The organism is Streptomyces sp. NPDC053432, assembly GCF_055585365.1.
The window spans coordinates 114365-170407 of sequence record NZ_JBVJKF010000008.1; the positions used below are offsets into that span (position 1 = coordinate 114365).

52 protein-coding genes and 1 riboswitch (1 of these 53 running past the window's edge) are annotated in these 56043 nt (G+C 71.9%); of the genes, 16 read left to right on the plus strand and 36 right to left on the minus strand.

The features are described from left to right. From ACZ6Y1_RS15715 to ACZ6Y1_RS15735, 5 genes are all read right to left on the minus strand, one after another. Positions 1-415: the 5' end (the start) of a 2-hydroxyacid dehydrogenase gene (locus ACZ6Y1_RS15715; protein ID WP_469629095.1), read on the minus strand. 578 nt of this gene lie to the left of the window's left edge; the window shows 415 of its 993 coding nt (coding positions 1-415); it begins with the start codon at positions 413-415; its stop codon lies beyond the left edge, outside the window. 71 nt (positions 416-486) lie between these two features. After that, positions 487-1515: a 6-phosphofructokinase gene (locus tag ACZ6Y1_RS15720; RefSeq protein WP_469629098.1), complete on the minus strand. Its 1029-nt coding sequence runs from the start codon at positions 1513-1515 to the stop codon at positions 487-489. A 153-nt stretch (positions 1516-1668) separates the two neighbouring features. Beyond that, positions 1669-2358 (minus strand): response regulator, encoded by a 690-nt coding sequence (locus ACZ6Y1_RS15725; protein ID WP_469628575.1) that lies wholly within the window; start codon positions 2356-2358, stop codon positions 1669-1671. Then, positions 2355-3572 carry a MacS family sensor histidine kinase gene (gene macS / locus ACZ6Y1_RS15730; RefSeq protein WP_469628578.1) on the minus strand — a complete coding sequence of 406 codons (1218 nt, stop codon included), beginning with the start codon at positions 3570-3572 and terminating at the stop codon, positions 2355-2357. The genes ACZ6Y1_RS15725 and macS overlap by 4 nt, the downstream gene beginning before the upstream one ends. A gap of 54 nt (positions 3573-3626) precedes the next feature. Beyond that, entirely contained in the window at positions 3627-4367 is a 741-nt protein-coding gene (locus ACZ6Y1_RS15735; RefSeq protein ID WP_469629100.1) for a lysophospholipid acyltransferase family protein, read from the minus strand. A 170-nt stretch (positions 4368-4537) separates the two neighbouring features. Here ACZ6Y1_RS15735 and ACZ6Y1_RS15740 point away from each other — a divergent pair, with 170 nt between their 5' ends. Both ACZ6Y1_RS15740 and ACZ6Y1_RS15745 read left to right on the plus strand, forming a co-directional pair. Then, entirely contained in the window at positions 4538-5317 is a 780-nt protein-coding gene (locus ACZ6Y1_RS15740) for an alpha/beta hydrolase (protein ID WP_469629103.1), read from the plus strand. After that, on the plus strand, positions 5310-5897 hold the full coding sequence (locus ACZ6Y1_RS15745) for a hypothetical protein (RefSeq protein ID WP_469628583.1): 588 nt from the start codon (positions 5310-5312) through the stop codon (positions 5895-5897). Before ACZ6Y1_RS15740 ends, ACZ6Y1_RS15745 begins: the two co-directional genes overlap by 8 nt. A gap of 285 nt (positions 5898-6182) precedes the next feature. On the opposite strand, the gene ACZ6Y1_RS15750 is transcribed toward ACZ6Y1_RS15745, so the two are convergent. The 6 genes from ACZ6Y1_RS15750 to ACZ6Y1_RS15775 form a co-directional block, all read right to left on the minus strand. Next, positions 6183-6944 carry an endonuclease/exonuclease/phosphatase family protein gene (locus tag ACZ6Y1_RS15750; protein WP_469628586.1) on the minus strand — a complete coding sequence of 254 codons (762 nt, stop codon included), beginning with the start codon at positions 6942-6944 and terminating at the stop codon, positions 6183-6185. Positions 6945-7010: 66 nt separating this feature from the next. Next, complete coding sequence (locus tag ACZ6Y1_RS15755) at positions 7011-7952, minus strand: ROK family glucokinase (protein WP_469628589.1); 942 nt, start codon at positions 7950-7952, stop codon at positions 7011-7013. Between the two features lie 61 nt (positions 7953-8013). Continuing rightward, positions 8014-8478 (minus strand): DUF5304 domain-containing protein, encoded by a 465-nt coding sequence (locus tag ACZ6Y1_RS15760; protein ID WP_469628592.1) that lies wholly within the window; start codon positions 8476-8478, stop codon positions 8014-8016. Between the two features lie 67 nt (positions 8479-8545). Then, positions 8546-9679, minus strand: a complete 1134-nt coding sequence (locus ACZ6Y1_RS15765; protein WP_469628595.1) for an ArsA family ATPase — start codon at positions 9677-9679, stop codon at positions 8546-8548. A gap of 356 nt (positions 9680-10035) precedes the next feature. Further along, positions 10036-10476 (minus strand): SRPBCC family protein, encoded by a 441-nt coding sequence (locus tag ACZ6Y1_RS15770; protein WP_469628597.1) that lies wholly within the window; start codon positions 10474-10476, stop codon positions 10036-10038. Between the two features lie 79 nt (positions 10477-10555). Continuing rightward, on the minus strand, positions 10556-11353 hold the full coding sequence (locus tag ACZ6Y1_RS15775; protein WP_469628599.1) for a metallophosphoesterase family protein: 798 nt from the start codon (positions 11351-11353) through the stop codon (positions 10556-10558). 228 nt (positions 11354-11581) lie between these two features. Here ACZ6Y1_RS15775 and ACZ6Y1_RS15780 point away from each other — a divergent pair, with 228 nt between their 5' ends. After that, a complete protein-coding gene (locus ACZ6Y1_RS15780; protein WP_469628602.1) occupies positions 11582-13378 on the plus strand; it encodes an AMP-dependent synthetase/ligase in 1797 nt (598 codons plus the stop codon). 9 nt (positions 13379-13387) lie between these two features. On the opposite strand, the gene ACZ6Y1_RS15785 is transcribed toward ACZ6Y1_RS15780, so the two are convergent. The 7 genes from ACZ6Y1_RS15785 to ACZ6Y1_RS15815 form a co-directional block, all read right to left on the minus strand. Continuing rightward, on the minus strand, positions 13388-15004 hold the full coding sequence (locus tag ACZ6Y1_RS15785) for a GMC oxidoreductase (protein WP_469628605.1): 1617 nt from the start codon (positions 15002-15004) through the stop codon (positions 13388-13390). Between the two features lie 340 nt (positions 15005-15344). Further along, positions 15345-16487 (minus strand): glycosyltransferase family 4 protein, encoded by a 1143-nt coding sequence (locus ACZ6Y1_RS15790; RefSeq protein WP_469628608.1) that lies wholly within the window; start codon positions 16485-16487, stop codon positions 15345-15347. A gap of 20 nt (positions 16488-16507) precedes the next feature. Next, complete coding sequence (locus ACZ6Y1_RS15795) at positions 16508-17635, minus strand: hypothetical protein (RefSeq protein ID WP_469628612.1); 1128 nt, start codon at positions 17633-17635, stop codon at positions 16508-16510. Between the two features lie 30 nt (positions 17636-17665). Next, complete coding sequence (locus ACZ6Y1_RS15800; protein WP_469628615.1) at positions 17666-18712, minus strand: C40 family peptidase; 1047 nt, start codon at positions 18710-18712, stop codon at positions 17666-17668. A 267-nt stretch (positions 18713-18979) separates the two neighbouring features. Next, positions 18980-20005 (minus strand): C40 family peptidase, encoded by a 1026-nt coding sequence (locus ACZ6Y1_RS15805; protein WP_469628618.1) that lies wholly within the window; start codon positions 20003-20005, stop codon positions 18980-18982. Between the two features lie 254 nt (positions 20006-20259). Then, complete coding sequence (locus ACZ6Y1_RS15810) at positions 20260-21624, minus strand: NYN domain-containing protein (protein ID WP_469629106.1); 1365 nt, start codon at positions 21622-21624, stop codon at positions 20260-20262. Positions 21625-21664: 40 nt separating this feature from the next. Then, on the minus strand, positions 21665-21904 hold the full coding sequence (locus tag ACZ6Y1_RS15815; protein ID WP_008738811.1) for a hypothetical protein: 240 nt from the start codon (positions 21902-21904) through the stop codon (positions 21665-21667). A gap of 126 nt (positions 21905-22030) precedes the next feature. Here ACZ6Y1_RS15815 and ACZ6Y1_RS15820 point away from each other — a divergent pair, with 126 nt between their 5' ends. Together ACZ6Y1_RS15820 and ACZ6Y1_RS15825 are read left to right on the plus strand one after the other, a co-directional pair. Beyond that, positions 22031-22753, plus strand: coding sequence for a rhomboid family intramembrane serine protease (locus tag ACZ6Y1_RS15820; RefSeq protein WP_469628623.1), 723 nt, complete (start codon positions 22031-22033; stop codon positions 22751-22753). Beyond that, entirely contained in the window at positions 22750-23031 is a 282-nt protein-coding gene (locus ACZ6Y1_RS15825) for an Lrp/AsnC family transcriptional regulator (protein ID WP_008738815.1), read from the plus strand. Before ACZ6Y1_RS15820 ends, ACZ6Y1_RS15825 begins: the two co-directional genes overlap by 4 nt. An 841-nt stretch (positions 23032-23872) precedes the next feature. Here ACZ6Y1_RS15825 and ACZ6Y1_RS15830 read toward each other — a convergent pair. The 6 genes from ACZ6Y1_RS15830 to ctaE form a co-directional block, all read right to left on the minus strand. Continuing rightward, on the minus strand, positions 23873-25255 hold the full coding sequence (locus tag ACZ6Y1_RS15830) for an aminotransferase class V-fold PLP-dependent enzyme (protein WP_469628626.1): 1383 nt from the start codon (positions 25253-25255) through the stop codon (positions 23873-23875). A gap of 233 nt (positions 25256-25488) precedes the next feature. Next, a riboswitch (SAM riboswitch) is annotated at positions 25489-25605 on the minus strand. Between the two features lie 119 nt (positions 25606-25724). Beyond that, positions 25725-26789 (minus strand): anthranilate phosphoribosyltransferase, encoded by a 1065-nt coding sequence (trpD, locus tag ACZ6Y1_RS15835; RefSeq protein ID WP_469628629.1) that lies wholly within the window; start codon positions 26787-26789, stop codon positions 25725-25727. 164 nt (positions 26790-26953) lie between these two features. Further along, positions 26954-28585, minus strand: a complete 1632-nt coding sequence (gene qcrB / locus ACZ6Y1_RS15840; protein WP_469628631.1) for a cytochrome bc1 complex cytochrome b subunit — start codon at positions 28583-28585, stop codon at positions 26954-26956. Further along, positions 28582-29640, minus strand: coding sequence for a cytochrome bc1 complex Rieske iron-sulfur subunit (gene qcrA / locus ACZ6Y1_RS15845; RefSeq protein ID WP_469628634.1), 1059 nt, complete (start codon positions 29638-29640; stop codon positions 28582-28584). The genes qcrB and qcrA overlap by 4 nt, the downstream gene beginning before the upstream one ends. After that, positions 29637-30446, minus strand: coding sequence for a cytochrome bc1 complex diheme cytochrome c subunit (gene qcrC, locus ACZ6Y1_RS15850; RefSeq protein WP_469628637.1), 810 nt, complete (start codon positions 30444-30446; stop codon positions 29637-29639). The genes qcrA and qcrC overlap by 4 nt, the downstream gene beginning before the upstream one ends. A gap of 77 nt (positions 30447-30523) precedes the next feature. Next, a complete protein-coding gene (gene ctaE, locus ACZ6Y1_RS15855) occupies positions 30524-31144 on the minus strand; it encodes an aa3-type cytochrome oxidase subunit III (protein ID WP_376658781.1) in 621 nt (206 codons plus the stop codon). A 199-nt stretch (positions 31145-31343) separates the two neighbouring features. Here ctaE and ACZ6Y1_RS15860 point away from each other — a divergent pair, with 199 nt between their 5' ends. Continuing rightward, positions 31344-31745: a DNA-binding transcriptional response regulator gene (locus ACZ6Y1_RS15860; RefSeq protein WP_376658780.1), complete on the plus strand. Its 402-nt coding sequence runs from the start codon at positions 31344-31346 to the stop codon at positions 31743-31745. Positions 31746-31857: 112 nt separating this feature from the next. Here ACZ6Y1_RS15860 and ACZ6Y1_RS15865 read toward each other — a convergent pair whose 3' ends face one another. The 4 genes from ACZ6Y1_RS15865 to ctaC form a co-directional block, all read right to left on the minus strand. Beyond that, positions 31858-33105 carry a L,D-transpeptidase gene (locus tag ACZ6Y1_RS15865; protein ID WP_469628641.1) on the minus strand — a complete coding sequence of 416 codons (1248 nt, stop codon included), beginning with the start codon at positions 33103-33105 and terminating at the stop codon, positions 31858-31860. 124 nt (positions 33106-33229) lie between these two features. Beyond that, positions 33230-33628: a cytochrome c oxidase subunit 4 gene (locus ACZ6Y1_RS15870; protein ID WP_384587467.1), complete on the minus strand. Its 399-nt coding sequence runs from the start codon at positions 33626-33628 to the stop codon at positions 33230-33232. After that, positions 33625-35361, minus strand: coding sequence for an aa3-type cytochrome oxidase subunit I (gene ctaD, locus ACZ6Y1_RS15875; RefSeq protein ID WP_384587471.1), 1737 nt, complete (start codon positions 35359-35361; stop codon positions 33625-33627). The genes ACZ6Y1_RS15870 and ctaD overlap by 4 nt, the downstream gene beginning before the upstream one ends. Then, on the minus strand, positions 35358-36323 hold the full coding sequence (ctaC, locus tag ACZ6Y1_RS15880; protein WP_469628646.1) for an aa3-type cytochrome oxidase subunit II: 966 nt from the start codon (positions 36321-36323) through the stop codon (positions 35358-35360). The genes ctaD and ctaC overlap by 4 nt, the downstream gene beginning before the upstream one ends. Positions 36324-36606: 283 nt before the next feature. On the opposite strand from ctaC, the gene ACZ6Y1_RS15885 reads away from it, so the two are divergent. Beyond that, complete coding sequence (locus ACZ6Y1_RS15885) at positions 36607-37986, plus strand: aminotransferase class V-fold PLP-dependent enzyme (protein ID WP_469628648.1); 1380 nt, start codon at positions 36607-36609, stop codon at positions 37984-37986. Between the two features lie 487 nt (positions 37987-38473). Here the strand turns inward: ACZ6Y1_RS15885 and ACZ6Y1_RS15890 are convergent, their stop codons facing one another. Continuing rightward, entirely contained in the window at positions 38474-39451 is a 978-nt protein-coding gene (locus tag ACZ6Y1_RS15890; RefSeq protein ID WP_469628651.1) for a carbohydrate kinase family protein, read from the minus strand. A gap of 132 nt (positions 39452-39583) precedes the next feature. On the opposite strand from ACZ6Y1_RS15890, the gene ACZ6Y1_RS15895 reads away from it, so the two are divergent. After that, positions 39584-39823 (plus strand): hypothetical protein, encoded by a 240-nt coding sequence (locus tag ACZ6Y1_RS15895; RefSeq protein WP_469628653.1) that lies wholly within the window; start codon positions 39584-39586, stop codon positions 39821-39823. A gap of 76 nt (positions 39824-39899) precedes the next feature. Next, positions 39900-41408: a hypothetical protein gene (locus tag ACZ6Y1_RS15900; RefSeq protein ID WP_469628656.1), complete on the plus strand. Its 1509-nt coding sequence runs from the start codon at positions 39900-39902 to the stop codon at positions 41406-41408. Positions 41409-41493: 85 nt separating this feature from the next. On the opposite strand, the gene erpA is transcribed toward ACZ6Y1_RS15900, so the two are convergent. Next, positions 41494-41850 (minus strand): iron-sulfur cluster insertion protein ErpA, encoded by a 357-nt coding sequence (erpA, locus tag ACZ6Y1_RS15905; RefSeq protein WP_030010511.1) that lies wholly within the window; start codon positions 41848-41850, stop codon positions 41494-41496. A gap of 325 nt (positions 41851-42175) precedes the next feature. On the opposite strand from erpA, the gene nadA reads away from it, so the two are divergent. Continuing rightward, the gene (nadA, locus tag ACZ6Y1_RS15910) at positions 42176-43363 is read left to right on the plus strand and encodes a quinolinate synthase NadA (protein ID WP_469628659.1); all 1188 of its coding nucleotides are present in this window, start codon (positions 42176-42178) and stop codon (positions 43361-43363) included. A 114-nt stretch (positions 43364-43477) separates the two neighbouring features. Here the strand turns inward: nadA and ACZ6Y1_RS15915 are convergent, their stop codons facing one another. The 3 genes from ACZ6Y1_RS15915 to ACZ6Y1_RS15925 form a co-directional block, all read right to left on the minus strand. Beyond that, on the minus strand, positions 43478-46609 hold the full coding sequence (locus ACZ6Y1_RS15915) for an efflux RND transporter permease subunit (RefSeq protein ID WP_469628662.1): 3132 nt from the start codon (positions 46607-46609) through the stop codon (positions 43478-43480). A gap of 145 nt (positions 46610-46754) precedes the next feature. Further along, positions 46755-47483, minus strand: coding sequence for a response regulator (locus ACZ6Y1_RS15920; RefSeq protein WP_469628664.1), 729 nt, complete (start codon positions 47481-47483; stop codon positions 46755-46757). A 33-nt stretch (positions 47484-47516) separates the two neighbouring features. Next, a complete protein-coding gene (locus tag ACZ6Y1_RS15925) occupies positions 47517-48338 on the minus strand; it encodes an adenosylcobinamide-GDP ribazoletransferase (protein WP_469628667.1) in 822 nt (273 codons plus the stop codon). A 70-nt stretch (positions 48339-48408) separates the two neighbouring features. Between ACZ6Y1_RS15925 and ACZ6Y1_RS15930 the strand changes: the two genes are divergently transcribed. Next, the gene (locus ACZ6Y1_RS15930) at positions 48409-49185 is read left to right on the plus strand and encodes a hypothetical protein (protein ID WP_469628669.1); all 777 of its coding nucleotides are present in this window, start codon (positions 48409-48411) and stop codon (positions 49183-49185) included. Between the two features lie 53 nt (positions 49186-49238). On the opposite strand, the gene pspAA is transcribed toward ACZ6Y1_RS15930, so the two are convergent. Together pspAA and ACZ6Y1_RS15940 are read right to left on the minus strand one after the other, a co-directional pair. Beyond that, the gene (pspAA, locus tag ACZ6Y1_RS15935; protein WP_469628672.1) at positions 49239-49517 is read right to left on the minus strand and encodes a PspA-associated protein PspAA; all 279 of its coding nucleotides are present in this window, start codon (positions 49515-49517) and stop codon (positions 49239-49241) included. A gap of 13 nt (positions 49518-49530) precedes the next feature. Then, positions 49531-50328, minus strand: a complete 798-nt coding sequence (locus ACZ6Y1_RS15940; RefSeq protein ID WP_469628674.1) for a PspA/IM30 family protein — start codon at positions 50326-50328, stop codon at positions 49531-49533. Positions 50329-50583: 255 nt separating this feature from the next. Between ACZ6Y1_RS15940 and ACZ6Y1_RS15945 the strand changes: the two genes are divergently transcribed. Next, the gene (locus ACZ6Y1_RS15945; RefSeq protein ID WP_469628677.1) at positions 50584-51183 is read left to right on the plus strand and encodes a DUF3043 domain-containing protein; all 600 of its coding nucleotides are present in this window, start codon (positions 50584-50586) and stop codon (positions 51181-51183) included. Between the two features lie 74 nt (positions 51184-51257). Then, positions 51258-51968: a class I SAM-dependent methyltransferase gene (locus ACZ6Y1_RS15950; RefSeq protein WP_469628680.1), complete on the plus strand. Its 711-nt coding sequence runs from the start codon at positions 51258-51260 to the stop codon at positions 51966-51968. 511 nt (positions 51969-52479) lie between these two features. Here ACZ6Y1_RS15950 and ACZ6Y1_RS15955 read toward each other — a convergent pair. After that, positions 52480-52692, minus strand: coding sequence for a hypothetical protein (locus ACZ6Y1_RS15955; protein ID WP_469628683.1), 213 nt, complete (start codon positions 52690-52692; stop codon positions 52480-52482). 103 nt (positions 52693-52795) lie between these two features. Here ACZ6Y1_RS15955 and ACZ6Y1_RS15960 point away from each other — a divergent pair, with 103 nt between their 5' ends. Genes ACZ6Y1_RS15960 through cobT form a run of 3 tightly spaced genes read left to right on the plus strand, consistent with a single transcriptional unit; the run spans position 52796 to position 56030 of the window. After that, positions 52796-54001, plus strand: a complete 1206-nt coding sequence (locus ACZ6Y1_RS15960; protein ID WP_469628686.1) for a bifunctional adenosylcobinamide kinase/adenosylcobinamide-phosphate guanylyltransferase — start codon at positions 52796-52798, stop codon at positions 53999-54001. 2 nt (positions 54002-54003) lie between these two features. Beyond that, entirely contained in the window at positions 54004-54933 is a 930-nt protein-coding gene (locus ACZ6Y1_RS15965) for a DMT family transporter (protein WP_469628689.1), read from the plus strand. 41 nt (positions 54934-54974) lie between these two features. Next, complete coding sequence (gene cobT / locus ACZ6Y1_RS15970) at positions 54975-56030, plus strand: nicotinate-nucleotide--dimethylbenzimidazole phosphoribosyltransferase (RefSeq protein WP_469629109.1); 1056 nt, start codon at positions 54975-54977, stop codon at positions 56028-56030. Positions 56031-56043: the final 13 nt, after the last annotated feature.

A 56043-nucleotide genomic window follows, 5' to 3' on the forward strand; every position in this document is an offset into this window, starting at 1 on the left:
GACCCATGAGCCCGTTCAGGCGGAAGTCGAAGTCCCGGGTCCGGTTGGAGGCCCGGACGATCCGCCGGTTGACGGCCATCGCGAGGGTCCAGGCGAACTCGGCCACGGAGTAGGGCGAATAGTAGGAAACCCGGCTGACGGTCATGCCCAGTTGCCGGGCCACGTCGAGGTCGATGTTGTTGAAGCCGGTGGACCGCTGGGCGATCAGCTTCGTCCCGCCCGCCGCCAGGATCCGCAGCACCCGGGCGTTCAGGTCGGCGTTCACGCTGGAGGAGACGATCTCGTACCCGGCCGCGATCGGCGCCGTGTCCTCGCTGAGGAAGACGTCGAGGCAGCGGACCTCGTGCTGTCCCGCGAAGGCCTGCTCCAGGAGTGGCTTCTCGTCGACGGTCACACCGAATGCCAGGATCTCCACGCTCACTCCCGCCAGCCAGGCCATGGGTCGTTTGTCACCATACGACCCATGGTCCGGCCCCGCAGGGCGGGTCAGCCGAAGAAGACCCCGACTTCCCTGTACAGCGCCGGGTCCACCGTCTTCAGCTTCGCCGTGGCCTCGGCGATCGGGACCCGGACGATGTCCGTCCCCTTGAGCGCGACCATCTTGCCGAAGTCCCGGTCGCGCACCGCGTCGATCGCGTGCAGCCCGAACCGGGTCGCCAGCCAGCGGTCGAAGGCGCTGGGCGTGCCGCCCCGCTGGATGTGGCCGAGGACCGTCGTACGGGCCTCCTTGCCGGTCCGCGCCTCGATCTCCTTGGCGAGCCATTCGCCCACCCCCGAGAGGCGGACGTGCCCGAAGGAGTCCTTGGTGGCGTCCTTCAGCACCATGTCCCCGTCCTTGGGCATGGCGCCCTCGGCGACGACCACGATCGGCGCGTAGCTCGCCGTGAAGCGGGAGTTCACCCAGGCGCACACCTGGTCCATGTCGAAGCGCTGCTCCGGGATCAGGATCACGTTGGCGCCGCCGGCGAGGCCCGAGTGCAGGGCGATCCAGCCGGCGTGCCGGCCCATGACCTCGACGACCAGGACCCGCATGTGGGACTCGGCCGTGGTGTGCAGCCGGTCGATGGCCTCGGTCGCGATGCCGACGGCCGTGTCGAAGCCGAAGGTGTAGTCCGTCGCCGACAGGTCGTTGTCGATGGTCTTCGGCACGCCGACGCAGGGGATGCCGTACTCCTCGTACAGCTTGGCGGCGACGCCGAGGGTGTCCTCGCCGCCGATCGCGACGAGCGCGTCGACCTCGTACTTGGTGAGGTTCTCCTTGATCCGCCGCACCCCGTCCTCGACCTTGAACGGGTTGGTGCGCGAGGAGCCGAGGATGGTGCCGCCGCGGGGCAGGATGCCGCGGACGGCGGGGATGTCCAGCGGGACGGTGACTCCCTCGACCGCGCCCCGCCAGCCGTCCTTGAACCCGACGAACTCGTATCCGTACTCCTGGTCGCCCTTGCGGACGACGCCGCGGATCACCGCGTTGAGCCCGGGGCAGTCGCCGCCACCGGTCAGCACTCCGACCTTCATGGAATCTCCCTTCGCCATGACGGTCACGCTAGTGGTGACGCAGGTCACAACAAGGGCGATGGAGGGGTCAATTCCGGTGGAATCGCGGGGCGTTGCGTACGCCCGTTCACTCGTACGAGGAGTAAGTACGACGTTCGACGTGGGCGGGCGGGGCTACGCGTCGTCGAGGCCGCGCTCGATGGCGTAGCGGACGAGCTCCACGCGGTTGTGCAACTGGAGCTTGCCCAGGGTGTTCTGGACGTGGTTCTGCACCGTGCGGTGGGAGATGACCAGCCGTTCCGCGATCTGCTTGTACGACAGCCCCTTGGCCACCAGTCGCAGCACCTCGGTCTCCCGGTCGGTCAGCTGCGGCGCCTTCGGCTCGTCGGAGGCGGCCGGTGCCGGGTCGGTGGCCAGGCGGCGGTACTCGCCGAGCACCAGTCCGGCCAGGCCCGGCGTGAAGACCGGGTCGCCGGCGGCCGTGCGGCGGACGGCGTCGATCAGCTCCTGGGCGCCGGCGGACTTCAGCAGGTATCCGGTGGCGCCGGACTTCACCGCCTCCAGTACGTCCGCGTGCTCGCCGCTCGCCGACAGGACGAGGACCCGCAGCGCGGGGTTGGCGCCGACCAGCTCCTTGCAGACCTGGACCCCGGGCATGCCGGGGAGGTTGAGGTCGAGGACCAGGACGTGCGGGGTGACGGCGCGGGCCCGGCGGACGGCCTCGGGGCCGTCACCGGCCGTGGCCACCACGTCGAAGCCCGCGGCGGCCAGGTCGCGGGCGACCGCGTCCCGCCACATCGGGTGGTCGTCGACCACCATCACCTTGATCGCGCTCGGCACGCTCGGCTCGCTCGGTTCGCTCATCTCTTGCCCGTCCTCCCCCTGGGTACTTTCAGTTCCACTTCGGTGCCCTGTCCGGGGACGGACACCAGCTCGGCGCTGCCGCCGAGGTCCCGCAGCCGGCCGCGGATGGACAGGGCTACGCCCATCCGTCCCTCGCCCTCGGCCTGGTCGAGCCGGCCGGCCGGGATGCCGGGGCCGTCGTCGCGGACGGTGACGATCACCTCGTCGCCCCAGTCCTCGACCAGGATCCAGGCGCTGGCCCCCTCCCCGGCGTGCTTGCGCACGTTGTCGAGGGCGGCGCCGACCGCCGCGGCCAGTTCCCTCGCGGCGGGCACCGGCAGCCGCACCGGGGTGCCCGGCTCGGCGAAGCTCACCCGGGAGCCGGCGTGCGGGGCGAGCAGGGTCCGCAGATCGACCTCGCCCTCGTCCGCACCGGGCTCCTCCACCTCGTACGAGTCCACCAGCGCGCCCAGCGACTCGTCGCGGGAGATCCGGGAGGGGTGCACGAGTCCGCTGGAGACCAGGGTGCGCAGCGCCACTTCCTGCTCGCCCGCCATCCGGCCGAGTTCGGCCGCCTCGCCGCCGAGTTCGGTGCCGCGCCGCTGGACCATGGCGAGGACCTGGAGGACCCCGTCGTGGATGTCGCGGGCGAGGCGCTCGCGCTCGCGGGTGGCGGCCTCGATCTCCAGGGCGCGGGCCAGGGTGGCCTCGCTGGCCCGGGCGACCTCTACGACGTAGCCGATGGCGATGGAGGCGACCCAGACCAGCAGCACGTTGTGCAGGGTGTCGCGGGTCGGGTCGCCGCCGTGGATGCCGAGGTTGGCCGCGGCCACGAAGGTGGAGGCGAAGCCGGCCCAGCGCCATCCGCCCTTGAGGGCGAAGGCGAGGACCGAGCCCGCGGTCCAGATGCTGGGGAGGGTCGGGCCGCCCGCGGCGATCCGCTCGTGGGTGTCGGCGACCGGGGTGAGCAGGATCCCCACGATGGCGACGGTGAGGTCGGCGCAGAGGAAGCGCTTGGTGCAGCTGGCGGCGGTGGCCACCTTCGAGGAGGTGGCCAGGGTCCACACGGCGAGCACGGCGAGGTAGCCGATCGCGACCATGGGCCGGTCGAACTTCTTGTAGGCGGAGGCGAACAGCACCACCGCGTAGACCATGGTCAGCAGCCGGTACGCCGTCAGCGCCCGCCAGAGCGGCTGCTCTACCGACATGCGCACGACACGCTCGCGTTTCGCCATCTCCCCCGCCCCGCCCCCGCTTCCCGCTCCCGCGGGCGGTACCGCCGCCCGTTCCTACTCCGCGCCGTCGCCCTTGGCGTTCTTCTCGCCCCTGGCTGCCTTCTCGGCTTCCTTCTCGGCCTTCTCCGCGTCCGCGATCTGGCGCTTGGCCGCCGTGGCGTAGATGTCCACGTACTCCTGGCCGGAGAGCTTCATGATCTCGTACATGACCTCGTCGGTCACCGAGCGCAGGATGAAGCGGTCACCGTCCATGCCGTGGTACCGGCTGAAGTCCAGCGGTTTGCCGATCCGGATCCCGGGGCGCATCAGCTTCGGGATCACCTTGCCGGGCGGCTGGATCTTCTCCGTGTCGATCATCGCCACGGGGATCACGGGCGCTCCGGTGGCCAGCGCCACCCGGGCCAGCCCGCCGGGCTTGCCGCGGTAGAGGCGTCCGTCGGGTGAACGCGTCCCCTCGGGGTAAATACCGAAGAGCTCCCCGCGCTCGATGACCTCGATGCCGCTCTTGATGGCGGCCTCGCCGGCCCCCCGGGCACCGGAGCGGTCCACCGGGAGCTGGCCGACGCCCTTGAAGAAGGCGGCCGTCAGCTTGCCCTTGACCCCCGGGGAGGTGAAGTACTCGGCCTTCGCGATGAAGGTGACCTTCCGGTCCAGCACGGCCGGGAGGAAGAAGGAGTCCGAGAAGGACAGGTGGTTGCTCGCGAGGATCGCGGGCCCCTCGGCGGGAATGTTCTCCAGGCCCTCCACCCACGGCCTGAAAGCGAGCTTCAGGGACCCGCCGATGGAGAACTTCATTGCGCCGTAGATCAACTCGAAAGCCTTCCTGTGTCTGTCGAACAGACCTTATCCCCTGCCTCCCCCGACAGCGGCCCGACGGCCCTGGTCGGTACCAGTCCGGTCGCGTACGGTGAAGTCACACAGAGCAACGCACCCACCTGATGTACATCATGATCAAGGAGACCCTGGTGCCCGTCCTCCCTGGAGCCGAGCCGTTCCGCCACGAGGGCGGAGAGGTCGGCGTCCTTCTCTGCCACGGCTTCACCGGTTCCCCGCAGTCGATGCGCCCCTGGGCCGAGTACCTCGCCGGGAAGGGCCTCACGGTGTCGCTGCCGCTGCTGCCCGGGCACGGGACGCGCTGGCAGGACATGCAGCTCACGGGCTGGGAGGACTGGTACGCGGAGGTAGACCGGGCGCTGCGGGAGCTGCTGGACCGGTGCGAGCAGGTGTTCGTCTTCGGGCTCTCGATGGGCGGCGCGCTCACGCTGCGGCTGGCCGCCAAGCACGGGGACGCGATCAGCGGCCTCGTCCTCGTCAACCCGGCCAACAAGGTGCACGACCCGCTGGCCTTCGCCCTTCCGGTCGCCAAGCACTTCATCAGGTCGACGCCGGGCATCGCCAGCGACATCGCGAAGCCGGGCTCGGAGGAGGTCGGCTACGACCGGGTCCCGACCCGGGCCGCCCACTCGCTGCGCAAGCTCTTCCAGCTGGTGGACGCGGATCTGCCGCAGGTGACGCAGCCGGTGCTGCTGCTGCACAGCCCGCAGGACCACGTCGTACCGCCCGTGGACTCGGCGCGGATCCTGGCGCGGATCTCGTCGACGGACGTCACCGAGACCCTTCTGGAACAGAGCTACCACGTCGCGACGTTGGACCATGACGCGGAGCGGATCTTCGCGGACAGTTATGCGTTCGTCGGCCGGCTGGCGGAGAGCGTGGGCAGGGAGGGGGCGGAGGCGGGTGGCTGAGCACGAGGAGCAGTCGGGCGGAGTTCCGCCGCTGGACGAGGAAGCGGCCTGGGCGGCGATCGTCGCCGGGTACGGGCAGGAGCCGCCGGACCCGCCGGGGGCCAGGCCGTTCCGGCCGATCGAGAACCTGCTGCTGCCGGAGGAGGACGTGAAGCCGTTGCCGCCGGAGGCGGAGGCGGGTTCCGAGCCCGAACCGGAGCCCGAGCAGGGGCCGGAGCCGGAGCCGCCGGCCGCGCCGTCGCCGTCCCTGGGCAGCTCGGTGGTCTTCGCCCCGGGCGTGGGCGGCATGGTGGGACCCCGGGACCACTCCCTCGCGGAGCCGAAGGACGAGGACGAGGGCCACTTCGTGCAGCCCGAACCGGAGCTGCCGGAGGCGGACACCACGTCGAAGTTCGCCTGGCTGGCGGTGGTCGGCGGGCCGGTGCTGCTGCTGCTGGCGGTGCTGCTGCAGTGGGAGATGACCTGGTGGCTGACCACCCTGGGCATCGGCGGCTTCCTGGGCGGCTTCGCGACGCTGGTCGCGAGGATGGCGCAGGGCGACGACGATGACGACGATCCGGGGCGCGGGGCCGTGGTCTGACTGACCCCTCCGCCACACGCCCTCGCCCGGTTCGGCGCCGGGGGCTCCTCGCCGGCTCCGGGCCGCTGCGACGGCCTCCGGCCGTGGGGGCTGGGCGGGGGTGTGCGGGTGGTTGCCGCTGCGCGGGGCCGGTCCCCTACCCTCCCTACCGCCGTTCCCCGGGGCTCCGCCCCGGACCCCGCGCCTCAAACGCCGGCGGGGCTGGATGTTCCAGCCCGTCCGGCGTTTGAGGACCGGGGGGCCGGGGGCAGCGCCCCCGGCAGCGGCGCCGCGCCCGGACCGGCGCTACGGCGCAGCCGGGAGGCGGAGGGCCGCCAGGACCGGGAGGTGGTCCGTCGCGGTGCGGAGGTCCGCGGAGGCGACCCCCGGCAGCCCCGCAGGGACACCGCAGGCCAGCACCTCCACCCCCCGCGAAGCGAACACCGCGTCGATCCGCCGCTCCGGCGCCGCCGCGGGGAAGGTCTGCTCCCCGCCCCAGGGGGCCACCGTCCAGCAGTCCTGGAGGGTGGTGGAGAGCCGCCCGAAGACCGGGCCGCCCGGCGCTTCGTTCACGTCGCCCGCCACGATCGCGTACGGGGTGTCCATCGCGGCGACCCGGTCCAGCAGCAGCCCCGCCTGTGCCCCGCGCTCGGACGCGTCGAGGGACAAGTGGGTGCTGACCACCCCCACCCGCGCCCCCGCGAAGCGGACCACCGCCGTGGCCAGGCCCCGCCGGTGCAGGCCGGGGGTGAGCGGCAGCAGTACGTCCTCGGTGCGTTCCACGTAGGCCCGCAGCGAGCACAGCAACAGCGGCCCGGCCGCCGTCGCGCCGCCGCTCAGCACCACCAGGTCGGCCTTCGCGGCGAGCCGCGCCGCGTGCTTGCGCCACCGGAAGAACAGCGGCGCCTCCTGGACGAAGACCAGGTCGGGCTCGCAGGCGCGGATGACCCTGGCCAGCGCGTCCTCGTCGTCGCGCAGCGAACGGATGTTGTAGCTGAGTACCCGGATCACGGCGGAACCGTCCGGCTCGGTACGGGACTTCGGCAGCGGGGGCGGCAACTGGTCCATGCCCGCAAGATATGCCGCCGCCCGCCGCTCCCCCAAGGGGCACGGCGGGCGGCACGTCCGGAAAACTCAGCCCTGGCGGGCCAGGTCCGCCGCTCCGACGAGCCCGGCCTTGCCTCCGAGCTGCGCGGCCAGCACCTGCGCGTGCGGACGCCAGGCGCCGCCGACCAGCCAGCGCTTGAAGGACTTGCGGATCGGGTCGAGGACGAGGTCGCCCTCGTCGGAGACCCCGCCGCCGACGATGAACGCCGACGGGTCGAACAGGGACGCCAGGTCGGCGAGGCCCGCGCCGGCCCAGCGGGCCAGCTCGCGGAAGGCGTCGACGGCGACCAGGTCGCCCTGCCGGGCGGCCGCGCTGATGTGCTTGCCCTCGATGCCCTCGGGGGTGCCGTCGCCGAGCGCGAGGAGGATCGCCGCGTTCTCGGGGGTGGCGTTGGCGCGCTGCTTCGCGTACCGGACGAGCGCGCGCCCGGAGGCGTACTGCTCCCAGCAGCCCTGGCTGCCGCAGCCGCACAGCAGGCCGTCCGGGACGACCCGGATGTGCCCGAACTCGGCGGCGACGCCGAAGCGGCCGCGCCGCAGCTTGTTGCCGATGATGATGCCGCCGCCCAGGCCGGTGCCGAGCGTGATGCAGATGACGTCCTCGTGGCCCTGACCTGCGCCGAAGCGGTACTCGCCCCACGCCGCGCAGTTCGCGTCGTTCTCGACGACGACGGGCAGGCCGATGCGCTGCTCGACCTTGTCCTTGAGCGGCTCGTGGCGCCAGTTGATGTTCGGCGCGAAGAGGACGGTGGCGCGCTTGTCGTCCACGTATCCGGCGGCGCCGATGCCCACGGCCTCGATGGTGTGGTTGCTGCTGACCTCGGACACGGCGGCGCAGATGGCCTCCGTGACTCCGTTCGCGGTCGGCGGGGTGGGCACCTTGTACGTCTCAAGGATGGTGCCCTCTTCGTCGACCACGCCGGCCGCGATCTTCGTGCCGCCGATGTCGACGCCGATGGTGAGTCCCATTAGTCCCTCGGTTTCCGGTCAAACCCCGCCAGGGCCAACCGTACCCGAGCGCGCACCGGGTTCAGTCGAGATCGATCCGCTCGCCGGGGCCTGCGTCGGGGCCCTCGTCGCGGGGGTCGCGGTCGTGGGAGCCCGTGCGGGGGGCGGGGGGCTCGTCGCGCGTCCAGCGGCGCTCGTGGCCCTCCACGGCGGAGCGGTAGGCGGCGAGCAGCTCGGAACCGGCGGCCGCGAGGTGGTCGAAGACCTCGGGGTTGCGCTCGATGACGGGTTTGGCCGCGGTCCTGGCCTGGTCGACGAACTGGCGCACCGCGCCCTGGGCCGCGGCGCCGAACAGCGGGTTGTTGAGCGAGGAGACCTTGTCCGCGACGGCCCCGAGGAGCTTGAACAGTTCCTCGGCTGCGGTCCCGGTGGCCCCGGGGCCCGCCTGGCCCCGGGCGCGCAGGCGCTCCTTCTCGGCGGCGAGGTCCTCGGCGCAGGCGTCGGCCCAGGCGTCGTCGTCGGTGGGACGGTCGGTGGCCTCGCTCATCGCGGATTCTCCTTGCGGGGCGTTCGGTGCGGCCTCTTTCGACCTTACCCGAACGGGGGTACGCGGTTCAGGGCGTACGGGGCCAGAGGCCCGGATCCGGCGTGAACCGGATGCGGAGCACGCCGTCGGCGAGTGCGGCGCCGGAGACGGAGCAGCGGCGCAGGACCGAGGGCAGGGGAACGATCCTGCGGTAGGGGCCCGCCGTGAGGAGCAGCTCGTCGCCGCGGCGGATCAGGTCGAGCTCGCTCTTGCGGGCACCGGGCAGCGGCACCGCCCAGACGAGCACCCCGTCCTCGGCGCGGCGGTCCTCGACGGCCCAGCCGGGGCGGGGTGCGGGCGGCGGCGGCACGAGCCCTTCCGTCTCCGCGAGGAGGGCGAGGTCCTGGGGGCCGTGCGGGTCCCGGCCGAGGTGGGCGAGCGGGATCACGGGGAGTTCGGCGGCCCACTCGGCGGTGCACTTCTGCTGCTGGGCGGCGAGGCCGGCGAGCCAGGGGTCGGTGGAGCCGTGCGGGACGAGGCGGTTGGCGACGACCGCGGAGACGGGCAGCTCCTGGAGGGCGAGCCCGAGCCGGCCGAGGCGCAGGGCGTCGGCGGCGGCCGGTCCGGGCTCGGCGACGAGCCGTATCCGGGTGGTGTCGGCCTCGATCACGGCCTGTACGGCGGCGAGCTCCTCGTCCCAGCGGGCGGCGGTCTCGTACAGCCACTGCGCGGGCATCGGCACACCGGCCAGCTGGGCGAGTACGGGCCGCAGGGCGCGGGCGGCCTGGCGCTCGGCGGGGAGCAGCCGGGTGAGGTAGCGGCGCAGCTGTGCGGGGAGGGAGAGGGTGGCCACGGCGCGGTGCAGCGGGGGCAGGTCGACGACGACGAGGTCGGTGCCGGGGGTGGTGGCGGCCCGGCGGATGGCGCGGAGCAGGGCGAACTCCTCGGCGCCGGGCAGCTCGGTGAGCTCCTCGGCGGTGAGGGGGCGGGCGCCGACCATCCCGAGGACCGCGGATCCGCGGTCCTGGAGGGCGACGAGCTCGTCGCGGAACTCCTGGCCGGAGTCGACGCGGGCCACGCGCAGCCGGTCGCCCTCCGGTGGGTGGGGGGCGTCGGTGAGGAGCAGCACCCGGCGGCCTTCGCGCGCCGCGGCGAGGGCGGTGGCCGCGGCCACGGTGGTCTTCCCGGCTCCGCCCGGGCCGGTGATCAGCAGGGTGTGCATTGCGCTCCGACTAGGTGGTGGTTCTCCCGCTGCGCGGGGCCCCGGGGTGCCACCCCGTACCCCGCGCCTCAAACGCCGGCGGGGCTGGGTGTGGCTGCCGGCGTCCCGCCTGGTGCGGCTCAAAGACCGGGGCTCCGCCCCGGACCCCGCTCCTCGAACGCCGGAGGGGCTGGAACGTTCCCCCGGCGGGCCTGGGATGGCCCTGCGGGCAAATCCCGCCCGCGCCAGGTCGCGCTGCGCGCACTTGCGGGCCGGCGTCGGTCGAATCCAGCCCCGCCGGCGTTTGAGGCGCGGGGTCCGGGGCGGAGCCCCGGCAGCGGCGCCGCACCCGGACCGGCGGGCGACCCCGCAGGGGATCAGGCGGATTCGACGCGCTTCTTCAGGCCCGCCAGCGCCCGGTCGATGATGACCTTCTCCGCCTTGCGCTTGATCATGCCCAGCATCGGGATCTTGACGTCCACCGTCAGCTGGTAGGTGACCTCGGTCCGCTTGCCCCCGTCCACCGGCGCCAGCCGGTACGAGCCGTCCAGCTGCCGCAGCATCTGGGACTTGACGAGGGTCCAGCTGACCTCGTCCGGGCCGGTCCAGGTGTAACCGAGGACGTGGTCGTCCTTGATCGCGCCCGCGTCCAGCAGCAGCCGGACCTTCTCGGCGCGGCCCTCGGTGTCGGCGGCCAGCACCTCGGCCTCCTTCACCTCGCCGGTCCACTCCGGGTAGCGGGCGAAGTCGGCGATCACGGCCATCACGTCGGCCGGGGCGGCGTCGATCGTGATGCTTGAGCTGGTGTGTTCCGCCATCGCGGTGGCTCCTCCGGGGAGTGTTCGAGGAAGTGTGCGGCCTCCGGCCGCCGCTCGAAGGCTACCGTGCGTGCGATGGTCACCACTCCAGGGCCCATGGCCTTCCGGTGGCCGCGAAGTGACCGACGTTCACGCACTCGGTGTTCCCGATCCGCATCCGCCGCGCCAGCGGCTGGTGCACGTGCCCGAACAGGGCGTAGCGGGGCCTGGTCCGCCGGATCGCGGCAAGCAGCGCCTCGCTGCCGCGTTCGAAGCGCCGTGCCACGGTGTCGTAGCAGAGCTCCGGCACCTCCGGCGGGATGTGCGAGCACAGTACGTCGACCTCGCCGAGCGCCTCCACCTTGGCCGCGTACTCCTCGACGTCCACCTCGTACGGGGTGCGCATCGGTGAGGGCAGTCCGCCGCCGACGAAGCCGAACACGCGGCCGCCGATCTCGGCCCGCTGCCCGTCGAGGACGGTGATGCCGTGGCGGTCGGCGTACTCGGGCCACAGTCCCGGGATGTCGACGTTGCCGTAGGTCGCGTAGGTGGGGGTGGGGAAGGCCGCGAACATCTCGGCGTACTGGCGGCGCACGGCGCCCTCGATCATCCGGTCCCGGTCCATTCCGGCCCACAGCTCCCGGCCGAACGCGTGCGCCTCGGCGAACCGGCGGGCGGTGCGCAGTGCGACGATCCGGTCGGCGTTGTCGACGCCGAAGAGGTCGGGGAAGATCCCGCGCGAGTGGTCGGCGTAGTCGAGGAAGAGGACGAGGTCGCCGAGGCAGATCAGGGCGTCGGCGCCCTCCCCCGCTCTGGCGAGGGCCTCGGTGTTGCCGTGCACGTCGCTGACGACGTGGATCCGTGTGCGAGTTTTCCTGCCACGCGTGCTGCCACCCATGCGGCCACCCTAGAGGCGGGGGGTAACCGCGGGTAGGGGATCCGCGGAAGCCCGCCCTACCTGCGGTTACTTCCGAGTCGCGAGCGGGGTCGACTACTGTCGGCTCGTGAGGGCCGTGTCTGTGACGCACGGAACATCTGGCCGGTTCCCTCTATCGGGAACCCACTACTCGTGGGTAACGTCCGGTCGGTCCACATGGTGGCGATGGCGCCCAGAGGAGCAGCAGTCTTGCGCGAGTTCAGCCTTCCGGCCCTGTACGAGGTCCCGTCGGACGGGAACCTGACGGATCTCATCCGCCGCAATGCCGCGCAGCATCCGGACACCGCCGTCATGAGCCGCAAGGTCGACGGCCGGTGGCAGGACGTGACCGCGACCGAGTTCCTGGCCGAGGTCCGGGCCACCGCGAAGGGCCTGATCGCGGCGGGCGTCCGGCCCGGCGACCGGGTCGCCCTCATCTCCCGCACCCGCTACGAGTGGGTGCTGACCGACTTCGCGATCTGGACCGCGGGCGGCGTCACGGTCCCCGTGTACGAGACCAGTTCCCCCGAGCAGATCCAGTGGATCCTCGGCGACTCCGGCGCCGTCGCCGTGGTCGTGGAGAGCCCCGCCCACAGCGCGTCCGTCGCCTCCCTGCGCGACCGCCTGCCGGAGCTGCGCGAGGTCTGGGAGATCGAGCAGGGCGCCGTCGAGGCCCTGAAGGCCGCGGGCGCCGCGGTCACCGACGCCGAGGTCGACGAGCGCAGCAGCATCGCCGTCGCGGACGACCCGGCGACCATCGTCTACACCTCGGGCACCACCGGCCGCCCCAAGGGCTGCGTGCTGACCCACCGCAACTTCTTCGCCGAGTGCGGCAACGTGGTGGAGCGCCTGAGCCCGCTCTTCCGCACCGGCGAGTGCTCCGTGCTGCTCTTCCTGCCGGCCGCGCACGTCTTCGGCCGCCTGGTGGAGGTGGCCGCCGTCCTGGCGCCGATCCGGCTGGGCTGCGTACCGGACATCAAGAACCTGACCGACGAGCTGCAGTCCTTCCGGCCCACGCTGATCCTCGGCGTGCCGCGCGTCTTCGAGAAGGTCTACAACTCGGCGCGCGCCAAGGCGCAGGCCGACGGCAAGGGCCGGATCTTCGACGCGGCGGCCGAGACCGCGATCGCGTACAGCAGGGCGCTGGACACGCCGGGTGGCCCGTCCTTCGGCCTGAGGCTCAAGCACAAGATCTTCTCGAAGCTGGTCTACAGCAAGCTGCACACGGTGCTCGGCGGACGCGGCGAATACGCGATCTCCGGCGGGGCCCCGCTGGGCGAGCGCCTCGGCCACTTCTTCCGCGGCATCGGCTTCACGGTGCTGGAGGGCTACGGCCTGACCGAGTCCTGCGCGGCCACGGCCTTCAACCCGTGGGACAAGACGAAGATCGGCACGGTCGGCCAGCCGCTCCCCGGTTCCGTGGTGCGCATCGCGGACGACGGCGAGGTGCTGCTGCACGGCGAGCACATCTTCAAGGAGTACTGGAAGAACGAGACGGCCACCGCCGACGCGCTGACCGACGGCTGGTTCCACACCGGCGACGTCGGCACGCTCGACGAGGACGGCTACCTCGCGATCACCGGGCGCAAGAAGGAGCTGATCGTCACGGCCGGCGGCAAGAACGTCGCGCCCGCCGTGATCGAGGACCGGATCCGGGCGCACGCGCTGGTCGCGGAGTGCATGGTCGTCGGCGACGGGCGGCCGTTCGTGGCCGCGCTGGTCACCATCGACGAGGAGTTCCTCGGCCGCTGGGCCGCGGAGAACGGCAAGCCGGCCGGGGTGACGGCGGCGGAGCTGCGCGAGGACGCGGAGCTGATCGCCGCCGTCCAGAAGGCCGTCGACGACGGCAACGCGGCGGTGTCCAAGGCGGAATCGGTGCGGAAATTCCGCATTCTGCCCTCCCAGTTCACGGAAGAGTCGGGTCACATCACGCCTTCGCTGAAGCTGAAGCGCAACGTGGTGGCGAAGGACTTCGCGGATGAGATCGAGGCGCTGTACCGGGGCTGACCCCGTGCCCTACCTGGGGTCCTCGGCGAGGACCCGGGCCATGTTCCGCTCGGCGAGGGCGGTGATGGTCACGAACGGGTTCACGCCGAGCGATCCGGGGATCAGGGAGCTGTCGACCACGTACAGCCCCTGGTAGCCCTTCGCCCGCCCGTACGCGTCGGTGGCGTCGCCGAGGACGCAGCCGCCGAGCGGGTGGTAGGTGAAGTCGTCCGCGAAGGCCCGGTTCCCGCCGAAGAGGTCGTAGCGGTACATCGTGAAGTTCTTCCAGTTGATGCGGTCGAAGAGGCACTTCGCGGCGTTGACCGAGGGCGTGTTCTGGTCCCGGCGCCAGTTGAGGCGGGCCGAGTCGGTGGCCGTGTCATAGGTGAAGTGCCCGCGCTCCGGGTTCTTGGTGATGGCCAGGTACATCGAGATCCAGTGCTCCAGCCCCATGGGGAGCGGGGCGATCTCGGCGAAGACCGGGTTCGAGGCGTTGTCCCAGTCGTCGATGCCCATGGCGGGCATGGTGGCCTGGTTCGCGCCGACGGTGTCCCAGAGGTGGTTGGCGCGGGCCGTCATGATGTTGCCGTTGTGGCCCCAGCCGAGCCCGACCCTGTCGCTGAGCGCGGGGAGGGTGCCCGTCTCCCGGGCCCGGAGCAGGATCTCGGTGGTGCCGAGGCTGCCGGCGCCGAGGAAGAGCTGCTTGCAGCCGAGTTCGCGGACCTGGGTGACCCGTCCCGTGACGTCGCTGGTCCGTACGGTGAGGACGTATCCGCCGGCCGGGTCCTGGCGTACGCCGACGACGCGCTGCATCGTCTCGATGGTCACGTTGCCGGTGCCGAGGGCGGCGGCGAGGTAGGTCTTGTCGACGCTCTTCTTGCCGTGGTTGTTGCCGTAGATGACCTCGCCGGCGAGCGCGGACCGGGTGGCGGTCCCGGCGGCTTCCCGCTTCATGTACTCGAAGTCGTAGACGTTCGGTACGAAGACGGTCTTCAGGCCGGTGTTCTGGGCGTGCCTGCGGGAGATCCGGGCGAAGCGGTACCACTCCGTGGACTCGAACCAGGCCGGGTCGATGTCGTTGACGCCGAGCATGGCACGGGCGCGGGGGTAGTAGGTGCCGTACATCTCGTCGGCGTCGACCTGCGGGAGCACCTCCTGGAAGTACGCCCTCCTCGGGGTCGGCGCCATGCCCCCGTTGACGAGCGAGCCCCCGCCGACGCCGCGGCCCACGTACACGGACATGTCGCCGTAGTTCACGCGGTCGAGGACGCCGGGGTAGGGGCTGATGTCGCGGTTGACCACGTCGAGCCAGAGGAACTGGGCGAGCGGGGCCTCGGTGCGGGTGCGGAACCACATGGAGCGCTGGTCGGGCGCGGAGGTGGAGGGGAAGACCTTGCCGTCGGGGCCGGGGGTGTTCCAGAGGCGGCCCATTTCGAGGACGACGGTACGCACCCCGGCCTGGCCGAGGCGCAGCGCGGCGACGGCGGACCCGTAGCCGGAGCCGACGACGATGGCGGGGGCGTACTGCGCGGCGGCGGGCTCGGCGGCGGCCGCGGACTGCAGCCCGATGCGGGTGAAGCCGAGGGCGGCTGCGGTCTGGAGGGCGCCGATACCGAGGAAGTGACGGCGCGTCAGGTGTGGTGTCATGGCCGCATCATGGGCGGAATCCGGCCGTCCCCCCATAGCCGGTGCTGCCACAGTTCCGAGTGACAGTCAGACGTGGCGGCGGCCCGCCGCGCCGGTGCGGCTCACCGACCGGGGCTCCGCCCCGCACCCCGCTCCTCGAACGCCGGAGGGGCTGGATCCGGCCCCGCCTGGGGGTGTGCCCTCCCGGCGGTTCAGCCGCACCTGGCAGGCGACAGGGGCCGAAATCCAGCCCCTCCGGCGTTCGAGGAGCGGGTCCGGGCGGAGCCCGGGGGCCGCGCAGCGGCACCTTCAGCTCAGCCGCCGGGGCTCGCGGGCGACTCCGGCGGCGCGACACAACCCGCTACAGAAGCTCCCGCAGACGGTCCGCCAGCAGGTCCCAGCGCCACCTCTCCTCGACCCACGCCCGACCCCGCTCACCCATGCGCGCGCGCAGGTCCGGGTCCCGGAGGAGGGTGACGATGCGGTCCGCCGCGTCTTCGGGGGCGCCGCCCCGGACCACCCATCCCGTCTCCCCGTCGAGCACCGCGTCCGGCGCCCCGCCGGAGTCGCCCGCGACCACCGGCAGGCCCGTCGCCGAGGCCTCCAGGTAGACGATGCCGAGCCCCTCCACGTCCAGCCCGCCCCGCCGGGTGCGGCACGGCATCGCGAAGACGTCGCCCGCCCCGTAGTGGGCGGGGAGTTCCGACCACGGGACCGCGCCCGTGAAGACCACCGAGTCCGCGACCCCCGTGGACACCGCGAGCGAGCGCAGGTCCGCCTCGTACGGCCCGCCGCCCACGATCAGCAGCACCGCGTCCGGCACCTGCGCCAGGATCGCCGGCATCGCCTCGATGAGGGTGTCCTGGCCCTTGCGCGGCACCAGCCGCGACACGCAGACCACCACCGGGCGGTCCGTCAGCCCGAGTCGCGCCCGGACCTCCGCGCCGCCCGACTCCGGGTGGAACGTCTTCTCGTCCACCCCCGGCGGGAGCTGGACCATCCGGGCCGCCGCCCGCTCCGTGACCGCCGACGCGATCCGCGAGCGCGTGTACTCCCCGAGGTACGTCAGCGTGTCCGTGCCCTCGCCGATCCGCCGCAGCAGCTGCCGCGCCGCCGGGAGCTGCGCCCAGCCCGCCTCGTGGCCGTGCGTGGTGGCGACCAGCCGCTTCGCCCCGGCCCGCCGCAGCGCCGGACCCATCAGCCCCAGCGGGGCCGCGGCCCCGAACCACACGGACTCGCAGTCGTGTTCGCGCAGCAGGCCCACGGCCCGCCGGGTCACGCGCGGGGTCGGCAGGAGCATCGTCGTACGGTCGCGCACGACCTGGAACGGCTGCTCCGCGTCGAAGGCCGCGGTGGCCTCGCGGCCCTCCGCACTGTGCTTCCACGTGGAGGCGTAGACGACGACCCGGTCGGGATCCAGCCGTAGCGCCATGTTGTGGAGGAAGGCCTGGATGCCGCCCGGTCGCGGCGGGAAGTCATTGGTCACGATCAGCGTCTTGTGCATCGCCTGCCGACAGTACCCGCTCAGCCGAGTTCGTCGCGCAGGGACTCCCGCCAGGTCCGGGTGAGCGTGTCGGTGTCCGTTTCCAGGGCGTCGGCCAGTGCGTTCGGCAGGGGTTCGCGGCCCGCCGTCGCGTAGAGGCGGACCAGGCCCTCCTCGCCCCACTTCTGCGCGATCAGCCGGCAGGCCAGCCACGCGCCCTCGTAGGCGCGGGCCGCCGCCTCCGGGTCGCCGCCGAAGGCGAAGGCCTCCGGGCCGGGCAGTCCGGCCGGGAGCTCGCCCCGGCGGACGGCCCGGGCGAGCGTGGGGGCACCCTGTGCGGGGGTCGTGGAGGTGCCCCGGTACGCCGCCCAGTCCGCGAAGCCCTCGGAGAGCCACTGCGGGGTGGTGGCGGTGGTCGCGGCGCGTGTGGCCACGTGGGTGACCTCGTGGGTCAGGACGATCCGCCGGCCCTGCGCGCTGAGCTCCGGGTACGCCTGCGGGTTGACCACCACCCGGTCCGCGGGGGCCGGCCCCGCGCCCACCTGCCCGGTCGTGACGGCCCCCAGTCCCCGGTACGCGTCGGCGGGGCGGCCCAGCAGGGCGGCCATCCGCTCCAGGGTGCCGGGTACGAGGACCACGACCCGCCCCGCCCACGGCCGCGGCCACGCCGCGCTGACGGCCGGGACCGCCCGGTCGGCCTCGGCGGCGATCCCGGACAGGGTTTCGCGGGACTGCCCCTCACCGCCCAGCACCAGGGAGTGCGCGCCGCGGGCCACCGTCACCGCGCCCTGGTCCCACAGCTGCGGCAGGGCGCCGGGAGCGGGCCGGTCGGCGGTGACCCGCCACCGCCCGCCCTCCTCGTCCAGTGCGAGCTCCCGCGCCGAGCCGGCCGGGGCCGCGTCGTAGCCGCCGAGCCGGTAGCGCAGTTCGGCCCGGGCGGTGGCCCGTACGCCGTCCCGCCGCACCGAGGCCACCTCGTACGACCAGTCCTCCAGCGGGATCCCGGCGAGCCGCCCGGGCGGCAGCCGCGACCAGTCGGCGACCGCCCGCCGCACGTCCCGCTCGGCGGCGTCCCGGGGCCCGGCGGGTGCGCCGCAGCCGGTCAGCAGCACGTACAGCGCGCAGAGCAGCAGCGGCAGGGCACGTGGGACGGGACGACCGCGGGACATCCGCCGATCGTACGTGCGCGCCCCGCGCGGTCAGGGGCGGGTCACCGACGACACCGGCATCATCCCGACCGGGTCGTAGCGCACCCGGGCCCCCGGGTACGGGGCGTGCACCACCTGGCCGTTGCCGACGTACATGCCGACGTGGCTGGCGTCGGAGCGGTACGTCACCAGGTCCCCGGGACGGGCCTGCGAGAGCGGCACCTGGCGGCCGGCGTGCCGCTGGGCCTGCGAGGTGCGCGGCAGCGAGACGCCCGCCTGCCGGTACGACCAGACCATCAGGCCGGAGCAGTCGAAGCCGGAGGGACCGGTGGAACCCCACACGTAGGGGCGGCCGACCGCCGAACGGGCCGCCATCACCGCGGCCGCGGCACGCCCGGAGGAGGCGCCGAAGTCGGGCAGTTCGGGCAGCGCGTCCTGGCGGCCGCCGGAGCGCGAGGCCCGCTCGTAGTCGGCCCGTTCCTCGGAGGGCATGGCGTTGAGCAGTCGGCGGGCGGCGGCGAGCTTGGCGGTGACGGACCTCTTCTGGGTGGCCACGTCGGCGCGCAGGGCTTCGAGTTCGGCGAGTTTGCCGGAGGCCTCGCGGCGCTCCTGGGCGAGCCGGCGCTGCTCCTCGCGCAGTGCTTCGAGCTGGCGGGCCTGGCGCCCGGTCAGCCGGTCGAGGGCGGCGGACTGTTCGAGGTAGGCGTCCGGGTCGTCGGCGAGCATCAGGGCGAGGGAGGGGTCGATGCCGCCGCTGCGGTACTGGGCTCCGGCGAAGGTGCCGAGGACGCCGCGCATGATGTTGACGCGTTCCTGGCCGCGGGCGACCGCGTCCTGGGCCCGGCTGATCTCGGCGCGGAGCCGGTCGGCCTTCTCTCCCGCCTCGTTGAAGCGCTCGGTGGCCTGCTCGGCCTCCTCGAAGAGCCGGTCGACCTGGGCGCGGGCGCCCGCTGCCGGATCCTGCGGGAGTCCGGGGGCCGCGCCCGCGGGTGCGCCCGCCATGACGACTGCGGCGCCTGCCGCCGCGGCGGCGGTCAGGACGGTCGCTTTCGTGTTCCGGTCGAGGGCACTCGGCCCGGTCCGGCGATGGGACGCCACGTGAAACCGCTCCCTTCCGCTGCGCGGGGCCCGGGTCCGCCCTCCGTGGGCGGCCGTGTGCCGGGTTCCGCGCTGGCAGACAGTAGCCGCGCCACGGGGCACCGGCCAACGACCCTCGCAGGGCGCACACGGCGACGCCCCGCAGGAGACGCAGGTCACCGGCGGGGCGTGTGGTCAGAGCGCGGCCTGGTAATTCGCCCGGATGGGCGGCGTACGGCGCGTTGTGTGACGGAGGGGGCTACAGAGGCGTCCGATGCCGCAGAGGCGTCAGATGCGGACGCCGAACATGAACGGCATGTTGTCCATGGACTCGTACTTGATGCCGCCGCGCGGGTTCGAGGCGTGCAGCGTCATGTTGTTGCCGGCGTACAGGCCCACGTGGTGCAGGTCGCTGTAGAAGAAGACCAGGTCACCGGGCTGCAGTTGACTGCGGCTGATGCGGGTGCCGTCGTTGGCCTGCGTGTAGGTGGTGCGGCTGATGCTGACGCCGGCCTGCTTGTAGGCCCACTGGGTGAGCCCGGAGCAGTCGTAGGCGCTCGGGCCGGTGGCGCCCATCACGTACGCGCCGCCCAGCTTGGTCTTCGCGGCGGCGAGGGCGGCTCCGGCGCGGCCGGAGGCGCTGACGTTGCCGAGGTCGACGCGCTGGCCCGCGGCGCGGCTGGCCCGGGAGTCCTCGTCCTTGAGCGCGGCGCGCTCCTCCGCGGTGAGGGTGTTGAGCAGGGCCTGGGCCTCGGCGAGCTTCTCCTGCGAGACCTTCTTCTTCTCGCCGAGTTCCTTGCGGGTGGCGTCGAGGTCGGCGAGCTTGCTCGCGGCCTCCTGCCGCTGCTGCGCGAGGGTGCGCTGCTTGGCCTGGATCCGCTGGACCGCCTCGACCTGCTTGCCGCTCAGGTGGTCGAGGGAGGAGGCCTTGTCCAGGTAGCCGTCGGGATCCTCGGAGAGGAGGAGGGCGAGCGCAGGGTCGATGCCGCCGGTGCGGTACTGGGAGGTGGCCATCGAACCGAGCGTGCTGCGCAGCTCGTTGATGTCCGCCTGGCCTCGCGCGACCTGGTCCTGGAGCTGCCCGATCTCCTTCTCGAGCTGCTCCTGGTGCTCCTTGGCCCCGTTGAACTTCTCGGTGGCCTGTTCCGCCTCTTCGTAGAGCGCGTCGACCTGGGACTTGACCTCTTCCTTGGTCGGCTTCGCCGGGGCGGCCGAGGCGCCCTGGGAGGAGAGGACCACGGCCGCGGCCGCTGTCGCGGTCAGTACGGTCACACGAGCTCGGGTCGGCTGCTTGGGTCGACGGTGGGACGCCACGGGGGCGAGCTCCTTCTTCCTAGAGCCGCCGAAGAAACGCAGGCTCGGCAGCACCTCCGCCGTCACCCCGAATGAGTGATCTACCGCACGAAGGTTTGAGCAGACCTTAGTGACCCCGTCGTGATCAGTTCAAATCCCGTCGCGAAAAAACTTGCTCCCCGACCAGCTTCTTTACCTACAGCGCACGCTGCGTGCAGGGCACTTGACCGTACGTCCCCCAGACACCCCGCCAATTCGGGCATTGGGGCCAGGAGTTACGAAACACGCGAAAGCCGCTTCAGCAACAAGGCGGACGCCACCGGCCGCGCCCCGGCCTTCGCCACCCCGTCGGCGACCTCCCGGTCCGTGGAGACCACGACCACCGGACGGCCGGGCGGCTCCGCGCGCACCAGCTGACGGATCAGCTCGTCCGCCGTCACCCCGGCCTTGGAGAACAGCACGCGCACCCCGCGCGGCGGCGCCAGCAGCACCGGGGCCGCCAGCTCCGCCCCGTCGAAGACACACGTCACCTCCGCGCCCGTCTGCGCGGCGAGCATCGACAGCCCGCCCAGCAGCCGCAGCCGCTGCTTCTCCAGCGGCATCGTCGGATAGCCGGTCTTCGTCACGTTGTAGCCGTCGACCACCAGATGGGCCTGCGGCAGCGCCAACAGCTGGTCCAGCAGCGCCGGATCGGTCTCCGACAGCGCCCGCGCGGCGATGTCCTTCGGCGTCATCCGGCCCGGCTCCACCGCGTCCACGGTGTCCGCGGGCCGGGTGTTCACCGGCGGCAGCGCCAGCTCCCGGCGCAGACCCGCCGCCGCGTCGAGCACGGTGTCCAGCAGCAGCCGCAGCCGCATGTCCTCGATGCTGCGCCCCTCGCGGGTGGCGCGGCGGGAGGTCTCCAGCGCCGTCTCCACCTCCGTGAGGCGGGACTTGAGCCGCCGGCTCTCGCTCTCGGCGGCGGCCACCTGCGCGGCGGCCTCTCCGCGGATCCCGTCGATCTCGGCGTTCACCTTGCGCAGGGCCGCCTCGCCGCGCTTCACGTCACTGAGGGCGCTGCGCAGCTTGCGCTGAAGCGATTCGGCTTCCTTCCGGGCGGCCTCCAGCTCGGCCCGGATCCCCTCGCCCCCGCTGCGCTGCAGTTCCCGTACCTGGACCAGCTCCTCGCGCAGCCGCTCCAGCTCGCGCCGGGTCTCCTCGCCCACCCGCTCGGCGTCGGCGCGCTGCGCCTCCTCGCCCGCGGCGGCGACGAGCTTGACCCAGCCGGTGGGCCGCAGCAGGTAGGCGGCGGCCGCCACGTCCAGCGGATCGGCCGCGGCCGGAGGCGCGCCGGATTCCAGCGCGGCGGCGAGGTCGCCCTGCGCCTCGCGCAGCTTCTCGGCGACCCGGCTGCGGAAGACCCCGTCGCTCTCTACAGCCGCGGCCATGGCGTTGCCGGCGAACTTGACCCGCCGGGTCGGGGTGAACCGGGCGTACTGGCGCAGCTGCGCCGGGAGGTCCGCGACCGTCAGTCCGCCGAAGGCGTCCGAGACGAGCGCGACGACCCGGCGCCGCACGCCTTCCGGCAGCGGGCGGTCGAGCACCTCGGCGGCGTCGCCGGCCGCACCGGCCGGCTCAGCGCCGCTTGCTGGCTCCACGATCCGTCACCCCTACCCTGATCTACCTGTGGGCGGGGCTCCGTCAGGAGTCCGCGCCCGGCCTGTCCACGAGCTCGATCTGGTCCACCGCGTTGCACCAGCGGCAGCGGACCGACTCGATGGTCTCATTGACCACCTCGCGTTCCTCGACCTTGGGCTCCCCGGCGAGGTCCAGGTGGACGTACTCGACGACCTTCGACGATCGGGTGACGTCGAAACGCGTGAGGTTGCCGCACAGGGTGCAGCGCCACCGGGTGGTGTCGGTCGGCAGGGGAACCGTCATCGGGCCGCTCTCTCCTTCGTAGCTGATTCAATCAAAGCCGTCCGCGCTGGTCTCGTCGGACCGCAGCTCGTAACCCTACGGCCTGCCACCGCCTCAGGTGGGGCCGGTTGCGTCATGCTCTGTCACATGATCGTAAGGTGGCGGGCCGTTCGCGAGGCCGCCCGGGGACCGGTGGTCACCCATGCGCTGATCGCGGGCTGCGCTCTGGTGTTCGTCCTCGGCCCGGCCTCGGGGCTGAACCCGGTCTACGGCACGGGCGACGAACTGCTGACCGCGGGGACGGAGTACTTCCGGCGCTGGGGCGTGGTCCCGGACGAGCTGTTCACCCGCGGCCCGCGGGCGTGGCTGACGCCCCTGACGGCACTGTTCGTCCACGGCAGCTGGCTGCACCTGCTCGGGAACATGCTGTTCCTCCACGTCTTCGGCGCGATGGCGGAGGAGCGGATGGGCCGCGCGGCCTTCCTCGTCTTCTACGTCTGCACGGGCTACCTGGCCCTCGCCGCGTACGCCGCGGCCAACATCGACTCCGACCAGACGCTGGTGGGCGCGTCCGGGGCGATCTCGGCGGTCCTGGGGGCCTTCCTGTGCCTGCTGCCGAGCGCGCGGGTGACGAGCCTGTTCCCGTTCCTCTTCTTCCTGCCGCTGCGGTTCCCGGCGTGGATGGTGCTGATCTTCTGGTTCGCCCTGCAGGGGGTGGCCGCGCACCGGGCGGGGAGCGGGCCGGGGGTGGCCTATCTGGCCCATCTGGTGGGGTTCTCGCTGGGCTTCCTCTACGCGTGGGCACGGTATCGGCGTACGACTAGAGTGGTTCGACCAGCGACGGCCACCGAGGGAGACAGCCAGCCGTGATCACCGCGATCGTGCTCATCAAGACCAGCGTGGACCGCATCCCCGAGATCGCCGAGTCCATCGCCGCGCTGGACAGCGTCAGCGAGGTGTACTCCGTCACCGGCACCTACGACCTGATCGCCCTGGTCCGCGTGGCCCGCCACGAGAACCTCGCGGACATCATCCCGGGCCGCATCAGCAAGATCCCGGGCGTGGAGGCCACGGACACGCACGTGGCGTTCCGTACGTACTCCCAGCACGACCTGGAGGCGGCGTTCGCGATCGGCCTCGACGCGTAACGCCTCCGGCGCGGTCAGCGGTACCGGGTCGGCTGCTGCCCCCTGCCCCTGCGGCGCCGCTGCACGGGGCTCCGCCCCGGACCCCGCTCCTCAAACGCCGGAGGGGCTGGATTTCCCCGGCCGGGGGCTTCGGAGGGCTGCTTGGTCCGCGGGGTCACTCCGGGGCGACTCCTCGTCGTCGCGCCTGCGGCCGCGGCAAGACCGCTGAACGAGGCTGCGCGCTCCTCCTGCGGGGACGCCCCTGCGCGCCCCCACTCCCCCCACACCTGCCACCACCCGCCCCGGGCCAGGGGGCACGCCACCACCCGCCCTGGACCGGGGGCGGAGGGGCTCACCTGCCAGCACCATGCTTGGGCCGGGGGCGGAGGGGCTCACCTGTCGGCACCCCGCCCCGGACCGGGGATGGAGGGGCACACCTGGCAGCACCGCTTGGGCCGGGCTGGAGGGGTCCTGCCAGCACGCACCCCTGGGGCCGGGGTTCGGGGTTCACCTGACACCGCCTCCTGGGCCGGGGTGGAGTGGGCGGGGTGGGGACCCGCAGGAGGGTCCCCGCAGGAGGAGCGCGCAACCACCCTCCACCGTGTGCGGTGCCCGCAGGCGCGACGACGAGGAGTCACTCCGGAGGGGCACCGCCCCGACCACTCCGCCCCGGCCCAGGGACACCCCCCAGCCCCGCCGGCGATTGAGGCGCGGGGTCCGGGGCGGAGCCCCGGCAACGGCGCCGCACCCGCCAACGGCGCCGCACCGGCAGACGCCGGGTCAGAGGGGCGGCAACGGCTCCCCCGGGTGGGGCCGGCGGGCCGTGGGGATCGGATCCCAGTAGCTCATGAGCCGAACGATGTCAGACGGCGGGAACGCAGCGGCCCTCCTCGGTGCGGTACTGCCACTTGGCGCCGTCGGCGACCAGTTCCTTCACCGCCCCGATGAAGCGGTCCACGTGCTCGTCGGGGGTACCCGCGCCGAAGCTCACGCGGATGGCGTTGAGGGACCGCTCCCCCGGCGCCGCCTCCGGCGCTCCGCACTCGCCCTGGGCCTGGGGCTCGCTGCCCAGCAGGGTGCGGACCAGCGGGTGGGCGCAGAAGAGGCCGTCGCGGACACCGATGCCGTATTCGGCCGACAGGGCCGCGGCGAAGTGGGAGCTGTTCCAGCCGTCCACGACGAAGGAGATGACGCCGACGCGCGGGGCGTCGTCCCCGAAGAGGGACAGGACGCGGACGGCCGGGACGTCGGCCAGGCCCTCACGGACCTTCGCGATGAGGTGCCGCTCGCGGGCGACCAGGGCGTCGAAGCCCGCCTCGGTCAGGGCCCGGCAGGCGGAGGCGATGGAGTAGACGCCGATGACGTTCGGGGAGCCGGCCTCGTGGCGGGCGGCCGTGGTGTGCCATTCCACGTCCACGCCGCCGTCCTCGCGCCGGGCCACCTTCCGCGAGGCACCGCCGCCCGCGAGGTACGGGTCGGCCTCCTGGAGCCAGTCCGCGCGGCCGGCGAGCACGCCCGAGCCGAACGGCGCGTACAGCTTGTGGCCGGAGAAGGCGACCCAGTCCACGCCGAGGTCCTGGACCGAGACGGGGTGGTGCGGGGCCAGCTGGGCGGCGTCCAGGACAATCCGCGCGCCGTGGGCGTGCGCGGCGGCGGTGAGCTCCTTCACCGGCCACAGCTCGCCGGTGACGTTGGAGGCTCCGGTGACGCAGACCAGGGCGGGACCGTAAGGGTCGCGGTCGGCCAGTGCCCGCTCCAGGGTGGCGACGGCCTCGTCCGGGGTGCGGGGGGTGTTGAGGTAGGTGACCTGCGCGTTCGTCCACGGCAGCAGCGAGGCGTGGTGTTCGGTCTCGAAGACGAACACCTGGCAGCCGGCGGGGAGGACCGCCGCGAGCAGGTTCAGCGAGTCGGTGGTGGAGCGGGTGAAGACGACCTGGTCGGAGGGGCGGCAGTCGAGGAACTCGGCGACCGTGGCCCGGCTCTGCTCGAAGAGGTCGGTGGAGAGCTGCGAGAGGTAGCCCGCGCCGCGGTGGACGCTGCCGTAGTAGGGGGCGTACGCGGCGACGTCGTCCCAGACCCGCTGGAGGGCGGGGGCGCTGGCCGCGTAGTCGAGGGCCGCGTAGGTGACCTCGCCGCCGGTGACGAGCGGGACGGTGACGTCGCGGCCGAGGACCGCGAGCGGCTCGGCACAGGCGGGGTCGACGGTGGCGGTGGCGGTGGCGGCGGTGTTCAGGGTCGCGGACATGGCGGTATCTCCCGGCAGGCAGGGCGGAATGGCTTCGGTGTGCCCGTACGCGGGTACGGCGGCGCTGCGGCCGTCCGGGGTACGGGAGAGACCTCGGAGGGGAAGGCGGGCCGCACGCGGGTACGCGGGAAGGACCCTGGTCCGAGGGTTGAAGAAGGGGCGGAGTCGCCCTATCGCATTCGCTTGCTCACGGAAAAAGCTCCTCGAGTAGACCAGGACCCCTGGTGTCGAGGGATCCGCGCTTGCCGTAGGCCTTGCTGCCTACGACCTGGTCATCACCCGGGGCACCCCGCCACGGAAGGAGGGTTGCCGGACAGCAAGCCGGGGCCTAAACGCTGTCACTCGTGACCTGATCCGCATCCTGCCACAAGATCGACCGAACGCAAGACCCCGGTCCGCATGCTGGACCGGGGTCGTCGCTTTCACGCCGTTCTCGCACGGCCCGCCGAGAGGCTCCGGGCGCCGGGCGTCACGCGTTGGTGGCCGTCACCCACCGCTCCAGGGCGGCCCGCGCCGAACCCGAGTCGATCGACTCGGCCGCGCGGGTGATGCCGGCCGCGATCTCCTCCTCCAGCGTGCCGGTGCCGGGGTCGAGGGCGACCAGGGCCGCCGCCGAGTTCAGCAGCACCGCGTCGCGGACCGGGCCGGTCTCGCCGGCCAGCAGGCGGCGGGCCACGTCCGCGTTGTACGAGGGGTCCCCGCCGGCCAGCGCGGACACGTCGACCAGGCCGATGCCGACGTCGCGCGGGTCGAAGGACTGCTCGTCGACCTTGCCGTCGCGGACCCACCAGACGCGCGAGGTGGCCGTGGTGGTCAGTTCGTCGAGCCCGTCGTCACCGCGGAAGACCAGCGCGGACGAACCCCGGTCGGCCAGCACGCCCGCCACGATCGGGGCGACCCTGGCGTCGGCCACACCGGTGGCCTGGGCCCGTACGCGGGCCGGATTGGTCAGCGGGCCCAGGAAGTTGAAGGTGGTGCGGATGCCCAGTTCCTTGCGGGCCGCCGCCACGTGCCGCAGGGCCGGGTGGAACTTGACCGCGAAGCAGAAGGTGATGCCGGCCTCCTCCGCGACCTCCACGACCCGCTCCGGGGTGAGGTTGAGGTTGACGCCGAGCTTCTCCAGCACGTCCGAGGAACCGCTCGCGGAGGAGGCGGCCCGGTTGCCGTGCTTGACGACCTTCGCGCCGGTTCCGGCCACCACGAGCGCGGACATCGTGGAGATGTTCACCGTTTTGGCCCCGTCGCCGCCGGTGCCGACGATGTCGACCGTCCGGCCCGGCACCTCGATGAGGTTGGCGTGCGCGTACATGGCCCGTACGAGGCCGTTGATCTCGTCGACCGTCTCGCCCTTGGCCCGCAGCGCGACCGCGAAGCCGGCGATCTGGGCGTCGGTGGCTTCCCCCCGCATGATGCGGTCCATGGCCCAGGCGGTGTCGTCGGCACTCAGGTCCCGGCCGGTCAGCAGGGCGTCGAGGACGCCCGGCCAGCCACGGGCCGCCACGCTGTCGCCGCCCGCCGGGGTCACAACGTTCATGGTCCGCTCCTGCTGCTCGTCAGAGATCCGCGTCGAATGGGAAGGGCTTCAGCCTATCCAGCCCGGGGGAACGGCAAAGAGCCCCGTCCAGACACTGGACGGGGCTCTCGCCGTGGCGACACCAGGACTGACCGAAATCAGTCCCTCATGCGGTCAAGCGGGGATCAGTGGTGGCCGTGGCCGGACTGGATCTCCTTGTACTCCTCCGCCGTGGGCTTCAGGATCTGGTTGCCCTCGGCGTACAGGCCCTTGCTGAGCTTCGCGCGCAGCTTCTCGGTGGCCTTCACCTTGCGCTCGACACCGTTCTCGTCGACCGTCGGGCCGATCTCGACCGGCTTGTACTGCTCGTGCGAGGTGAGCGTGTGCAGCTTGCCCTGCGGCAGCGGCTCGTGGACCTCGACGAACTCACCGTGCGGCAGACGCTTGATGATGCCGGTCTCGCGACCGTGCAGCACCTTGTCGTGGTCACGGCGCTGGAGGCCGAGGCAGATCCGCTTGGTGACGATGAACGCCACGACCGGGACGACGAAGAAGCCGATCCGGACGAACCACGTGATCGAGTTGATCGACAGGTGGAAGTACTGGGCGAACATGTCGTTGCCACCGCCGACGAGGAGCACGATGTACTCCGCGATCCAGGCGACACCGAAGGCCGTACGGGTCGGGACGTTGCGCGGGCGGTCCAGGATGTGGTGCTCGCGCTTGTCGCCGGTGACCCAGGACTCGATGAACGGCCAGACGGCGATCGCGCCGAGGACCAGCGGGAAGAGCAGCAGCGGGATGAACACGCCCAGGACGAGCGTGTGGCCCCACAGGTTGATCTCCCAGCCGGGCATGGCACGGATCAGGCCTTCCGGCATACCCATGTACCAGTCGGGCTGCGCACCGGTGGACACGTGGTCCGGGCGGTACGGGCCGAGCGCCCAGATCGGGTTGATCGAGGCGATGGCCGCGATGGCCGCCACGACACCGAAGACCAGGAAGAAGAAGCCTCCGGCCTTGGCCATGTAGACCGGCAGCAGCGGCATGCCGACGACGTTGTTGTTCGTCTTGCCGGGGCCCGCGAACTGGGTGTGCTTGTGGTAGAAGACCAGGATCAGGTGGGCCACCAGCAGGCCCATCATGATGCCGGGCAGCAGCAGGATGTGGATCGAGTAGAACCGCGCGACGAAGTCGCCGCCCGGGAACTCCCCGCCGAAGAGGAAGAACGACAGGTACGTGCCGATGACCGGCACGGACAGGATCGCGCCCTCCATGAAGCGGACACCGGTGCCCGAGAGCAGGTCGTCCGGCAGCGAGTAACCGGTGAAACCGGTGAACATGCCGAGGACCAGCAGCAGGAAGCCGAAGATCCAGTTGACCTCACGCGGCTTGCGGAACGCGCCGGTGAAGAAGACGCGCATCATGTGCACGACCATCGCCGCGACGAAGATCAGCGCCGCCCAGTGGTGGATCTGACGGATCAGCAGGCCACCGCGGACGTCGAAGCTGATGTCGAGCGTCGAGGCGAAGGCCTCGGACATCAGGACGCCCTGCATCGGCACGTACGAGCCGTGGTACACGACCTCGTTCATGCTCGGGTGGAAGAACAGCGTCAGGTACACACCCGTGAGGATGATGATGATGAAGGTGTAGAGGCAGATCTCACCCAGCATGAAGGACCAGTGGTCCGGGAAGATCTTGCGCATGTTCGCCTTGGCGAGGCTGTAGATGCCCAGGCGGCCGTCCGCCCAGTCCGCCACACGCTCGCCGGCAGGCGCTTTGCGCGCCTTCGTGTCAGTGGTCGCAGTGCTCATCCGCGCTCCCAGAATGCAGGACCGACGGGCTCTTCGAAGTCGCCGAGCGCTTCGAGGAAGCCTTCGTCATTCACACCGATCCGCAGCTGCGGAAGCGCGTGACCGGCCGGGCCGAAGATGACACGGGCGCCGTCGGAGAGGTCGAAGGTGGACTGGTGGCACGGGCAGAGCACGTGGTGCGTCTGCTGCTCGTACAGGCTGATCGGGCAGCCGACGTGGGTGCAGATCTTGGAGTAGGCCACGATGCCCTCGTGGGACCACGCCAGTTCCTGCTTGTCCTTGATGTCCTCCGGCTTGATGCGGACGATCATCAGGGCGGCCTTGGCGATCTGGACCTGGAAGTCGTGCTGCTCCTCCTCCAGGCCTTCCGGCATGGCGAAGGTCAGCGAACCGACGAGGACGTCCTCGGGACGCAGCGGCTCCATCGTGTTCTGGTTGATGAGCAGCTTGCCCTTGGCCCACACGGTCTTGCGCAGGCTGTCCTCGGGCAGCGGGCCCGTGTCGCGCAGGAGCATGACGGCGGAGAGCGGCATCAGGGCCAGCGCGCCGAGCAGCGTGTTGCGGATCAGCGGACGGCGGGCGATGCCCGACTCGTTCGCACCGTCGGCGAAGTCCTGCAGGACCTTGGCCTTGACCTCCGGCGGAGCGGCGATCTCGTGGCGGTCGTCGGCGACCTCGACGTCGGACATCAGGGTGCGGGCCCAGTGGACCGCGCCCGCGCCGATGCAGAAGAGGGCCGTGCCCAGGGTCAGGCCCAGGGCGAAGTTGAGCGCGCTCACCTTCCCGACCGGGAAGATGTACACGATCTTGTCGACCGGGATCACCACGTACGCGGTGATGAAGGCGATCGTGGCCAGCATCGAGATCGTGAAGAGCATCGCGACGGTGCGCTCGGAACGCTTCGCCGCCCGCTCGTCGATGTCCTGGATGCGCGGCTTGTGGACCGGGAGGCCCGGGTCCGCGAACGGGTCGTCCGCGACCGCTACGCCACCGTGGTGGGCGTCGCCCTGCTCGCTCGGCAGGTGCTTCTCTTCGGGAATGTCTTGGCTACTCATGACTTCTTGGCCTTAGCGGTGTGGGCCGCGACCCAGACGGCGACAGCGATCAGCGCACCCAGAGCGAAGATCCAGCCGAAGAGACCCTCGGAGACGGGGCCGAGGCCACCGAGCTTCAGGCCGCCAGGGCTGACCGACTTCTCGCCGTTCACGTTCTGGAGGTACGCGATGATGTCCTTCTTCTGCTTCTCCGGCATCGTGCTGTCCGGGAAGGAGGGCATGTTCTGCGGGCCGGTGAGCATGGCCTCGTAGATGTGCTTCGGCTCGACGCCCTCGAGGTTCGGGGCGTACTTGCCGTTCGTCAGCGCGCCGCCCTCGCCGGTGAAGTTGTGGCACTGCGCGCAGTTGTTGCGGAACAGCTCACCACCCTTGGCGATGTCGGCACCCGCCGGGCTGTACTGCTTCTCGGTCGGCACGGCCGGGCCGGCGCCGAGGGACGCGATGTACGCGGCCAGCTGGTCGATCTGGGCCTGGGTGTAGATGTTGGGCTTCTTCGGCACCTGGGCGCCGGGCTGCTGGGCGGGCATACGGCCCGTGCTCACCTGGAAGTCGACGGCCGCGGAGCCGACGCCGACCAGGCTCGGGCCGTCAGAGGAACCCTGACCGCCGGTTCCGTGGCAGCTTGCGCAACCCACGGCGTAGAGCTTCTGGCCCTCCTCGATGGCGAGGGACTGGGCGGTTTCGTCGGCCTGCGCCTTGCCCGCGGGGGCGAAGGCGGCGTACAGCCCCCCAGTGGCCGCCAGCGCGAGGAGTAGAACGACGACCGCCGCCAGCGGATGGCGTCGTCGTGCGGAGAGCTTTTTCACGGATTACCCCGGTGTCAGGATCTTCTGCGTCGGTGTTTCTGGATGGAGTGCCGGACGTGGGTCCGGCGACGGGTTCGCTACTTGATCAGGTAGATCGTCGCGAAGAGGCCGATCCAGACGACATCGACGAAGTGCCAGTAGTAGGACACGACGATGGCCGACGTGGCCTGTTCGTGGGTGAACCTCTTGGCCGCGTACGTCCGGCCGAGGACCAGCAGGAAGGCGATGAGACCGCCCGTCACGTGCAGACCGTGGAAGCCGGTGGTCAGGTAGAACACCGAGCCGTACGGTCCGGACGAGAGGCTCAGGCCCTCGTGCTTGACCAGCTCGGTGTACTCGAACACCTGGCCGCCAATGAAGATCGCACCCATGACGAACGTGATGATGAACCACGTCCTGAGCTTCTTCACGTCACCGCGCTCGGCGGCGAAGACGCCGAGCTGGCAGGTGAGGGAGGAGAGCACCAGGATCGTCGTGTTCGTCGCCGAGAAGGGCAGATTCAGGAACCCAGCCTGTTCTGTCCAGTACTCGGGTCCTGTCACGGATCGCAGGGTGAAGTACATCGCGAAGAGGGCCGCGAAGAACATCAGCTCGGAACTCAACCAGATGATGGTTCCGACGCTGACGAGGTTCGGCCGGTTGACCGTCGGGTGCGCGTGCCCGGTATCTACTGTCGTTGCTGTCGCCACGACCGACATTATGTCGGTCGCTTATCCCGCCCTCACCCCGGGGGGTGCCGTTCGGAGTGTCAGGGGCGTGTGCAAGGCCCGAACGGCCCATCAGATGACCCCTCCGCGGGCCCACGTGCGACATGTGCGAACCGATGTTGACAGCGCATCTGGAGGAGTAGCATCCCGCGCAACATCAACGTGATTCACGGGACCGTGGAGGAACGAAATGCGGGCGACTGCGCGGGTTCTGGTCTACAGCGACGACGCGGGCACCCGGGAGCAGGTGCGGCTGGCGGCGGGGCGTCGGCCGGCCGCGGACCTGCCGCCGGTGGAGTTCGTGGAGTGCGCGACGCTTCCGGCGGTCCTGACGGAGCTGGACGCGGGCGGCGTCGACGTGTGCGTGCTGGACGGCGAGGCCGTTCCGGCCGGGGGCATGGGTGTGTGCCGGCAGATCAAGGACGAGATCTTCCGGTGTCCCCCGGTACTGCTGCTGATGGGGCGCCCGCAGGACGCCTGGCTGGCCACGTGGAGCCGCGCGGACGCGGCCGTGACCCTGCCGGTGGACCCGGTGGAGTTCCCCGAGGCCCTGGCGGGCCTGCTGCGCTCCCGGCTGTCCCTGGACGCCTGACGGTCCGACAGGGCTTCTCCGGGGCCCTGGAGGGCCCCGGAGGGTTCCGGCGGGTTCCGGGAGAGACTGCCGGGGCCGTGGAGGCCAGGGCGGGCGTGGAGGCCGCCGGGTCTCAGACGGTCGGACGCAGACGGGCCTGGTCCATCGGGTTGCGGCCCTCCTGGGTGCCCTTGAGCAGGGAACTGCCCTGGCGCCAGTCCTTCCAGTCCATGTTCCAGTCGCCGAAGCCGTTGCCGAAGACGTCCATGTCCTCGCCGATGCTGTTGACCACCTGGACGATGTCGCCCTCGGTGATGTTCTCGTAGAACCAGGCGGCGTTGCCGGTGCTCATGCCGGTGCAGCCGTGGCTGACGTTCTCGTAGCCCTGTGAGCCGACGGACCACGGCGCGGCGTGCACGTATTCACCGCTCCACGTCACCCGGGTGGCGTAGTAGACGGGGAGGTTGTAGTACTCGCTGCCGCCGATGCCGACGGTGTCGCCGCGCATCTGGACGTAGTACTGCTTGCCGAGCACGACCTTGATGCCGTTGCGGGTGGAGAAGCCGGGCTTTCCGGTGGTCACCGGAATGGTGTTGATCACTTCTCCGTTGCGCTTGAACGTGAGGTAGTGCGAGGCGGCGTCCGTGGTGACCTCGACGCGGTCGCCGATCTCCAGCTTCAGCGGCTTGGCGCCGGCCCCGTAGAGGTGGTCGGAGATCCTGACGCCTTCCAGATTGCTCCGTACGGAGACCGTGCTGTGGGCGGGCCAGTACTCCTTGGGGCGGTAGTGCAGCTTCTTGTCGTCGACCCAGTGCCAGGCCCCTTCGACGCCCGTGGGCGTGTCGACGACGAGTCCCCGTTCGACGACGGCGCGGGCCGCCTTCTCCTTGACGGGTTCGCTGAGTTCGGCCGTGATGGGCTGCCCGACGCCGTATTTGCCCGCGTCCGGGCCGAATTCGACCTTGAGGACGCCCTTGGCCGGGGTCGTGTCGAAAGCGGCCGTACGCCGCCCCTGGGCGCCCCTGTCGTTCTCCGTGCTGACGGTGACGGTGTAGCGCACGCCCGCGGCCATCGGCACGGTGTTGTGCCAGCGGTCGCCCTTGGCGGACAACTCGCCCGCCAGGCGGCGGCCGTGGGTGTCCACGACCAGCACGTCGGTGATGCGGGCCTCGCCCCCCTTCGTGGTGACTTCGAGGGGCTTGTCGGGGTCCACGGGGCGGCTGCCGACGGTCTGGTTGAAGGCGACCTGATCGCCCGCGTCGTACGGGCGCGCGGACAGCGGGTTGTCGTCGCCCGACCCACAGGCGGTTGCGCCGGCCCCGAGGGACGCGACCAGCACGGAGCAGCTGAGTACCGTCCAAAGACGCGGTGAGTGGTTCATGGGGCCAACGCTATGAAGATATGACTATTCCGGCGCGCGGGATGACTGCAAACGAGGGGCCCGGACTCCTCCATCGGAGGTGTCCGGGCCCCAGGTGCCTCGCGGCGCTGCCGCGCGGGTGCTGCTACTGGTTCGCGTTCTCACCGCGGTAGTACTCGTACACCCAGCCCCACAGGCCGATCACCAGGATCGGGGCCGAGAAGTACATGAGCCACCAGCCGAAGATGACGCCCATGAAGGCGAACGCGCCACCGATGCCCAGGAAGAGCGGCATCCAGCTGTGCGGGGAGAAGAAGCCCAGCTCGCCCGCCTCGTCGGCGACGTCGGCCTCCAGGTTGTCCTGGGCCATCTCGTCCACGCGCTTGGCCGTGAAGGCCAGGTAGTAGCCGATCATGGCGGTCAGGCCGAAGGTCAGGAACAGCGCGGTGGTACCGACGGGCTCCTTCGACCACACGCCGTACACGACGGCCATGATCAGGACGAACAGGGAGAGCCAGAGGAACATCTTGCCCTGGATCTTCACTTGCCGGCCTCCTTGCTGCCGCCGGTGACGGCCGCCTTGGTTCCGGCGTGGTCCTCGAGGTGGTCGAGGGCCGCGATCTCCGGGTGGTGCAGGTCGAACGCCGGCGATTCACTGCGGATGCGCGGCAGGGTGAGGAAGTTGTGCCGCGGCGGCGGGCAGGAGGTCGCCCACTCGAGCGAACGCCCGTAGCCCCACGGGTCGTCGACCTCGATCTTCTTGCCGTACTTGGCGGTCTTCCAGACGTTGTACATGAACGGAAGCATCGACAGGCCGAGCAGGAAGGAGCTGATCGTCGAGATCGTGTTCAGCAGGGTGAAGCCGTCGGCCGCGAGGTAGTCCGCGTAACGGCGCGGCATGCCCTCGGCACCCAGCCAGTGCTGCACCAGGAAGGTGCCGTGGAAGCCGACGAACAGCGTCCAGAAGGTGATCTTGCCGAGGCGCTCGTCCAGCATCTTGCCCGTGAACTTCGGCCACCAGAAGTGGAAGCCGGAGAACATCGCGAAGACCACGGTGCCGAAGATGACGTAGTGGAAGTGCGCGACGACGAAGTACGAGTCGGAGACGTGGAAGTCCAGCGGGGGCGAGGCCAGGATGACGCCGGTCAGACCACCGAAGGTGAAGGTGACCAGGAAGCCGACGGCCCAGAGCATCGGGGTCTCGAAGGACAGCGAGCCCTTCCACATGGTGCCGATCCAGTTGAAGAACTTCACACCGGTCGGGACCGCGATCAGGAAGGTCATGAAGGAGAAGAACGGCAGCAGCACACCGCCGGTGACGTACATGTGGTGGGCCCACACGGTCACCGAGAGGCCGGCGATCGCGATCGTCGCCGCGATCAGACCGATGTAACCGAACATCGGCTTGCGGGAGAAGACCGGGATGACCTCGGAGATGATGCCGAAGAACGGCAGCGCGATGATGTACACCTCTGGGTGTCCGAAGAACCAGAAGAGGTGCTGCCACAGCAGTGCGCCGCCATTGGCCGCGTCGAAGACGTGTGCGCCGAACTTGCGGTCGGCCTCCAGCGCGAAGAGCGCGGCGGCCAGGACCGGGAAGGCGAGCAGGACCAGGACACCGGTCAGCAGCACGTTCCACACGAAGATCGGCATGCGGAACATCGTCATGCCCGGAGCGCGCATGCAGATGATCGTGGTGATGAAGTTGACCGAACCGAGGATCGTGCCGAAGCCGGAGAAGGCCAGACCCATGATCCACATGTCGCTGCCGATGCCCGGCGAGCGGACGGCGTCGGTCAGCGGCGAGTAGGCGAACCAGCCGAAGTCGGCCGCACCCTGCGGGGTGACGAAGCCGGCCACCGCGATGATCGAGCCGAAGAGGTACAGCCAGTACGCGAACATGTTCAGCCGCGGGAACGCCACGTCGGGCGCGCCGATCTGCAGCGGCATGATCCAGTTGGCGAAACCGGCGAACAGCGGCGTCGCGAACATCAGCAGCATGATCGTGCCGTGCATCGTGAACGCCTGGTTGAACTGCTCGTTCGACATGATCTGCGTGCCCGGACGGGCAAGCTCGGCGCGCATGAAGAGCGCCATGATGCCGCCGATGATGAAGAACACGAACGACGTGAGCAGGTACATCGTGCCGATGGTCTTGTGGTCGGTGGTGGTGAGCCACTTGACGACCACGTTGCCCGGCTGCTTGCGCCGTACCGGCAGCTCGTTCTCGTACGAGTCAGCTGCGGCGGCACCCTGGGATTCGTTGAGGATGCTCACAGTTTGTTCGTCTCCGCATTCCGGGCCGGGTCGGTCTGCTTGATGCCGGCCGGCAGGAAGCCGGTCTGACCCTTCTCCGCGAGGCCCTTCAGGTACTTCTGGTACTCCGCCGGGGAGACCACCTTGACGTTGAAGAGCATGCGGGAGTGGTCGACGCCGCAGAGCTCGGCACACTTGCCCATGAAGGTGCCTTCTTCGGACGGGATGACCTCGAAGACATTGGTGTGGCCCGGGATGACGTCCTGCTTGAACAGGAAGGGAACCACCCAGAAGGAGTGGATGACGTCATTGGACGACAGGATGAAGCGGACCTTCTCACCCTTGGGCAGGACCAGGGTCGGCCCCGGGTTGCCCGTCTCCGGGTTCTTGTCGCTGGGGACGCCCTTGACGTACACGCCTTCGGCGCCCGCCGGGAAGTCCTTGGTGAAGCGGTCCGGGATGGCCGAGAGCTCCTTCGGAACCTCGCCCTTCTTCGGGGTGGCCCCGTCGCCGTCGACGTTCTCGACGTAGTTGAAGCCCCAGCTCCACTGGTAACCGATCACGTTGATCGTGTGCTGCGGCTTGGAGAGCTCCAGCAGCTTCGACTCGTCACGCGCGGTGAAGTAGAAGAACACCGAGACGATGATGAGCGGAACCACCGTGTACAGCGCCTCGATGGGCATGTTGTACCGGGTCTGCGGGGGGACCTCCACCTTCGTCCGGCTGCGCCGGTGGAAGATGACGGACCACAGGATCAGACCCCAGACCAGGATGCCCGTGATGAGCGCGGCCGCCCAGGATCCCTGCCAGAGGGAGAGGATGCGCGGCGCCTCCTCGGTTACCGGTGACGGCATTCCGAGGCGGGGGAAGTCTTTATATGTGCAACCAGTGGCGGTCGCCAGGACCGCGCCCGCAGTCAGCGCCTGCAGCAGCTTCCGCCGCATCGGGCGCCGCGGCGAGCGGTCGGAGCCGTAGGGACTCACGTAGCGCCTTCCCGAGAGTCTCGGCCCGCGCGGCCGGCCGCGGCCGTGTTCGGGTCGGTCGCCGGCCCTGACGCAGGCAGGGGTTTGGATGTTTATGCGGACCAAACCCTACTGGACGCTATTTGAGGTCGCGCGGGGAGGGTGCCCAACGCGCCGCCGGGGCCCCCGAAGGGATGGATCCGCCGTCCGGGGGACGGATCCGGAACCCCTGAATGGCGGGCTCCGGAAGCCATCTGACGGCCCCTGACCTCGGTCGCCGCCGGGCTGCGGCTAGCGTGCCCGTATGCCGTACTTCGACGCCGCGTCCGCCGCCCCCCTGCACCCCGTGGCACGCCAGGCCCTGCAGGCCTCCCTGGACGAGGGCTGGGCCGATCCGGCCCGGCTGTACCGGGAGGGAAGGAGGGCCCGGCTGCTGCTGGACGCCGCGCGGGAGGCCGCCGCGGAGGCGGTGGGCTGCCGGGCGGACGAGCTCGTGTTCACTCCTTCGGGGACGCACGCGGTTCACGCGGGCGTGTCGGGAGTCCTCGCGGGGCGCCGGCGCGTCGGGGACCATCTGGTCGTGTCCGCGGTCGAACACAGTTCTGTACTGCACGCCGCCGAGGCGCACGCGGGGCGCGGCGGTTCGGTGACGGAGGTCCCGGTGGACCGGTTCGGCGCGGTGGCCCCGGCCGGGTACGGGGAGGCGCTGGGCGCTTCCACAGCGCTGGCCTGCCTGCAGTCGGCCAACCACGAGGTGGGCACGGTCCAGCCGGTGGCGGAGGTCGCGGAGGTCTGCCGCGAGGCCGGGGTGCCGCTGCTCGTCGACGCGGCGCAGTCGCTGGGCTGGGGTCCGGTGGAGGGCGCCTGGTCGGTGCTCGCCGCCAGTGCGCACAAATGGGGCGGGCCGCCGGGGGTGGGGCTGCTGGCGGTCCGCAAGGGGGTCCGCTTCTCGCCCCAAGGCCCCGCGGACGAAAGGGAGTCGGGGCGCTCCCCCGGCTTCGCGAACCTCCCCGCGATCGTGGCGGCGGCGGCCTCGCTGCGGGCGGTGCGGGCGGAGGCGGAAGAGGAGGCGGCCCGGCTGCGGGTCCTGGTGGACCGGATCCGGCGGCGGGTGGTCCGGCTGGTGCCGGACGTGGAGGTGGTGGGCCACCCGGACGTCCGCCTCCCGCACCTGGTCACGTTCTCCTGCCTGTACGTCGACGGGGAGACGCTGCTGCACGAGCTGGACCGGGCGGGCTTCTCGGTCAATTCGGGCTCGTCCTGCACCAGCTCCACGCTGACCCCGAGTCATGTGCTCCGGGCGATGGGGGTGCTGTCGGAGGGGAACGTACGGGTCTCGCTGCCGGCGGGCACGCGGGCGGAGGAGGTCAACGCGTTCCTGGAGGTGCTGCCGGGTGCGGTGGCGGGTGTGCGGGAGCGGCTGGGGGTGCGCGAGCCCGCCCCCGTGGCTCCGGTGGCGGAGTCGGTGGAGCTCGACGCGCTGGGCCTGCGGTGCCCCCAGCCGGTCATCGAGCTGGCCCGGGCGATCGGGCGGGTGCCGGTGGGGGGCACGGTGACGGTCGTCTCCGACGACGAGGTGGCGCGGCTGGACATCCCGGCGTGGTGCGGGATGCGGGGGCACGCGTACCTGGGTGAGTCCCCCCGCCCGGCCGGCGTGGCGTACTCCGTCCGCCGCCTGCTCTGACCCCGCTCCTCAAACGCCGGAGGGGCTGAATCCGGCTGCTGCCGTCCGACGGCCGCGGCCCGTGTTCGCCTCCGGCGGCGCCTCAAACGCCGGCGAGGCTGAATTCGGCCGCTCCCGTCCGCCACGCAGAACCAACCCAAGGCCGGGCCCACTTCCAGCCGCGGGGGCACCCCCAGCCTCACCGGCGATCGAGGCGCCGCGGGGGCACCCCCAGCCTCACCGGCGATCGAGGCGCGGGGGCCCGGGGGCGGAGCCCCCGGCAACGGCGCGCCGCGGAGGCGTGCCCAGCCTCACCGGCGACTGAGGCGCCGCGGGCGCGCCCCCAGCCTCGCCGGCGATTGAGGCGCGGGGGCCCGGGGGCTGAGCCCCCGGCAGCGGCGCCGCGGGCAAACCCAGCCCCGCCGGCGATTGAGGCGCGGGGGAGCCGGGGCGGAGCGCCCGGCGGCGGGGCCGCGGCCGGGGGCTCCGGTGACCGGACCGGAGGTCGTCAGGCGGCCAGGTGGGCCTGGACTTCCGCGGCGGCCTCGTCGCCGTAGGCCTTCGTGAAGCGCTCCATGAAGTGCGCACGGGCCAGCGTGTACTCCTGCGTGCCCAGCGTCTCGATGACCAGGGTCGCCAGCATGCAGCCCACCTGCGCGGCGCGCTCCAGGCCGACGCCCCAGGCGAGCCCCGTCAGGAACCCGGCGCGGAACGCGTCGCCGACGCCCGTCGGGTCGATCTTCGCGTTCTCCTCGGGGCAGCCGACCACGATCGGCTCCTCCCCGGCCCGCTCGATCCGCACGCCCTGCGCGCCCAGCGTGGTGACCCGGGTGCCGACCTTGGACAGGATCTCCGCGTCGGTCCAGCCGGACTTCGACTCGATGAGGCCCTTCTCGTACTCGTTCGAGAAGAGGAACGTCGCGCCCTCCATCAGGGTGCGGATGTTGTCGCCGTCCATGCGGGCGATCTGCTGCGAGAAGTCGGCGGCGAAGGCGATCCCCCGCGTCCGGCACTCCTCCGTGTGGCGGAGCATCGCCTCGGGGTCGTCGGCGCCGATGAGGACCAGGTCCAGGCCGCCCACGCGGTCGGCGACGGACTTCAGCTCGATCAGGCGGGCCTCGCTCATCGCGCCCGTGTAGAAGGAGCCGATCTGGTTGTGGTCGGCGTCCGTGGTGCACACGAACCGCGCGGTGTGCAGCACCTCGGAGATGCGGACGGACTGGGTGTCGACGCCGTGCCGGTCGAGCCAGGCGCGGTACTCGTCGAAGTCGTAGCCGGCGGCCCCGACCAGGATCGGGCGGCTGCCGAGCTGCCCCATGCCGAAGCAGATGTTCGGGCCGACACCGCCCCGTCGGACGTCGAGGTTGTCGACGAGGAAGGAGAGGGAGACCGTGTGCAGCTGGTCGGCGACCAGCTGGTCGGCGAAACGGCCGGGGAAGGTCATGAGGTGGTCGGTGGCGATGGAGCCGGTGACTGCAATGCGCACGGCGTGGACGCTCCTGCGGAGGACGGCAAGGGGACAGTCAAAACTACCCGGTGAGCGGCCCCCAGCCGAACGCCCGAAACTACCCCGTAGTAGCTCTTTCTTCGCATGAGCCGCGGTGCCTACGGTGCCTTCATGACCTACACCGACGGTTTCGGCTACTCCGAGTACACCTCCGCGCGGCCCGGCGCGGAAGGCCCGCGTCAGCCCGGATTCGCCGGCCTCCTGGGCGACTGCGCCCGGATGGCCCCGCACTGGACGGTTCCGGCGGGGCCCCGCCCCCTCCGCGTGGCGCCCTCGCAGATCCACGGCATCCGGGTCCCGGCGGCCTCGGCCCGGCTGATCGCCGGCACCGCGGCGTACGGGGACCAGTAGCGGGGAACCGGTTGCGCGTCTGTTCCGTCACACCCGCATCAGGCAAGGCATGCGGGACCGGTGAAGGAGCGATGCGGTGACCAGCGAACGACCCGATGCGGCCGACGGGGCCGACCTGGGAGACACGGCCGGCCCGGCCGGTGCGGCGGAGACATCCCGTGCAGTGCGCCGGCGGCCCGCCTGGGCCGTCGCCTCGATCGCGGCCGCCGTCCTGCTGGCGGGCGGCGGGAGCGCGTACTGGGCGGCCACGGCGTACGGCGACGGCCCGGCGGGCGGTCGTACGGGCGCCGGCACGGCCTCGGCGCCCCGGGACGCGGGAGATCCCCCCGGGCCGGGCATCGCGCCCGGGGAGCCCGACCCGTCCGGCGGGCCGGTCACGTACCGGGCGGACGGGAAGCTCCCGGACGGCCCGGCGACGGCTCCGGCCTACGCCGCGTCCGGGGAGGTCACGGCGGAGGAGGTGGCCCGCCTCGCGACGGCCCTCGGCATCCCGGGCACTCCGCGGCTCGCCGGGGAGACCTGGCTGGCCGGCGAGGCGGCGGACGGCTCCGGGCCCCTGCTGACGGTGTCCGCGAAGGCGCCGGGGACCTGGAACTTCGCCCGGCACCAGGGGAACGGCAGCGGCGCCGGGGACAACTGCGTGCGCGGCAAGGACACCTGCGGCCCGGCCACCCTCCCGCAGGGCGGGGGCGACGGCGGCGCGGGCGGCGCGGGGTCGGGCAACCCGGTGTCGGAGGAGGCCGCGAAGGCCGCCGCCCGCCCGGTGCTGGCCGCCGCCGGGCTGGAGGGGGCCGCGCTCGACGCCCGGCTCGTCCAGGGCTCGGTACGGGTGGTGAAGGCGGACCCGGTGTTCGGCAAGCTGCCCACGCAGGGCTGGTCGACCACGGTGAGCGTGGGCGCCGACTCCTCGGTGGTGGGCGGCAGCGGTGAGCTGAAGGCCCCCGTACGGGCGGCCGAGCAGCCGGTGGTCGGGGCCGCGGAGGCGCTGGCCCGGCTGAACGCGCGGTCGAGCGGCCAGGAGGGCGCCGGCCCCGGGCCGAGCGGCTGCGCGACCTCGGTGCCGCTGGATCCGGACACCCCGGTCGGCTCGACGGACACCCCGCCGTGCAATCCGGAGCCCCGGCCGATGAAGCCGCCGCGTACGGAGACGGTCAAGGGGGCTTCGCTCGGCCTGGTCCCGGGGACCGTGGACGGGGTGCGGGGCCTGGTCCCGGCCTGGATCTTCGAGGTGGCGGGCCGGGACGGGGCTCCCGGGCACGCGGTCACCGAGCCGGCCGCCGCGCAGGCTCCCCCGCAGACCTCAGTGGGCCCGAAGGACGGCCGCACCGTGCCGGGGTTCTCGTACGCGGAGGCGGACCGGAAGCTGACCGTGAACTTCTGGGGCAGCCCGTGCAGCACCTACGCGCTGGAGGCGCGGGAGTCCGCGGAGTCGGTTCTGGTGAAGATCACGGACACCCCGAAGGAGCCGGGCAAGGCGTGCATCATGCTCGCTCAGGAGATGTCCGCGACGGCCGTGCTCCAGCAGCCGCTGGGCGCCCGGAAGGTGCTCGACGCGACCACGGGCAAGCCGCTCCCCCGGCAGTAGGGGCGGGTGCACGACGAGGGCCCGCCGCCGGTCGGATGCGACCGGCGGCGGGCCCTCGTCGTGCTCGCGGGTACTGCTTCCCGGCTTAGCTGAACGAGTCGCCGCAGGCGCAGGAGCCCGTGGCGTTCGGGTTGTCGATCGTGAAGCCCTGCTTCTCGATGGTGTCGACGAAGTCGATGGAGGCACCGTGGAGGTACGGGGAGCTCATCCGGTCCGTGACGACCTTCACACCGTCGAAGTCCTTGACGACGTCGCCGTCGAGGGAGCGCTCGTCGAAGAAGAGCTGGTAGCGCAGGCCGGAGCAGCCGCCGGGCTGGACGGCGACGCGGAGCGCCAGGTCATCGCGGCCTTCCTGCTCCAGCAGGGTCCTGACCTTTTCGGCGGCGGCGTCGGACAGGAGGATGCCGTCGCTCACAGTGGTCTTGTCGTCCTGTACGGACATCTACATTCACTCCCGAAGTGGGCGGCTCCCCGCCGGGGCGGGGATTCGTCGGACTCTTGCCGTCGGTGGCAACGAGCGGGACCGCGATTTCATTCCGGACCCGACGCTTGTCTCAGATATTCATGCTCGCACACCGCGCGGCGGAGGGGCCCGAAAGGACGGGGACGGATCGGCGGGCTGATGCGTCACATTGACACTATCGGCATCGTCAAACTGACATGAAGCGGTTATGATAGATAGCGTCATATAGACGAGAAGCCGAAGCGATCTTCCAGTAGTCCGGCCTTCCGACCCTCCGGAAGTCCCTTGTCGCAGAACAGAAAGGGTGCGTGTCGTGACCACCGCCCAGCCTTTGGACGTCCAGCCGACGCCCCTCGCCCTGCTGCTGCTCGGCCGCGAAGCCGACCCGAAGAGCGAGCGCGGGGTGGAGTGCCCCGGCGACCTGCCCTCTCCGTCCGACCCGGACCTGGTGGCCCGCGCCCGTGCGGCCAAGGAGAAGCTTGGCGACAAGGTCTTCATCCTCGGCCACCACTACCAGCGTGACGAGGTCATCGAGTTCGCGGACGTCACCGGCGACTCCTTCAAGCTGGCCAGGGACGCGGCCGCCAAGCCGGAGGCCGAATACATCGTCTTCTGCGGCGTGCACTTCATGGCCGAGTCCGCGGACATCCTGACCTCGGACGACCAGAAGGTCGTCCTGCCCGACCTCGCGGCAGGCTGCTCGATGGCCGACATGGCCACCGCCGAGCAGGTCGCGGAGTGCTGGGACGTGCTGACCGAGGCCGGTGTCGCCGGTGCGACGGTCCCCGTCTCGTACATGAACTCCTCCGCCGACATCAAGGCCTTCACCGGCAAGCACGGCGGCACGATCTGCACCTCGTCCAACGCGAAGAAGGCCCTGGAGTGGGCCTTCGAGCAGGGCGAGAAGGTGCTCTTCCTCCCCGACCAGCACCTGGGCCGCAACACCGCCGTCCGCGACATGGGCATGTCCCTGGACGACTGCGTGCTCTACAACCCGCACAAGCCGAACGGCGGCCTGACCGTCGAGGAGCTGCGGAACGCGAAGATGATCCTGTGGCGCGGCCACTGCTCGGTCCACGGCCGGTTCTCGGTGGACTCGGTGAACGACGTGCGCGAGCGGATCCCCGGCGTGAACGTCCTGGTGCACCCCGAGTGCAAGCACGAGGTCGTCGCGGCCGCGGACTACGTCGGTTCGACGGAGTACATCATCAAGGCGCTGGAGGCGGCCCCGGCCGGCTCCAAGTGGGCCATCGGCACCGAGCTGAACCTGGTCCGCCGCCTGGCGAACCGTTTCGCCGCGGAGGACAAGGAGGTCGTCTTCCTCGACAAGACGGTCTGCTTCTGCTCGACGATGAACCGCATCGACCTCCCCCACCTGGTGTGGACCCTGGAGTCCCTGGCCGAGGGCAACCTCGTCAACCAGATCCAGGTCGACAAGGAGACCGAGAGCTTCGCGAAGCTCGCGCTGGAGCGGATGCTGGCGCTCCCGTAGCGAGTACGTCCGGGCCCCGGACCGCAGACGCCCGAAGGGGCGGCCCCCGCGTGGGGGCCGCCCCTTCGGCGTGCGGCCGGGCGGGCCGGGCCGTCGAGGCCCGGCCGGGCCCGGTCAGACACCGGCCGGCGTCTCCTCCTCCCTGGGGGCGACCACCGTCAGTCGGGCCTCGCGCTTCGCCGAGCGCCTGGCGCGGCGGCGCTCCTTGCGCAGCTCCACCATCGTGTAGAGCGTCGGCACCAGGAGCAGGGTCAGCAGCGTCGAGGTGACCAGGCCGCCGATCACCACGACCGCGAGCGGCTGCGAGATGAAGCCGCCCTCGCCGGTGACGCCGAGCGCCATCGGGAGCAGGGCGAAGATCGTCGCCAGGGCCGTCATCAGGATCGGGCGCAGGCGGTGCCGGCCGCCTTCGACGACGGCTTCGACGACGCCGAGGCCCTGGGCCCGGTACTGGTTGACCAGGTCGATCAGGACGATCGCGTTGGTCACGACGATGCCGATGAGCATCAGCATGCCGATCATCGCCGGGACGCCCATCGGGGTGCCGGTGACCAGGAGCAGGCCGATCGCGCCGGTCGCCGCGAACGGGATGGAGACCAGCAGGATCAGCGGCTGGACCAGCGAGCGGAAGGTCGCGACCAGCAGCATGAAGACGATCGCGATGGCCGCGAACATGGCCAGGCCCAGCGAGGCGAAGGCCTCGTCCTGGTCCTCGGAGACGCCGCCGATGGAGGCGGTGGCGCCCTCGGGCAGCTTCAGGGCCTTGATCTTGGTCTGGAGGTCGGAGCTGACGGCGCCGGTGTTGTCGCCGACCGGCCGCGCGGTGATGGTGGCGGCGCGGGCGCCGTCGATCCGGGTCATCGCGACCGGGCCGGGGACCTCCTTGACCTCGGCGATGTCACCGAGCTTGACGGGGCCGACCGGGAGGGCCTGCAGCTGGGCCAGGGTGGTGGCCGGCTGCGCGGACTTGATGACGATGTCCCGCTCGGTGTCGTCCAGTACGGCCTTGCCCGCCGGGTTGCCGCGTACGGCCTGGGCGACGATCCCGCCGAGCGCGGCCTGGTTCAGGCCCAGTTCGGCGGCCTTGGGGGTGGCGGTCACCGAGATCCGGGGCACGGACTGGGAGAGGTCGCTCTGGACGTCGGTGACGTTCTCGAGGGTGGCGACCTCGGCGCGGACCTGGTCGGCGGCCTTGGCGAGGACCGCGGCGTCCCCGGCTTTGACGACCACGCTGAGGTTCTGGTTGCCGAAGCCGTCGCCCGCGGCGATCCGGGTCTCGCCGATGCCTTCGAGCGCGGCGAGCCTGCCCTCGATCTGTTTCTTGACGCTTTCGGCCTCGCCCGAGTCCTTCAGGGAGACCTGGTACGAGGCCTGGTTGGAGCCGGTGCCGCCGCCGAAGGCCGCGAGGAAGCCGGAGGAGCCGACGGTGACCTGGTAGCTCTTGACGCCGTCGACCGAGGCCAGCACCTTCTCGATCTTGCGGCTGGCCTCGTCGGAGGCGGCCAGGGAGGTGCCGGGGGCGAGTTCCTGCTTGACCGTCAGGACCTGCTGCTCGCCCTGGTCGAAGAAGTTGGTCTTGAGCAGCGGGGTCATGCCGAAGGTGCCGAGGAGGACGACCACGGCGATGGCCACGCTCGTCAGGCGGCGGCGGGTGGCGAAGCCCAGGACACGTACGTACAGGCGCTGGAGCTTGGCTGCCGCCTCCTTCTCCTCCGCTTCGCGGCGGGCCTTGGCGGCGCTCTCGGCGTCCCCGGCGGCGACGCCCTTCGGCGCGCTGAGGAACCAGTACGACAGCACCGGCACGACCGTCAGCGAGACGATCAGCGAGGCCAGCAGGGCCGCGGTGACGGTGAGCGAGAAGGAACCGAAGAGCTCGCCGATCATGCCGCCGACGAGGCCGATCGGCAGGAAGACGGCCACGGTGGTGAGGGTGGAGGAGGTGACCGCGCCGGCCACCTCCCTGACCGCGGTGAGGATGGCGCTCTCGCGCTCCTCGCCGTAGCCGAGGTGGCGCTTGATGTTCTCCAGGACCACGATCGAGTCGTCGACGACACGGCCGATGGCGATGGTGAGCGCGCCCAGCGTCAGCATGTTGAGCGACAGGTCGCGGGTCCACAGCACGATCAGCGCGAGGACGACGGACAGCGGGATGGAGACCGCCGTGACCAGCGTCGAGCGCAGCGAGGCCAGGAAGACCAGGATCACGATCACGGCGAAGAGCAGGCCGAGCATGCCCTCGGTGGTGAGGCTGGAGATGGACTTGGCGACGGCCGGTCCCTGGTCGCTGACGACGGTCAGCTCGGCGCCGGCGCCGAGGGTGGAACGCAGCTCGGGCAGCTTGTCCTCGACGGCGTCGGAGATGGCGACGGCGCTGCCGTCCTTGTCCATGGTCATGACGAGGGCGAGGCTGGGCTTGCCGTTGGTACGGGTGATGGAGACGGCCTTGGCGGCCTCCTGCTTCACGGTGGCGACGTCGGCGAGGCGGACGGCCGGCTTGCCCGGGCCGGCGCTCAGACGCAGGTCCTGGACCTGGGCGAGGGAGGTGTAGCCGGTGCCGACGCGGACGGTCCGGTTCTTGCCGGCCTCGTCGAAGGAGCCGGCGGGGACGGTCGCGCCGCCCGCCTGCAGGCCCTGGGCGAGGGTGGCGCCGTCGAGGCCGGCGGCCGCGAGCTTCGCGTCGTCGGGGGTGACGGTGACCTGGAGGTCCTGGACGCCGTCGACGGTGACCTGGCCGACGCCCTCGATGTCCGACAGGACGGGGACGACGGAACGTTCCAGCTGGTCGGCGAGGGCCTGCTGGTCCTTGTCGGAGGTGACGGCGAGGATCACCGTCGGGATGTCGTCGGTGGAACCGGCCACCACCTGCGGGTCCACCTCGGCGGGCAGCCGGACCCGGGCCCGGTTGACGGCCTGCTGGACGTCGGCGACGAGCTGCTTGGTGCCGCTGTCGCCGTAGTCGAAGGTGGCCATGATGAGGGCGTTGCCCTCACTGGCGGTGGAGGTGATGCCGGTGATTCCGTCGACGCCCTTCAGCATGGCCTCGATCGGTTCGACGACCTGCTTCTCCACCACGTCGGGCGAAGCGCCCTGGTACGGCGCGAGCACGGAGACCATCGGCAGTTCGATGGACGGCAGCAGCTGCTGCTTGAGCTGCGGGATGGCGATGGCGCCGAAGAGGAGCGCGACGAGCGACACGAGGCCGATCAACGCCCGTTGGGCAAGGCTGAAGCGGGACAGCCAGGACATGGGTGTGGGATCTCTCTGCAGTGGGAACGCAAGGGCGTTCCCAGCCTGTCCCGCGGCCGGGCCCTCCCGCGTCGCCCCCAGGTCCCGTCCTTATGCGCTGCATACCGCGTCCGCAGTACGCGGCACTACCGCGCCGCGTGCACCGCTACTCGGCGCGGGGCCGGACCAGTCCCGATTCGTACGCGATGACCACCAATTGGGCGCGGTCCCGGGCGCCGAGTTTGGCCATGGCCCGGTTCACGTGGGTCTTGACGGTGAGCGGGCTGACCTCCAGCCGGCCGGCGATCTCGTCGTTGGACAGCCCCGCCGCCACGTGTACGAGGACCTCGCGCTCGCGGCCGGTCAGCGCGGCGAGCCGCTGCGCGTGCGAGCCCGCCGCGCCCGCGGCCGCGCCCGGGTCGGTGCCGCCGCCCTGGGCGAGGAAGGTCGCGATGAGTCCCTTGGTGGCGGCCGGGGAGAGCAGGGCCTCACCGGCGGCGGCGACGCGGATCGCGTTGAGCAGCTCCTCCGGCTCGGCCCCCTTCCCGAGGAACCCGGAGGCACCGGCGCGCAGGGCCTGGACCACGTACTCGTCGACCTCGAAGGTGGTGAGCATCACCACGCGCACGGCGGCGAGTTCGGGATCCGCGCTGATCATCCGGGTGGCGGCGAGGCCGTCGGTGCCGGGCATCCGGATGTCCATGAGCACCACGTCCGCCCGGGTCTCCCGGGCGAGCGCGAAGGCCTGCGCCCCGTCGGAGGCCTCCCCGACGACGTGCATGTCGGGCTCGGAGTCGACGAGCACCTTGAAGGCGGAGCGCAGCAGCGCCTGGTCGTCGGCGAGCAGCACCCTGATGGGCGCGGCCGCGGTCGGTTCCGTCGGAGTGTGGTCCACGGGGTGAGCGTACGTGGGCCGTTGCCCGCGGGGTCAGCCGAGGGCGAGGACGATCAGGGCGGTGGTCGCCGCGGTTTCGGCCAGGGCGCCGAAGACGTCCCCGGTGACCCCGTCGAAGCGGCGTACGCAGCGGCGGAGCAGGAGTTCCGCGGCGAGGAGGGCGGCCGCGACCGCCACGGCGGCGCGGGCGGTGGCCGGGAGGCCCAGGGGGAGGGCGGCGGCCGCCGCGGCCAGTGTCGTCACGGCGGCGAGGGCGGCGGCCGTGCGGCGCGGGACCACTCCGGCGACGGCCGCGCCGAGGCCTTCGGGGCGGGCCGGCGGGACGCCGTCCCGGGAGGCGAGGGTCATGGCGAGGCGGGCGGCCACGGCGGCGGTGACGGCGGCGAGGGCGCCGCGCGCCCAGCCGTCGGCGTAGGCGTCGGCCAGGGCGGCGACCTGCACCAGCAGCGTCAGCACCAGGGTCACCACGCCGAAGGGGCCGATGTCGGACTGCTTCATGATGCGCAGGGCGTCCTCGGCAGGTTTGGCGCTGCCCAGGCCGTCGGCGGTGTCGGCGAGGCCGTCCAGGTGCAGGCCCCGGGTCAGGGCCGCCGGTACGGCGACGGTGACGGCCGCGGCGAGCAGCGGCCCGCCTCCGAGCGCCGCCAGCAGCACCCCGGGCACGGCGGCGAGCAGGCCGACGACCAGTCCGGCGAGCGGGGCGCAGGCCATCCCGGTGCGGGCGGCGGGGCGGTCCCAGCGGGTGATGCGGGCGGGCAGCACGGTGAGCGTGCCGAACGCGAAGCGCACGCCGTCGAGGAGCGTGGCACGCTCCGCGGGCGGCGTGGGCGCCGTTTCTTCGTACGAATCTGTCATCGGCGCGAACGCTACCCGCTCACCCCGGACGGTAAATTGCCCAATACCCACCAAAGAGGGAGGCAGTGGGATGGGTCACTGGTGGTACCGGAACATCGTCGAGCCGGGGAAGCTGCCCATGCTCCTCGCGCTGCTCGCCTTCGTGACGTCGTTCCTGGTCACCCGTGTGATCACCCGGCTGATCCGGGCCGGCCGGGGCCCCTTCAAGAACATCACCCCGGGCGGCCTGCACGTCCACCACGTGGTGCCCGGCGTGATCCTCGTGATCATCGGCGGCTTCGGCGCGGTCGGCAGCGCCCGGCACGGCCTCGCCGCCGGGCTCTCGGCCGTGATCTTCGGTCTGGGGGCGGGCCTGGTCCTGGACGAGTTCGCGCTGATCCTGCACCTCGACGACGTGTACTGGAGCGAGGAGGGCCGCAAGAGCGTGGAGATCGTGGTCCTGACGGCCGCGCTGGTGGCCCTGGTCCTCGGCGGCTTCCTGCCCTTCGGGGTGAACGACCTGACCGCCGACGAACGGCAGAGCCGCGGACTGGTCGCCATGAACACGTCCACCAACTTCTTCCTCGCCCTGATCGCCCTGTGGAAGGGCAAGGCCCGCACCGCGATCTTCGGGGTGGTCATCCCCTTCGTGGCGCTCGTCGGCGCGATCCGGCTGGCCCGGCCCGGATCCCCGTACGCGAAGAGGTTCTACGCGAACCGTCCGCGCGCCCGCGCCAAGGCCGCACTGCGCGCCTTCCACCACGACCGACGCTGGGCGGCGCCCCGCCGCAAGTTCGAGAACTTCATCGGCGGGACCCCGGACCCGAAGCGGCCCGCCGTCTCCCTGGAGAAGCCCGAGAACCGATGACGGGCCCGCCCCATGCCCCTGGGACGGGCCCGTCTTCGTGTCGAGTGACCTGCTCAGCCCGGGATCAGGCCGTCGTCGCTGAGCATGTCCCTGACCTCGTCCAGCGTCGCGTCCCCTCCGGGCAGGATCAGTTCGGACGGCTCCAGCGCGTCGTCCGGCAGCGGCTCGCCGAGCCGCCGTACGGCTTCGAGCAGCGCCCCCAGTGTCCGCCGGAAGCCCTCCTCGTCACCGCCCTCCATCTCCTCCAGGAGCGCGTCGTCCAGCTCGTTGAGCTCGGTGAAGTGGCTGTCGGCCACCTTCACCTGGCCTTCCCCCATGATGCGGACAATCATGACGGGCCCCGTCCTACTGCTTGTCGAACCGGTGCTGGGTCTGCGACTGCTGCTGGCCGGCGCCCGGGGCGCCGCCCTCGATGGCCTGCTGCTGGGCGGAGGGACCCCCCGCGAGCTCCGCCTTCATCCGCTGGAGCTCCAGCTCGACGTCCGTGCCGCCCGACAGGCGGTCCAGCTCGGCCTGGATGTCGTCCTTCGAGCCGAGACCGCTCTGGTCGTCGAGCGCGCCCGACGCGAGCAGCTCGTCGATCGCGCCGGCCCGGGCCTGGAGCTGCGCGGTCTTGTCCTCGGCCCGCTGGATGGCCAGGCCGACGTCGCTCATCTCCTCGGAGATACCCGAGAAGGACTCCGCGATCCGGGTCTGCGCCTGGGCCGCGGTGTAGGTGGCCTTGATGGTCTCCTTCTTCGTCCGGAAGGCGTCCACCTTGGCCTGCAGGCGCTGGGAGGCCAGCGTCAGCTTCTCCTCCTCGCCCTGCAGGGTCTGGTGCTGCACCTCCAGGTCGCTGACCTGCTGCTGGAGCGAGGCGCGACGGGACAGCGCCTCCCGGGCCAGGTCCTCGCGGCCCAGCGCCAGCGCCTTGCGGCCCTGGTCCTCCAGCTTGGCGGACTGCCCCTGCAGCTGGTTCAGCTGCAGCTCCAGGCGCTTGCGGGAGGTCGCCACGTCGGCGACTCCGCGACGCACCTTCTGCAGCAGCTCCAGCTGCTTCTGGTACGAGTAGTCGAGGGTCTCGCGCGGGTCCTCGGCCCGGTCAAGGGCCTTGTTCGCCTTCGCGCGGAAGATCATCCCCATACGCTTCATGACACCGCTCATGGGCTTCGCGCGCCCCCTTCTGGACGGACTGTGTTCCAGGTCACCGACAAGACCCACAGTACGGGGCCTGTCTCCATTACCGCACTGTTCGAGTGCGGATGCGCTCCTCCTCCAGGACGACTCCGCTCCCGCCGTATCAGGCGTGAGGAGTAGGTGTGCCCCCGAAGAGCCTCGCACCCGGGTAGACGCCCGCCGTTGCCGGATCGTTCCCCGCCGGGGTGGGGCCCATGCGCTCGACAACGTAGGGTTGGGTCTGTGTTTGGTAGCCGCTCCTCCAAGGAAGAGAAGGCCGCCGCCACCGACAAGGTGAGCGCCGACCTCTCGCAGCCCCGTGACCCGCAGGCCCCGAAGGGCCGCCCTACGCCGAAGCGTGCTGTGGCCCAGTCGCAGCGCAAGGCCGTGGTGGCCTCGACCGGCAATCGCAAGGAAGACGCCAAGCGGGCCCGTGAGCGCCGTCGCGTGGAGATGGCCAAGCAGCGCGAAGCGCTGGCCAGCGGCGACGAGCGCTACCTGCCCGCGCGCGACAAGGGCCCCGTCCGCCGGTTCGTCCGCGACTACGTGGACTCCCGCTTCTCCGTCGCCGAGATGTTCCTGCCCCTGGCGGTGATCATCCTGGTCCTGAGCATGATCCGGCAGCCGCAGATCCAGAACATCGCGCTGCTGCTGTGGCTCGGCGTGATCGCCCTGATCATCGTCGACTCCATCGGCCTGGTGTTCCGCCTGCGCAAGGCCATCAACCAGCGCTTCCCGGACGAGCCCCGCCGCGGCGCCGTCGCGTACGGCCTGATGCGCACCCTCCAGATGCGCCGGCTGCGTCTGCCGAAGCCGCAGGTCAAGCGCGGGGAACGGCCCTGAGCGGATTCGCCGAGGGCGCCCGGCTCTGGCTGGAGGGCCTGGGGGGACTGCGTAACGCCGTCCGCCAGGAACTCGTGGGCCGGCAGGTCGACGAGCAGATCTCGCAGCGCTTCCCGGTCGGACAGCGGCTGCGCGTCCTCGACGTGGGCATGGGCCAGGGCACGCAGGCACTGCGGCTGGCACGCGCCGGTCACAAGGTGACGGGCCTGGAGAAGGACGCCGGCATGCTCGCCGTCGCCCGGGCGGCGCTGGCCGCCGAGCCGGCGGGGATCCAGGACCGGGTCCTCCTCATGGAGGGCGACGGCCGCGAGACCGGCGCGCACTTCACGCCGGGCAGCTTCGACGTGGTGCTGTGCCACGGGGTGCTGATGTACGTGCCCGAGCCGGACGCCATGCTCGCCGGGCTGGCCCGCATGCTCGCCCCCGGCGGCCTCTTGTCCCTGCTGGTCCGCAACGGCGACGCGCTCGCCATGCGGCCGGGGCTGGACGCCGACTGGAAGGGCGCGCTGGCGGCCTTCGACACCGTCGACTACAGGAACCGGCTCGGCCTGGACGTACGCGCCGACCGCCTGGCCGACCTGACGGCCACCCTCGCCGGTATCGGGGCGCCGCTGCACTCCTGGTACGGGGTGCGGGTCTTCACCGACGGGACGGAAGCGGGCGAGTCCCTGCCGGCGGACGAGGAGCTGGAGCGCCTCCTGACCGTCGAGGACCGCGCGGGGCGCACCGATCCCTACCGGGGAGTGGCGGCGCTGCTCCACCTCTGCGGGGTCCGCGGCCAGTAGCCTCCGGCGGGCCGGCCCCCATCGCCCCCGCGCGGCCGAGGCCGGATGCCCGGCGGGCCGCCCCTGCTGCCGCCCCCGCACCGCCGGGCCGGATGCGTACCGAACGCCCGGCGGGCTGACCAGCTGGCACCCCCGCGCCGTCGGGGTCGGGTGTGTGGCGGGGTGCCCCCGCAGGGCGTCGAATGCAACCACGTTCTGCTTGCCGGTGCCTCTGCAGGTTCGACGCCCGAGGAGGTACCCCGGCCCCGGCGGCCCGCTACGACGCCGCTGCGCGGAGCTGGTCCCCTACCCGCCCTTCCACCGTTCCCCGGGCTCCGCCCGGACCCGCCCTGGGGCTCCGCCCCAGACCCCGCGCCTCAAACGCCGGCGGGGCTGGGTGGGGGCCTCAACGTTGCCGGGGCTGCACCGTGGGGGCTCCCGCCGGCCCGTGCGGGGCGCGGGGCGGAGCCCCGGCTCGGTGCCGCACGGGGCCGGCGCGGAGCCCCGGGTTCGGCGGGCGTCCCCGCAGGGGCTACGCGTCCAGGGCCTCCCGCAGGGACATCGCGTAGATCTCCGCCCCGGCGTCGTCCGACAGCCGCACCCGCTCCGCGCCGCCCTCCAGCAGTTCCTTCCAGACCTCACCGATCCAGGACTCCGCGTCCCCCTGCGTGGTGAACTCCTCCGGGACCACCGCCGGCGCCGTCTCGGTGCCGTCGGCCTTCTCGAACCGCCACGTCCACGCCATGTCCGCCTCCGTTGCTCGTCCGCTGGTGCGCGCTTCTCGCCTTGAGTCTGCCCGCAGAGTAGCCGGGCGCGCACCAGTCCCGGGGAAGCGGGAGGATCATCCTGTGGAACTCACTCTGCTCGGCACCGGTACACCCCAGGGGCTGCCCCGCCCCGGCTGCCCCTGCGCGACGTGCGCGCTGTCCGTCGGCACCCGCTCACGGGCCGCGACGGCCGTACTCGTCGACGGGGCCCTGCTGCTCGACCTGACCCCCGGGGCGGTGCTGGCCGGCGCCCGGGCCGGGCACTCGCTGGCCGGCGTACGGCAGGTCCTGCTGACCCACCCGCACGACGGGCCCGCCGTCGAGCTGCCGCCGGGGCTGCCGGCCGCGGGGCGGGTCCCGGACGGGCGGGAGCTGTCGGTGATCTCGGGGCACCGGGTGCGGGCGGTTCCGATGGACGCCCCGGGCACCGGCTACGAGGTGACGGGCCCGGACGGCGGACGGCTGCTGTACCTGCCGCCGGGCGGGGCCCCGGCCGGGACCAACGGCGAGACGGGCCGGCGGCCGTACGACATGGTGCTCGCGGACGTGCTGGGCCGGCCGGAGGCCCTGGCCCGGCTGCGGGCGACGGGTGCGGTCGGGCCCGGGACGGAGGTGATCGCCGTGCACGTGGACCACGACACCCCGCCGGGCCGCGAGCTGGAGCGCAGGTGCGCGGCCGCCGGGGCGCGGGCCGTGCCCGACGGCACCACCGTGATCGTCGGGGAGTACCACGCGGCGGCGCAGACGCCGCGCCGGACCCTGGTGCTGGGCGGGGCCCGCTCGGGCAAGTCCCTGGAGGCGGAGCGGCGGCTGGAGTCCTTCCCCGAGGTGGTCTACGTCGCGACCGGCGGCACCCGGGACGGGGACGCGGAGTGGGCCCAGCGGATCGGCCTGCACCGCGAGCGGCGGCCGGGGAGCTGGCGGACGCTGGAGACCTGCGAGCTGGCGCCGCTGCTGGCGGAGTCCGGCCCGCCGCTGCTGATCGACTGCCTGGCGCTGTGGCTCACGGACGCGATGGACCGGGCCGGGGCGTGGGACGACGCGGTCTGGGCCGCGACCGGGCAGAAGGACCTCCGCGAGCGGACCGCGGAGCTGGTGGCGGCGGTGCGCGCGAGCCGCCGCCGGGTGGTGCTGGTCAGCAACGAGGTGGGCGGGGGCGTCGTCCCGGCGACCGCTTCGGGCCGCCGTTTCCGCGACGAGCTGGGCCGGCTGAACGCCTCGGTGGCGGGCGAGTGCGAACACGTGCTTCTCGTCGTCGCCGGGCAGGTGACCGTACTCAAGCAATAGCCGTGGCCGAGTCGGGGAACACCGGGGAGCGGGCCGGGCTCGCCGCCTTCGCCGCGTGCTGCGTGCTGGGCGGCGGCAACGCGGTCGGGGTCCGGTTCAGCAACCGCGAGCTGGATCCGCTGTGGGGCGCCGCGGTGCGCTTCGGCGCGGCGGCCGTGGTGCTGCTGGCGGTGATGGCCGTCATGCGGCTGCCCCTGCCCCGCGGGCGGGCGCTGGCCGGGGCGGTGCTGTACGGGGTGCTCAACTTCGGGGTGACCTTCGCCCTGGCCTACTACGCGCTCGTACGGATCCACGCCGGGCTCGGGCAGACCCTGCTGGCCCTGGTGCCGCTGGCCGCGCTGCTGCTGGCGGTGGCGCAGCGTCAGGAGCCGTTCCGGTGGACCGCGCTGGCGGGCACGCTCGTCGCGGCCGGCGGGGTGGGGCTCGCGTCGAGGGCGCCGCTCGAGGGCGGGGTGCCGGTGCTGTCCCTGCTGGCGATGCTGGGCGCCGTACTGTGCTTCGCCGAGGCGACCGTGCTCGTGCGGCGGCTGCCGCCCGTCCATCCGGTGACGATGAACGCGGTCGGCATGGGCTCCGGGGCGGTGCTCCTGCTCGCCGGCTCGTTCGCCGCCGGAGATGCCTGGCGGCTGCCGGAGCGGGCGGCGACCTGGTGGGCGCTCGCGTACATGGTGGTGGCGGGGTCGGTGCTGACGTTCGTCCTCTACCTGGTGGTGGTGCAGCACTGGGGTGCCTCGCGCGCGGCCTACGTGTTCGTCGTCATCCCGGTGGTGACGATCGTGCTCTCCGCGTGGCTGGACGACGAGGAGTTGACGGCGGGTCTGCTGCTGGGAGCCCCGCTGGTACTGCTCGGCGTGCACCTCGGCGCGCTGCGTCCGGCCGGGCGGCGGGGCGGTCGGACGGGCGGGCGGCGGGGTGGGCGGGACGGCCCCTGAGGGTGAGCCTCACCGGCTGTACTCTCTGGCAGATGAGCACGCTGAATCTCGACGACTTCTCCGATCTGATCGAGCGCCCCGACGGGGGCGTCCGGCGTGATGCCGAGGAACGCCGTGAGCGCCTCGCCGTCCCGCCCGGCGCGCTGGGCCGGCTCGACGAGCTCGCCGAGTGGCTCGCCGCCGCGCAGGGGCAGGTGCCGGTCAGGCCGGTCGAGCGCCCGCGCGTGGTGCTGTTCGCCGCCGATCACGGCATCGCCTCGCAGGGCGTCTCCGCCCGCGCCGCCGGCACCGCCCACGAGCTGGTGCGGGGCGTGCTCGACGGGACCAGTCCCGTCTCCGTCCTGGCCGGCCGGCTCGGGGCGGGCGTGCGCGTCGTCGACGCGGGACTCGACTGCGACCCGGAGCTGCTGCCCGAGGACGTGGTCCGCCACCGGGTGCGGCGCGGCAGCGGCCGGATCGACGTGGAGGACGCGCTGACGGCCGAGGAGGCCGAGGCCGCGCTGCTACTCGGGGTGCGGATCGCCGACGAGGAGGCCGACTCCGGTACGGATCTGGTCGTGCTCGGGGACCTCAGCGTCGGCGGGACCACGGTCGCCGCCACGCTCGTCGCCGCGCTGTGCGGCACCGACTCCTCCGTGGTCACGGGCCGCGGCGGGATGCCCATCGACGACCTGGCCTGGATGCGCAAGTGCGCGGCGATCCGCGATGCGCTGCGCCGGGCCCGCCCGGTCCTCGGCGACCAGGTCGCGCTGCTGGCCGCGGTCGGCGGCGCCGACGTGGCCGCCATCACCGGTTTCCTGCTCCAGTGCGCCGTACGCCGTACGCCGGTGATCCTCGACGGGATCGTCTCGGCGGCCTGCGGGCTGGTGGCCCAGCGGGCCGCGTTCCGGGCGCCCGACTGGTGGCTGGCCGGTCAGGCGAGCGGTGAGCCGGGCCAGGCGAAGGCTTTGGACCGGATGGCACTCAACCCCCTGCTCGACCACGGCGTCACAGTGGGCGAGGGTACCGGGGCTTTGCTGGCTCTTCCCCTGGTCCAGGCGGCCGCCGCGCTCGCGGCGGAGCTCCCGGAGCGGGCGCCGCAGGAGCCGGCGGAATAAGGCGCCGGGGTCC

Coding starts and splice junctions, on each gene's coding strand:
- ACZ6Y1_RS15720 (WP_469629098.1), bottom strand. CDS start 1,515: ATGAAGGTCGGAGTGCTGACCGGTGGCGGCGACTGCCCCGGGCTCAAC.
- ACZ6Y1_RS15725 (WP_469628575.1), bottom strand. CDS start 2,358: ATGAGCGAACCGAGCGAGCCGAGCGTGCCGAGCGCGATCAAGGTGATG.
- macS (WP_469628578.1), bottom strand. CDS start 3,572: ATGGCGAAACGCGAGCGTGTCGTGCGCATGTCGGTAGAGCAGCCGCTC.
- ACZ6Y1_RS15735 (WP_469629100.1), bottom strand. CDS start 4,367: ATGAAGTTCTCCATCGGCGGGTCCCTGAAGCTCGCTTTCAGGCCGTGG.
- ACZ6Y1_RS15750 (WP_469628586.1), bottom strand. CDS start 6,944: ATGGACCAGTTGCCGCCCCCGCTGCCGAAGTCCCGTACCGAGCCGGAC.
- ACZ6Y1_RS15755 (WP_469628589.1), bottom strand. CDS start 7,952: ATGGGACTCACCATCGGCGTCGACATCGGCGGCACGAAGATCGCGGCC.
- ACZ6Y1_RS15760 (WP_469628592.1), bottom strand. CDS start 8,478: ATGAGCGAGGCCACCGACCGTCCCACCGACGACGACGCCTGGGCCGAC.
- ACZ6Y1_RS15765 (WP_469628595.1), bottom strand. CDS start 9,679: ATGCACACCCTGCTGATCACCGGCCCGGGCGGAGCCGGGAAGACCACC.
- ACZ6Y1_RS15770 (WP_469628597.1), bottom strand. CDS start 10,476: ATGGCGGAACACACCAGCTCAAGCATCACGATCGACGCCGCCCCGGCC.
- ACZ6Y1_RS15775 (WP_469628599.1), bottom strand. CDS start 11,353: ATGGGTGGCAGCACGCGTGGCAGGAAAACTCGCACACGGATCCACGTC.
- ACZ6Y1_RS15785 (WP_469628605.1), bottom strand. CDS start 15,004: ATGACACCACACCTGACGCGCCGTCACTTCCTCGGTATCGGCGCCCTC.
- ACZ6Y1_RS15790 (WP_469628608.1), bottom strand. CDS start 16,487: ATGCACAAGACGCTGATCGTGACCAATGACTTCCCGCCGCGACCGGGC.
- ACZ6Y1_RS15795 (WP_469628612.1), bottom strand. CDS start 17,635: ATGTCCCGCGGTCGTCCCGTCCCACGTGCCCTGCCGCTGCTGCTCTGC.
- ACZ6Y1_RS15815 (WP_008738811.1), bottom strand. CDS start 21,904: ATGACGGTTCCCCTGCCGACCGACACCACCCGGTGGCGCTGCACCCTG.
- ACZ6Y1_RS15820 (WP_469628623.1), top strand. CDS start 22,031: ATGATCGTAAGGTGGCGGGCCGTTCGCGAGGCCGCCCGGGGACCGGTG.
- ACZ6Y1_RS15830 (WP_469628626.1), bottom strand. CDS start 25,255: ATGTCCGCGACCCTGAACACCGCCGCCACCGCCACCGCCACCGTCGAC.
- trpD (WP_469628629.1), bottom strand. CDS start 26,789: ATGAACGTTGTGACCCCGGCGGGCGGCGACAGCGTGGCGGCCCGTGGC.
- qcrB (WP_469628631.1), bottom strand. CDS start 28,585: ATGAGCACTGCGACCACTGACACGAAGGCGCGCAAAGCGCCTGCCGGC.
- qcrA (WP_469628634.1), bottom strand. CDS start 29,640: ATGAGTAGCCAAGACATTCCCGAAGAGAAGCACCTGCCGAGCGAGCAG.
- ctaE (WP_376658781.1), bottom strand. CDS start 31,144: ATGTCGGTCGTGGCGACAGCAACGACAGTAGATACCGGGCACGCGCAC.
- ACZ6Y1_RS15860 (WP_376658780.1), top strand. CDS start 31,344: ATGCGGGCGACTGCGCGGGTTCTGGTCTACAGCGACGACGCGGGCACC.
- ACZ6Y1_RS15865 (WP_469628641.1), bottom strand. CDS start 33,105: ATGAACCACTCACCGCGTCTTTGGACGGTACTCAGCTGCTCCGTGCTG.
- ACZ6Y1_RS15885 (WP_469628648.1), top strand. CDS start 36,607: ATGCCGTACTTCGACGCCGCGTCCGCCGCCCCCCTGCACCCCGTGGCA.
- ACZ6Y1_RS15895 (WP_469628653.1), top strand. CDS start 39,584: ATGACCTACACCGACGGTTTCGGCTACTCCGAGTACACCTCCGCGCGG.
- erpA (WP_030010511.1), bottom strand. CDS start 41,850: ATGTCCGTACAGGACGACAAGACCACTGTGAGCGACGGCATCCTCCTG.
- ACZ6Y1_RS15915 (WP_469628662.1), bottom strand. CDS start 46,609: ATGTCCTGGCTGTCCCGCTTCAGCCTTGCCCAACGGGCGTTGATCGGC.
- ACZ6Y1_RS15925 (WP_469628667.1), bottom strand. CDS start 48,338: ATGACAGATTCGTACGAAGAAACGGCGCCCACGCCGCCCGCGGAGCGT.
- ACZ6Y1_RS15930 (WP_469628669.1), top strand. CDS start 48,409: ATGGGTCACTGGTGGTACCGGAACATCGTCGAGCCGGGGAAGCTGCCC.
- pspAA (WP_469628672.1), bottom strand. CDS start 49,517: ATGATTGTCCGCATCATGGGGGAAGGCCAGGTGAAGGTGGCCGACAGC.
- ACZ6Y1_RS15940 (WP_469628674.1), bottom strand. CDS start 50,328: ATGAGCGGTGTCATGAAGCGTATGGGGATGATCTTCCGCGCGAAGGCG.
- ACZ6Y1_RS15955 (WP_469628683.1), bottom strand. CDS start 52,692: ATGGCGTGGACGTGGCGGTTCGAGAAGGCCGACGGCACCGAGACGGCG.